The sequence below is a fragment of the Pseudoalteromonas sp. MBR-15 genome (assembly GCF_053628915.1).
This window is the reverse complement of the sequence record NZ_JBRJHH010000006.1, coordinates 57,672-115,342: the sequence shown is the minus strand read 5'-3', so window position 1 is coordinate 115,342 and position 57,671 is coordinate 57,672. Positions and strand designations below refer to the sequence as shown.

General features: G+C 39.7%; 57 protein-coding genes and 2 pseudogenes (2 of these 59 cut by a window edge). 19 read left to right on the top strand and 40 right to left on the bottom strand.

Features of this window, described 5'->3' with window-relative positions:
- Positions 1 to 196 carry the 5' portion of a PAS domain-containing hybrid sensor histidine kinase/response regulator gene (locus ACSSVW_RS10045; protein ID WP_065979679.1) on the bottom strand. Its footprint begins 3,245 nt before the window's first position, so 196 of the gene's 3,441 nt are visible here — the first part of the coding sequence; the start codon lies at positions 194 to 196; its stop codon lies off the left edge, out of view.
- Between the two features lie 62 nt (positions 197 to 258).
- Positions 259 to 516 (bottom strand): annotated as a pseudogene (locus ACSSVW_RS10040) (PhoH family protein); the annotation flags it as partial.
- Between the two features lie 85 nt (positions 517 to 601).
- On the opposite strand from ACSSVW_RS10040, the gene ACSSVW_RS10035 reads away from it, so the two are divergent.
- The 7 genes from ACSSVW_RS10035 (at position 602) to ACSSVW_RS10005 (ending at position 8,645) form a co-directional block, all read left to right on the top strand.
- The gene (locus tag ACSSVW_RS10035; protein WP_045979589.1) at positions 602 to 2,092 is read left to right on the top strand and encodes a site-specific integrase; all 1,491 of its coding nucleotides are present in this window, start codon (positions 602 to 604) and stop codon (positions 2,090 to 2,092) included.
- On the top strand, positions 2,076 to 4,847 hold the full coding sequence (locus ACSSVW_RS10030) for a hypothetical protein (protein ID WP_062566146.1): 2,772 nt from the start codon (positions 2,076 to 2,078) through the stop codon (positions 4,845 to 4,847). Before ACSSVW_RS10035 ends, ACSSVW_RS10030 begins: the two co-directional genes overlap by 17 nt.
- Positions 4,844 to 6,928, top strand: coding sequence for a site-specific integrase (locus ACSSVW_RS10025; protein WP_045979590.1), 2,085 nt, complete (start codon positions 4,844 to 4,846; stop codon positions 6,926 to 6,928). Before ACSSVW_RS10030 ends, ACSSVW_RS10025 begins: the two co-directional genes overlap by 4 nt.
- On the top strand, positions 6,925 to 7,389 hold the full coding sequence (locus tag ACSSVW_RS10020; RefSeq protein WP_016708220.1) for a hypothetical protein: 465 nt from the start codon (positions 6,925 to 6,927) through the stop codon (positions 7,387 to 7,389). Before ACSSVW_RS10025 ends, ACSSVW_RS10020 begins: the two co-directional genes overlap by 4 nt.
- A gap of 222 nt (positions 7,390 to 7,611) precedes the next feature.
- Positions 7,612 to 7,989 carry a MerR family transcriptional regulator gene (locus ACSSVW_RS10015; RefSeq protein WP_016708221.1) on the top strand — a complete coding sequence of 126 codons (378 nt, stop codon included), beginning with the start codon at positions 7,612 to 7,614 and terminating at the stop codon, positions 7,987 to 7,989.
- Positions 7,990 to 8,049: 60 nt separating this feature from the next.
- Positions 8,050 to 8,439 carry an organomercurial transporter MerC gene (gene merC, locus ACSSVW_RS10010; protein ID WP_016708222.1) on the top strand — a complete coding sequence of 130 codons (390 nt, stop codon included), beginning with the start codon at positions 8,050 to 8,052 and terminating at the stop codon, positions 8,437 to 8,439.
- On the top strand, positions 8,427 to 8,645 hold the full coding sequence (locus tag ACSSVW_RS10005) for a GDCCVxC domain-containing (seleno)protein (RefSeq protein ID WP_062566147.1): 219 nt from the start codon (positions 8,427 to 8,429) through the stop codon (positions 8,643 to 8,645). Before merC ends, ACSSVW_RS10005 begins: the two co-directional genes overlap by 13 nt.
- Before the next feature lies 1 nt (position 8,646).
- Here the strand turns inward: ACSSVW_RS10005 and ACSSVW_RS10000 are convergent.
- From ACSSVW_RS10000 to cadR, 7 genes and pseudogenes are all read right to left on the bottom strand, one after another.
- Positions 8,647 to 9,208 (bottom strand): annotated as a pseudogene (locus ACSSVW_RS10000) (manganese efflux pump MntP).
- A gap of 51 nt (positions 9,209 to 9,259) precedes the next feature.
- On the bottom strand, positions 9,260 to 9,991 hold the full coding sequence (gene qatD, locus ACSSVW_RS09995) for a Qat anti-phage system TatD family nuclease QatD (RefSeq protein ID WP_062566148.1): 732 nt from the start codon (positions 9,989 to 9,991) through the stop codon (positions 9,260 to 9,262).
- Positions 9,988 to 11,322, bottom strand: coding sequence for a Qat anti-phage system QueC-like protein QatC (gene qatC / locus ACSSVW_RS09990; RefSeq protein ID WP_063702034.1), 1,335 nt, complete (start codon positions 11,320 to 11,322; stop codon positions 9,988 to 9,990). Before qatC ends, qatD begins: the two co-directional genes overlap by 4 nt.
- The gene (locus ACSSVW_RS09985; protein WP_016708226.1) at positions 11,315 to 12,202 is read right to left on the bottom strand and encodes a hypothetical protein; all 888 of its coding nucleotides are present in this window, start codon (positions 12,200 to 12,202) and stop codon (positions 11,315 to 11,317) included. Before ACSSVW_RS09985 ends, qatC begins: the two co-directional genes overlap by 8 nt.
- A gap of 1 nt (position 12,203) precedes the next feature.
- A complete protein-coding gene (locus tag ACSSVW_RS09980; RefSeq protein WP_082079326.1) occupies positions 12,204 to 13,964 on the bottom strand; it encodes a KAP family P-loop NTPase fold protein in 1,761 nt (586 codons plus the stop codon).
- 11 nt (positions 13,965 to 13,975) lie between these two features.
- Positions 13,976 to 14,551, bottom strand: coding sequence for a recombinase family protein (locus ACSSVW_RS09975; protein ID WP_062566150.1), 576 nt, complete (start codon positions 14,549 to 14,551; stop codon positions 13,976 to 13,978).
- A 131-nt stretch (positions 14,552 to 14,682) separates the two neighbouring features.
- Complete coding sequence (cadR, locus tag ACSSVW_RS09970; RefSeq protein ID WP_016708229.1) at positions 14,683 to 15,072, bottom strand: Cd(II)/Pb(II)-responsive transcriptional regulator; 390 nt, start codon at positions 15,070 to 15,072, stop codon at positions 14,683 to 14,685.
- 82 nt (positions 15,073 to 15,154) lie between these two features.
- Here cadR and ACSSVW_RS09965 point away from each other — a divergent pair, with 82 nt between their 5' ends.
- The 7 genes from ACSSVW_RS09965 to ACSSVW_RS09935 all read left to right on the top strand — a co-directional run bounded on the left by ACSSVW_RS09965 (position 15,155) and on the right by ACSSVW_RS09935 (position 23,329).
- Positions 15,155 to 15,808: a cation transporter gene (locus tag ACSSVW_RS09965; RefSeq protein WP_016708230.1), complete on the top strand. Its 654-nt coding sequence runs from the start codon at positions 15,155 to 15,157 to the stop codon at positions 15,806 to 15,808.
- Positions 15,809 to 15,820: 12 nt separating this feature from the next.
- Positions 15,821 to 16,549, top strand: coding sequence for a transglutaminase-like domain-containing protein (locus ACSSVW_RS09960; RefSeq protein ID WP_016708231.1), 729 nt, complete (start codon positions 15,821 to 15,823; stop codon positions 16,547 to 16,549).
- Positions 16,542 to 17,441, top strand: a complete 900-nt coding sequence (locus ACSSVW_RS09955) for a cation diffusion facilitator family transporter (protein WP_016708232.1) — start codon at positions 16,542 to 16,544, stop codon at positions 17,439 to 17,441. Before ACSSVW_RS09960 ends, ACSSVW_RS09955 begins: the two co-directional genes overlap by 8 nt.
- Positions 17,442 to 17,516: 75 nt before the next feature.
- Entirely contained in the window at positions 17,517 to 17,849 is a 333-nt protein-coding gene (locus ACSSVW_RS09950) for a hypothetical protein (protein ID WP_227006811.1), read from the top strand.
- 75 nt (positions 17,850 to 17,924) lie between these two features.
- Positions 17,925 to 19,247, top strand: coding sequence for a TolC family protein (locus ACSSVW_RS09945; protein ID WP_231387283.1), 1,323 nt, complete (start codon positions 17,925 to 17,927; stop codon positions 19,245 to 19,247).
- A gap of 2 nt (positions 19,248 to 19,249) precedes the next feature.
- A complete protein-coding gene (locus tag ACSSVW_RS09940) occupies positions 19,250 to 20,164 on the top strand; it encodes an efflux RND transporter periplasmic adaptor subunit (RefSeq protein ID WP_016708235.1) in 915 nt (304 codons plus the stop codon).
- A 54-nt stretch (positions 20,165 to 20,218) separates the two neighbouring features.
- On the top strand, positions 20,219 to 23,329 hold the full coding sequence (locus ACSSVW_RS09935; RefSeq protein WP_016708236.1) for an efflux RND transporter permease subunit: 3,111 nt from the start codon (positions 20,219 to 20,221) through the stop codon (positions 23,327 to 23,329).
- A 91-nt stretch (positions 23,330 to 23,420) separates the two neighbouring features.
- Here ACSSVW_RS09935 and ACSSVW_RS09930 read toward each other — a convergent pair whose 3' ends face one another.
- On the bottom strand, positions 23,421 to 23,561 hold the full coding sequence (locus ACSSVW_RS09930) for a cupredoxin domain-containing protein (RefSeq protein ID WP_229677580.1): 141 nt from the start codon (positions 23,559 to 23,561) through the stop codon (positions 23,421 to 23,423).
- A gap of 56 nt (positions 23,562 to 23,617) precedes the next feature.
- Positions 23,618 to 23,737, bottom strand: coding sequence for a hypothetical protein (locus tag ACSSVW_RS09925; protein WP_353683143.1), 120 nt, complete (start codon positions 23,735 to 23,737; stop codon positions 23,618 to 23,620).
- Between the two features lie 698 nt (positions 23,738 to 24,435).
- Between ACSSVW_RS09925 and ACSSVW_RS09920 the strand changes: the two genes are divergently transcribed.
- A complete protein-coding gene (locus tag ACSSVW_RS09920) occupies positions 24,436 to 24,957 on the top strand; it encodes a DUF305 domain-containing protein (RefSeq protein WP_008109672.1) in 522 nt (173 codons plus the stop codon).
- Between the two features lies 1 nt (position 24,958).
- Positions 24,959 to 25,690 carry a MauE/DoxX family redox-associated membrane protein gene (locus ACSSVW_RS09915; RefSeq protein ID WP_016708238.1) on the top strand — a complete coding sequence of 244 codons (732 nt, stop codon included), beginning with the start codon at positions 24,959 to 24,961 and terminating at the stop codon, positions 25,688 to 25,690.
- A 216-nt stretch (positions 25,691 to 25,906) separates the two neighbouring features.
- Here ACSSVW_RS09915 and ACSSVW_RS09910 read toward each other — a convergent pair whose 3' ends face one another.
- From ACSSVW_RS09910 to ACSSVW_RS09780, 27 genes are all read right to left on the bottom strand, one after another.
- Entirely contained in the window at positions 25,907 to 26,257 is a 351-nt protein-coding gene (locus tag ACSSVW_RS09910; protein WP_062566151.1) for a hypothetical protein, read from the bottom strand.
- 50 nt (positions 26,258 to 26,307) lie between these two features.
- Positions 26,308 to 26,679 carry a hypothetical protein gene (locus ACSSVW_RS09905; protein WP_019677951.1) on the bottom strand — a complete coding sequence of 124 codons (372 nt, stop codon included), beginning with the start codon at positions 26,677 to 26,679 and terminating at the stop codon, positions 26,308 to 26,310.
- A 10-nt stretch (positions 26,680 to 26,689) separates the two neighbouring features.
- Complete coding sequence (locus ACSSVW_RS09900) at positions 26,690 to 27,112, bottom strand: hypothetical protein (protein WP_062566152.1); 423 nt, start codon at positions 27,110 to 27,112, stop codon at positions 26,690 to 26,692.
- Positions 27,096 to 27,761, bottom strand: coding sequence for a methyltransferase family protein (locus ACSSVW_RS09895; protein ID WP_016708241.1), 666 nt, complete (start codon positions 27,759 to 27,761; stop codon positions 27,096 to 27,098). Before ACSSVW_RS09895 ends, ACSSVW_RS09900 begins: the two co-directional genes overlap by 17 nt.
- The gene (locus tag ACSSVW_RS09890; RefSeq protein ID WP_016708242.1) at positions 27,754 to 28,089 is read right to left on the bottom strand and encodes a DUF2933 domain-containing protein; all 336 of its coding nucleotides are present in this window, start codon (positions 28,087 to 28,089) and stop codon (positions 27,754 to 27,756) included. Before ACSSVW_RS09890 ends, ACSSVW_RS09895 begins: the two co-directional genes overlap by 8 nt.
- 9 nt (positions 28,090 to 28,098) lie before the next feature.
- Entirely contained in the window at positions 28,099 to 28,452 is a 354-nt protein-coding gene (locus tag ACSSVW_RS09885; protein ID WP_045979597.1) for a cupredoxin domain-containing protein, read from the bottom strand.
- Positions 28,453 to 28,463: 11 nt separating this feature from the next.
- Positions 28,464 to 30,707, bottom strand: coding sequence for a heavy metal translocating P-type ATPase (locus ACSSVW_RS09880; RefSeq protein ID WP_045979598.1), 2,244 nt, complete (start codon positions 30,705 to 30,707; stop codon positions 28,464 to 28,466).
- A gap of 101 nt (positions 30,708 to 30,808) precedes the next feature.
- Positions 30,809 to 31,222 carry a MerR family transcriptional regulator gene (locus tag ACSSVW_RS09875; protein WP_045979599.1) on the bottom strand — a complete coding sequence of 138 codons (414 nt, stop codon included), beginning with the start codon at positions 31,220 to 31,222 and terminating at the stop codon, positions 30,809 to 30,811.
- 297 nt (positions 31,223 to 31,519) lie between these two features.
- Complete coding sequence (locus ACSSVW_RS09870; RefSeq protein WP_045979600.1) at positions 31,520 to 31,942, bottom strand: hypothetical protein; 423 nt, start codon at positions 31,940 to 31,942, stop codon at positions 31,520 to 31,522.
- A 609-nt stretch (positions 31,943 to 32,551) separates the two neighbouring features.
- Positions 32,552 to 33,412 carry a copper resistance protein B gene (locus tag ACSSVW_RS09865; RefSeq protein ID WP_045979601.1) on the bottom strand — a complete coding sequence of 287 codons (861 nt, stop codon included), beginning with the start codon at positions 33,410 to 33,412 and terminating at the stop codon, positions 32,552 to 32,554.
- Positions 33,409 to 35,232 carry a copper resistance system multicopper oxidase gene (locus tag ACSSVW_RS09860; protein WP_045979602.1) on the bottom strand — a complete coding sequence of 608 codons (1,824 nt, stop codon included), beginning with the start codon at positions 35,230 to 35,232 and terminating at the stop codon, positions 33,409 to 33,411. Before ACSSVW_RS09860 ends, ACSSVW_RS09865 begins: the two co-directional genes overlap by 4 nt.
- Positions 35,233 to 35,259: 27 nt before the next feature.
- Positions 35,260 to 35,730: a YybH family protein gene (locus tag ACSSVW_RS09855; protein WP_008467847.1), complete on the bottom strand. Its 471-nt coding sequence runs from the start codon at positions 35,728 to 35,730 to the stop codon at positions 35,260 to 35,262.
- Between the two features lie 15 nt (positions 35,731 to 35,745).
- Positions 35,746 to 36,633, bottom strand: coding sequence for a copper resistance D family protein (locus tag ACSSVW_RS09850; RefSeq protein ID WP_045979603.1), 888 nt, complete (start codon positions 36,631 to 36,633; stop codon positions 35,746 to 35,748).
- Positions 36,634 to 36,651: 18 nt separating this feature from the next.
- On the bottom strand, positions 36,652 to 36,999 hold the full coding sequence (locus ACSSVW_RS09845) for a copper resistance CopC family protein (protein WP_016708251.1): 348 nt from the start codon (positions 36,997 to 36,999) through the stop codon (positions 36,652 to 36,654).
- A 24-nt stretch (positions 37,000 to 37,023) separates the two neighbouring features.
- Entirely contained in the window at positions 37,024 to 38,856 is a 1,833-nt protein-coding gene (locus ACSSVW_RS09840; protein WP_045979604.1) for a 2Fe-2S iron-sulfur cluster-binding protein, read from the bottom strand.
- Positions 38,856 to 39,467, bottom strand: coding sequence for a PepSY domain-containing protein (locus ACSSVW_RS09835; RefSeq protein ID WP_226899251.1), 612 nt, complete (start codon positions 39,465 to 39,467; stop codon positions 38,856 to 38,858). The genes ACSSVW_RS09840 and ACSSVW_RS09835 overlap by 1 nt, the downstream gene beginning before the upstream one ends.
- 88 nt (positions 39,468 to 39,555) lie before the next feature.
- Entirely contained in the window at positions 39,556 to 42,720 is a 3,165-nt protein-coding gene (locus tag ACSSVW_RS09830) for an efflux RND transporter permease subunit (RefSeq protein WP_055022009.1), read from the bottom strand.
- A gap of 14 nt (positions 42,721 to 42,734) precedes the next feature.
- Positions 42,735 to 44,492, bottom strand: a complete 1,758-nt coding sequence (locus ACSSVW_RS09825) for an efflux RND transporter periplasmic adaptor subunit (RefSeq protein ID WP_055022008.1) — start codon at positions 44,490 to 44,492, stop codon at positions 42,735 to 42,737.
- On the bottom strand, positions 44,492 to 45,919 hold the full coding sequence (locus ACSSVW_RS09820; RefSeq protein ID WP_062566153.1) for a TolC family protein: 1,428 nt from the start codon (positions 45,917 to 45,919) through the stop codon (positions 44,492 to 44,494). The genes ACSSVW_RS09825 and ACSSVW_RS09820 overlap by 1 nt, the downstream gene beginning before the upstream one ends.
- Positions 45,919 to 46,416, bottom strand: a complete 498-nt coding sequence (locus ACSSVW_RS09815) for a DUF411 domain-containing protein (protein WP_016708256.1) — start codon at positions 46,414 to 46,416, stop codon at positions 45,919 to 45,921. Before ACSSVW_RS09815 ends, ACSSVW_RS09820 begins: the two co-directional genes overlap by 1 nt.
- Before the next feature lie 107 nt (positions 46,417 to 46,523).
- Positions 46,524 to 46,883, bottom strand: coding sequence for a hypothetical protein (locus tag ACSSVW_RS09810; protein ID WP_062566154.1), 360 nt, complete (start codon positions 46,881 to 46,883; stop codon positions 46,524 to 46,526).
- Positions 46,884 to 47,039: 156 nt separating this feature from the next.
- The gene (locus ACSSVW_RS09805) at positions 47,040 to 47,387 is read right to left on the bottom strand and encodes a hypothetical protein (protein ID WP_045979609.1); all 348 of its coding nucleotides are present in this window, start codon (positions 47,385 to 47,387) and stop codon (positions 47,040 to 47,042) included.
- 13 nt (positions 47,388 to 47,400) lie between these two features.
- Complete coding sequence (locus ACSSVW_RS09800) at positions 47,401 to 47,718, bottom strand: hypothetical protein (RefSeq protein ID WP_045979610.1); 318 nt, start codon at positions 47,716 to 47,718, stop codon at positions 47,401 to 47,403.
- Positions 47,715 to 48,752 carry a hypothetical protein gene (locus ACSSVW_RS09795; RefSeq protein WP_454179235.1) on the bottom strand — a complete coding sequence of 346 codons (1,038 nt, stop codon included), beginning with the start codon at positions 48,750 to 48,752 and terminating at the stop codon, positions 47,715 to 47,717. The genes ACSSVW_RS09800 and ACSSVW_RS09795 overlap by 4 nt, the downstream gene beginning before the upstream one ends.
- A 208-nt stretch (positions 48,753 to 48,960) precedes the next feature.
- Positions 48,961 to 49,323 (bottom strand): hypothetical protein, encoded by a 363-nt coding sequence (locus ACSSVW_RS09790; RefSeq protein WP_062566156.1) that lies wholly within the window; start codon positions 49,321 to 49,323, stop codon positions 48,961 to 48,963.
- A 194-nt stretch (positions 49,324 to 49,517) separates the two neighbouring features.
- A complete protein-coding gene (locus ACSSVW_RS09785; protein WP_062566157.1) occupies positions 49,518 to 50,900 on the bottom strand; it encodes a PhoH family protein in 1,383 nt (460 codons plus the stop codon).
- Positions 50,900 to 52,264, bottom strand: coding sequence for a PhoH family protein (locus tag ACSSVW_RS09780; RefSeq protein WP_118844610.1), 1,365 nt, complete (start codon positions 52,262 to 52,264; stop codon positions 50,900 to 50,902). Before ACSSVW_RS09780 ends, ACSSVW_RS09785 begins: the two co-directional genes overlap by 1 nt.
- A gap of 298 nt (positions 52,265 to 52,562) precedes the next feature.
- Between ACSSVW_RS09780 and rapA the strand changes: the two genes are divergently transcribed.
- Positions 52,563 to 55,457 carry an RNA polymerase-associated protein RapA gene (gene rapA, locus ACSSVW_RS09775; RefSeq protein WP_074988942.1) on the top strand — a complete coding sequence of 965 codons (2,895 nt, stop codon included), beginning with the start codon at positions 52,563 to 52,565 and terminating at the stop codon, positions 55,455 to 55,457.
- 57 nt (positions 55,458 to 55,514) lie between these two features.
- Here the strand turns inward: rapA and ACSSVW_RS09770 are convergent, their stop codons facing one another.
- Complete coding sequence (locus ACSSVW_RS09770) at positions 55,515 to 55,745, bottom strand: hypothetical protein (RefSeq protein WP_454179234.1); 231 nt, start codon at positions 55,743 to 55,745, stop codon at positions 55,515 to 55,517.
- 140 nt (positions 55,746 to 55,885) lie between these two features.
- Between ACSSVW_RS09770 and rluA the strand changes: the two genes are divergently transcribed.
- The gene (gene rluA / locus ACSSVW_RS09765; protein ID WP_421418868.1) at positions 55,886 to 56,539 is read left to right on the top strand and encodes a bifunctional tRNA pseudouridine(32) synthase/23S rRNA pseudouridine(746) synthase RluA; all 654 of its coding nucleotides are present in this window, start codon (positions 55,886 to 55,888) and stop codon (positions 56,537 to 56,539) included.
- Positions 56,540 to 56,620: 81 nt separating this feature from the next.
- On the top strand, positions 56,621 to 57,544 hold the full coding sequence (locus ACSSVW_RS09760) for a DUF3530 family protein (RefSeq protein WP_454179233.1): 924 nt from the start codon (positions 56,621 to 56,623) through the stop codon (positions 57,542 to 57,544).
- On the opposite strand, the gene djlA is transcribed toward ACSSVW_RS09760, so the two are convergent.
- Positions 57,527 to 57,671, bottom strand: partial view of a co-chaperone DjlA gene (djlA, locus tag ACSSVW_RS09755; RefSeq protein WP_118844612.1) — the final stretch only. It continues 716 nt past the right edge of the window; the window shows 145 of its 861 coding nt (coding positions 717-861); its start codon lies beyond the right edge, outside the window — the gene reads right to left on this strand; it ends in the stop codon at positions 57,527 to 57,529. The two genes, ACSSVW_RS09760 and djlA, sit on opposite strands and share 18 nt — an antisense overlap.

Genomic DNA, 57,671 nt, shown 5'->3' with positions numbered 1-57,671 from the left:
CAATCAATCCATCAGCCGCATGCATTGCATGACCAAGCTGAGCAGAGATATTATTAAAACTACTTTGTCGGCTTTCTTGTGAGCGTTCTAGCTTTAGATTATATAAGTGTAAACACAGAATAAACGCCACCAGCAATGGCACAATAAGCGCCACGGCCAGAGAACGATAATAATGCTTTAGTGGTAAAAAATTCACTCGATTTTAAGTACCTTGCCTCGGTAACACCTAGATTAACGAGGCAAAGATTCACTGGCAAGTTATAAATTTTCTTCAGCGAAGCTTGCCAAGCGACTACGAACAACACCATTCAAGTTAACGGTTGCACTTCCTTCAAAATTTTTAAATCGTTCAACAATATAGGTTAAACCTGAGGTAACAGGGGTTAAATAGTTACTATCGATTTGCGCTAAGTTTCCTGAGCAAATTAACTTCGTGCCCTCACCACAGCGGGTGATTATGGTCTTCAATTGAGAGGCGGTTAAATTTTGACTTTCATCTAATATCACCCCCGAATTGATATAATACTATCATACCCTTAATAAACTTGAACAAAAAAGTTTTTACACACATACTCTAGCTAAGAATCAAAGGTGAACGAAAATGATACTTCGAAATACAACAAAAACTAAAATAATTAAAGCATCAGTCAACTTTGGAAAAGGAATGTCTTTTCACCTCGATAAATCAGGGCAACCTATTAAGACTGAAAAAGGCATCAGAACTCACTCATATAGGCACGATAAAATAGAACCTAATTTTCCAGTGCTATATCACCCGACTCGCTTCACCGAATGCCAAGAAATGAACTTATTTTTAATGCACCGCTTTGAAGGTCATTTCAGTCTCAAAAAGAATCAAATAGACAATGAGGCTTTTAGTGACGCTTATCATGCCAGCCAACCGGGAAAGCCATTAGATGTTAAGTCTGTTTGCAGTATAGCTAAGCACTTAAAAGCTTTCTTAGATTGGTTGGATAAAGATGATGCATCCTATTTTGAAGTAATAACTGCACCACTTTCAAAACAATCTGTAGATGATGATATTTCTAGGTTACCTGTGTGGAGATATCACAAACATTTATGTGAAAGAGTCGAAACCAAAGATAAGTCTAAACGCATAAGCTTTAACAGCGCTCAAGAACGAATTAGAGCTGTTAAAGCATTCTATATATGGAGCCATAAGCGCGGGGCTATAGATAGCCTCCCCTTCTCACTTGAATACAAACAGGTACGTATTAAATCGAAAGCTAAATCAAGTGTAAGTTCATTGTTTCAATTACCTACTAGCAACACACGTTCTGGAGGCTTATGGAAGTGGGTTAGTAATTTGAGCATTCCAAATACATTGAAACAAAAGGAAGACTCACCCGAAAAAGATCTACAACCATATTCTCCAAAAGAACTTAAACAGTTGCTGGAGACGGATACGGCTCAAAAAGAGACTTATAAGCTTTATTTGCAATGTGCTTTGCTAGGTGGACTTCGTTCTTTTGAGATTTCAGCCATCGACCAGAAAGACCTTTTTGATCCTGATGAAAAAGAAAACGAGAAACGTATTCCAAAATTGAACATTGTACGAAAAGGACATAAGCCAGTGAGATTAACAATAGCGCGAGTTCTAATGAAGCTTTTGTACAATCACACTTTGACAATTCAAAATATGAAGCGACGTACCAAACATGAGACTAATCATGGTATGGACAATAGTGAACATCCGCTTCCTTTGTTTATGAATAGTTCAGGATCGCGGATAAGCGAAGATACACCGGGGAATACTATTTCCATAGTTAGAAAAGAACAAAGGAAGCAGGGATTAGAAATACTATTACGCACATTCCATGACTTACGCGCTACCTTTGCTACTTATGTCGCTAAATACCTAATTGACAAAGGTGAATCGGAGAGTTCCATCAGACAGACACTAATGACCTTGATGAGTCACGAAAGTTTTAAAACAACCAAACGTTACATCGACTTTGCCAAAAGTGTAGCAGTGGATGCATACGGAGCAATGTCAGAGTGGGTGAAAGATATCTACGGTGATGTTGACGAATTACTGATGCGTGAGGCTGAAGATGCAGCAGCAAGTTAAAACGCGGAAGTCCAATCGTATTCCTGCTAGATTTAAACCTCATTCAATTGTTCTAGCCAAACAGTTAGACGTTTTATTTAACAGGGCATATGACAAAGAAAACAATATTAGCGCAGATGACGACACTGCTATTTCAATGAGTCGCTTGCGGAATGCTTGTGTCAGTTTACAACACACTCTTCCTCTAGCCCTTAATAAGGTTAGTACAGATACTGCGACATCAATTCAAACTTCGGGATTAAATGCTCTATCAGACTTTGAAATTTGGCAAGAACTGGAATACTTTTGCATTAATGAAATAAATGATGTCAAGCTACCTAGTTATGCTACTCGTATAGAAGAAGCCTTAGAAAACTTAGCTAAGTTTCATTTTTATGATAACGCTATCAACGCTCCTTTTAGGCTAGTAAATGGGGCTACTTCAATCGACATAACTAAATTATTCGAACTTGAATTCCATCAAGTAAAAGAGATTCGTAAATTACTAAATAAATATCTGGACTATCTCGTCCTTCCAGAATTAAGCCTCAAAGATTCTTCTATTGGGGACAATATCCTCAAAACTGCGACAGCTATTATAAATCTTTGTCTACATGATACTTTTAAGAATACTGAACGCGTCAAACTGCCATTATTGGCAACATTACAGGATAGGGAATTCGTTTCATCATTTATATGCAATCACAACTTCCGTACTTTTTTAAAATTTATACTACCCGATGTGTGGGGTAAAGCTAGAGTCAATCAATTTAAAACTGAAGCCGAAGTAATAGGGTATGCACAAAGCATATCATCCAAATTTGGCAATGAAGTTGATGCTTTTTTGAAAAATCAGATAGCAAGCGCTTCGGAAGCTAATACAACAAGAGTTAGATCCTCAACTTTATCATTTCCAAGGTGGTTGAATAGTGCTGGTAGCGTAGCATCACCAATAATTAAGCTGCTTAGTGAGCGTGGAATTCAAGGGTTTGCAGAAAATGGCCTTCAGGGATTTAAATACCTTTATAAGCATTACCAAGAAGAAACTCAAAATAACCAGCAGTTTTTACTGCTACTAAACGCTGCATTGGACCTTTACCACTTTGTTACGGGTGAAAAAATCGCAAAGGAAAGTTTATTACCCTACTCATTGGGCTATTACCTTAAAGAAAGTGACACTACCGAATGGCAGAAGCATGAGTGGGTATATGACAATGCCTATAAATTTTATCAAAACCTAGTCGAATACCATAAAGTTTTTACAAAGCGAATTGATGGCGAGAGCATAGGTATCGTCACTCTCAAAGGTTACATAGGTAGTATGGCTAGAGCATTGAAAGAAAATGCATCATCATTAACAGATGAACAAATGAAGCTTATTGCCAGTCATGGGGTTCATGCTTTTGTTGAAAATAACTGTGAGATACTAAAGGCTATAAGAGAGGCAATTCAACTAAAATCAAAACAAGGCGATTTGTCGGTTTTTGTTGGTAATCAATATCAGAGCGCTATCGACAAATTACTATCGTTTTATGGTCTAGATACTATTAAAAGCTTTCCGGTCAACACCGAATTAACTGCACAACATCAAGAGCAACTATCTCAGAATCAAGATAAACTCTACTCATATAGAGAAGTAGTAGAATTAGCATATTACATAGAAAAAGGGCTTTCTGAGACCTTACTCACAATTAAAGACAAAGTTACACTTTATGCAGCAAAAGTCATATTGAAAACTGGTTGGAATTCAACTCCTACGCTAGAGCTTGATACTGACGACTTATTTTTCTTTAACACGCCATTACATTCAAGTAAAACTCCTGCTCTTCGTTTATTTAAACGCCGAGCTAATTATCAAACTCAATGGCATAAATTTGAAATTAAAGCCGAAGATCTAGAAAAAGAAGGCGTCTTATACGGCGACGTTGTCGAACCAGTAATATTTGATATTAAGGCTGCGACTAGACTTACGTCTATTTACCGCCCTTCTATTGAGAACCTATCAAAAAGAATTTTTGTTTTTCCCAAAGTAAATAGTATTGGAGAAGTAAAGATTCAATTATTAACAGCATCACGTTTCAAGACCACTATAGATAGGATATTGACTGAGCTTGGGTGTGATATCGTATTTAATTCGCAAAAGATCAGAAAATCAGGGCTTAACTACATTTACCGAAAAGTTGCCAAAGAATTTAAGTGGTATCAAAAAGCTGGCAAGCACTCTTATGAAACGTTCTTGCGTCATTATTTAATGCAAGATAACAAAGATGTTGCAATGACAATCAACAGAGCGACAAAAACAATGGCAGACTATTTTGTTCGCGATGTTACCGACAAAGTAATCATTTTGCAGACTCCACCAGAAGACGGTAAAAAAGTCCCGAATGGCACATGCATTAACTCAAAAGATAAATCCGCAGTAGTGGCATTCGAATCTCAAAACAGGAAATTATTAGACCAGCGAGATACAAACGAGCATGCATGTGCCGACTTTAACGCATGCTTGTGGTGTCCGTTCTATCGCTGTGTTGCTGACGCATTGCATGTTTGGAAACTTTTGTCATACCGGGATTTTGTTGTTGCTGATATGGAAAACTCAGCCGCAACATTTGACTCTGTAACAGAGCAACTGGAAAACATAGAGCAGTTGAAAAATAGAGTTAACGAAATATTAACTGATATTGCCAAGCTTAATGCTCAAGCTGTGATTGATGGAAAAGAATTATTGAGAACAGAGGGTATTCATCCTCATTGGAAAAACACAGGTTTGCTATGACCAAAGAGATAACTAAAACAAAACTACTTGATATCGCTGTTGTAAAAACACATACAGGTCAAATCACTATAAAACCTTTGGTTCAGGTGTTAGAAGATTTTAAAGTTGATGATACTAGCGCTTTTAATTCGATTGCTTTGTGGGAAAACAGAGCATTGAATATTGCTAAACATGGCACTATTCACTTTGGCGATGACACTTGGATAAGCTATGAAGAAACGCAAAGAAATGTGAATTTTAAAGGTGTTGATGAATTAGCATATCAAATTCGAATTTATTCACTAATTAAACTCACACATGGTGATGTTGTAGGCGGTAAACCTCTAAAAATCTCTACACTTCAAAATGATGTAACGTATCTAAATTTAATTGCAGCCTTCTTAAGACAAAGAGGTTATCACTCATTTCATGAGTTGGAGTTCAAATCTGACTTAGTTATTAGGAATCTCATAAAAGACTATTTATATGAAGTCGGGAAAATAGCTATTTACAGACAATCACACTCATTTACTAAACTATTTGACGTGCAACGAAGCTTTCGTCTTTTTGGCCCTAAGGTGTGTAGTGTTTTTATTAATGTGCTTAACCAACTAAACGAGTTACACCATCCGAGACCAGTCACTTATTCGCACCCTGTCATTCCTACTAAAGTAATGAAAAAAATTCTGAAGTTTGCAGAAAAAATAGTTGAAAACTCTAAGGATAAGATAGAACGATGGCTAGAATTAAATGCACGCTTAATAGATAGTTTACATGAAGGCTCCATTGAACCACCGCCCAAAATGAATACAGGTGAGCTAATAGCAAAACATGTAAGAAACTTACCCAATGAAGAGGAATTCATTCAATTATCCGAAGAATTAGAAGATTTAAAATTAGCCACATACATTAATATCTTGGCCTATACAGGTATGAGATATAACGAAGTACTTACATGCAAGGTTGGCTGTGCCAATTACAAAGATGATATTTATTACATTACGGCAATTATGACCAAAACCGACAACAGTAAGGTTGAGATGGAATGGTTTTCAAACGCTGAAGTACATGAGTGTGTTGGTATTTACGAAAAATATGTGATCGGTATGCAAGAAAGGGCAAAAGCTGTACTTTCTTCATGCAGAGCCAATATAACAAGTAGTCAAGCACACAATTTGAAAGAAGGGTTAGAAAGAAACCGTCTTTTCGGGGTTTCACATAGTAGCTGTAGTGTTAGTTTTAGCGATGCTGGGCGATTCACAAAATTTGAGGTTAAAAACAGTGAAAACATTGAGCTTTTTGACTTAACTCTAGACGATGATGATATAGCAGAGCTTGAACGCCTTGAATCTAACTACAAAGAAGTTAGAGGAGAGAATAGAGGTGTCCCATACGAAGAAGGCGATACGTTTAGATTAACCGCTCACATGTTTCGACATACGTTGGCCTACTTTGTCATTGCCAATAAATTAGGTGAGCTTGATGATATTAGATATCAATTTAAACATTTAACTAGCCTAATGACGTTTGTTTATACTCGAAGAGCATTTTTGGCCTCAACAACTTTAATTAAAACTACTGAAGAGTTTAATGAGATTTTAATTGACCGTGTTGCAGAAGAGTTAATAGATGAAGCCGAGTCACAATCACTTAAAGGTGGTGCTGGTGAGCAAATTAATAAAACATCTAAAGATCTGATAATAGGTATTACTGATAGTCAAAGTAAAGATTCGACTGTGATTAAGCAGATCCATTTCAGTTCAATTGAAGAACTGAAAAAATTTCTCGTCAAAAATATTAAAAACATACGTGGCTTACCTACGGGGTACTGCACTGCGGGAGAAGCTTGCAAGATAAAAGGAGCAGGAATCCCTAGTGGCTGTGTGTATTGTGGTAGTAAAATCATTACCAAACGCCACAAGGTCAATTGGCAAATAATAAAAAAAGAAGCAACGCAGAAACTAGAGGCATATGCGGCATTAACCAAAGAAGAGCAAGAAGATTACGAGCTATTTGCTATTCACTGGAAAAATAATATAGCAGCAGCTGACTATGTATTAGATGAAGGCAAAGCGCATACAAACCAAGGAGAACAAGCATGAGTAGCGCATACGATGATATAAAACGTGCTTTTGAAGAGATGAAATCTGATGGCAGCAAGATAACCAAAAATGCAGTAGCAACGAGAGCTAAAAGAAATATTGCAAATCTATCTAAAGAAGAAGAAAAATGGGTAAAGTTACGAGAAAATATTGAAAAAGCTCAATTAACTTGGGAAGAAAAAAATAAAGATAATTTAATAAAACAACTCAGAACAAAGGTAGCCGAACTAAAAAGCAAGCTTGCTAAAGAAAAGCAAAAAAACGAGATTGACCCTAAGGAAATCGATAAGGATTTTGAAAAGCTACTGGTGCGATTACAAGAAATGTACGCTGAAATAGATAAGCTCAAACTGATTAATGCTGATTTAAAAAATCAACTTCAGCACTCAGGGCAACATACAGAAATAAGAGTGGATACGTCTACTGGTGAAATTATTGAATTAGTTTCAACGAAACAATAGATTAGATGTAGTAGCTCATATCTCATCTTACAGTTTTGTTGATTAGGTTTAGACTTCACCTGACAGGCAGCAAGAGCGAACAAGAGACGGTCAGAGTGATCTGGATATGTGAACTTAATTCTACAAAGCGGACGCTTAGCGACCCCGTTCATGCAATAAAATTGAGTTTAGGCAATCCGCATTAATTGTATAATGATGTCTCTGCTTCTAAAGAGTATGTTTATGAGAACCATTGGAAAACTGGCAAAAGATTTAGATATCAATGTTGAAACGATCCGCTTTTATGAGCGCCAAGGTTTAATAGAGCAGCCTCCAAAACCCGAATCAGGTTATCGAAAGTATGACGAGACACACGCTAATCAACTCAAATTTATTCTGAAAGCTAAAGCATTAGGGTTTACGCTGAAAGAAATTGAATCACTGATGTCACTAAGTAGCAGTTGCGCTGATATAGAATCGATGGGATTGCAAAAACTTAATCTCATCCGTAATAAAATTGCTGATTTACAGCGGTTAGAGAAAGTAATTCAAGATATGACAGATTCTTGCAAGGCCAATCAAGACCCTCAATCCTGCCCGGTAATAAATTCACTTAAATAGCTATTGACCCCGTACTTATGTACGGAGTTTATACTACCTTAAAAATTGAGGTAGATAGTTATGATCAATAAAATTCTAGATAAAGTAGGTTCTGGTGGCGTTTGGCTAGCCGCCCTTAGTTGCACAGCATGTTTTCCTGCGCTCGGCTCATTGGCATCTGCGCTTGGGTTAGGTTTTCTTTCACATTTTGAAGGGATAGCGGTGAACACCTTATTGCCATTATTTGCTTCACTAGCGTTGTTAGTTAATTTCTATAATTGGTATCAACATCGAGAGTCATTAAGAGGCATTTTAAGTGTCATTGGCCCAATTGCAGTATTGCTGACCCTTTATCCTTTATGGCAATACGACTGGAGCACTTACTTATTTTACTTTGGGATCATTTGGATGGTCGTAATGTCTATTTTAGATATTGTTAAGCCCATTAAGGAACCAGTATGCAAGGTATAGAATTAAAATCTAAGATAACTTGCCCTGAATGTGGATTTAGCAAAGTTGAAACCATGCCTACAAACGCTTGCCAATGGTATTACGAATGCGAAAGCTGTAAAGCACTACTTAAACCGTTCAAAGGTGATTGTTGCGTTTACTGCTCTTATGGAACAGTTAAGTGTCCTCCTATTCAAGAAGGCAATGCATGTTGCTCAGGTAAGTAGCCTAGTATTCGGTGGTTCTGTGCCAACCAAGTAATATCTTAAATGCGATTGCGATTAACACTAAACCACCAAATAGTTCAGCTTTAGACTCCAGCCATACGCCACTTCTTTCGCCGATATTCACACCAATCTAGCTAAAGGCAAACGTCGTGACGCCTATTATCAAGCAAGCTACGGCTATGTCTACCTCAAGCAATGTGATTGCATAACCTGCCGCCATTGCATCAATACTGGCGGCAATAGCAAGAACAAATAGCACACGATGAGTAACATTAGCAATATCTTCTTCAATTCCTTCAGATTGGGACTCATAAATCATTTTTGCCACCGATAAATAATAGCAAAATAAAAGCTATCCAAGGTGCATAATCTTCAATCCAAGATGATCATCCTTTACCGCTGTAATAGCCTAAAAGAGGTATAAAGCCTTGGAAAAATCCAAAATAAGCAACGGCTTTAATAAAGAGTTTTTCAGCATTTGCTACTTTTTTAGAACCTAAGCCTATGGATACTGCAAACACGTCCATACTGAGTGCTATAGCTAATACAAATACTTCAAACAAATCGATTAAACCTGAATAAAATTGTTATAAGATTACGTGACGTATAATTAGTTACTTGACTGATGTTAAACACCTAAGGTTTGCTGACAGTTGCTCAATTATCGAAGCCTTATTTTTACACCAAATTTCAGCCAGATATTCAGTAACAGTGCCAACACTTGAAGGAAACAGAATATTCCCCGCCACTTTGGCGAAAGGGCCATCAGTTTCGAGTAAAATCCTATCTTGAGGTATCCACGATATTACTTTTTTAGCTCTGGCTGAAGTAAGCATGGCTGGCCCAATAGAAAAGAAACAGCCTAGCTCGACGGCTTCTAGAACTTGCTTCTTAGTACCTAAAAACCAATGAAGAATAGAAGTACCAGCATCGGGGTATAACTTAAGTTGTTCAAGTACTTCACCTGTCGCATTAAGACTATGGATAGTTAATATTTTGTTATCAAAGCCTTCACATTTTTTCAAAATATGCGTAAAAACCTCTAATTGATCATCAAAGTAATCAGCATAACCTTTTGAGCCATCCAGCCCAATTTCTCCAATATATCTAGTTCTATCAACTAGCTTATCGAATAGAGGTAGTTCATTTTTCCTTAAATGAGCAAGTTGAGGGTGCAGACCCAAAGCCGTTTTACAGTGTTTTATGTCACTTGTTAACTGGACAGTACCTTCAAAAGCTGACGGCACCGTAGTTACTGATAGCACGTAATAATTACTGCTTTTTATGTCGTTCAATACCTCTTGATAATCTGGATATAAATCAACATGGCAATGAAGATCCATCATGATGATTTATCCGCTTGGAGAAATAATTCAACCTCTGCCAATCCTCGCTTAATAGTTGATTCTAATTTTTCTCGTATATCTTTTTCTTGTGGTATTGGTCCTGACTTTCGAAGCCAAGAACGATAGTTATCTGATTGTTTCAATCTAATAATGGCAGTTTGAACCGCTTGGAGATCATCGCGAGTATCTTTTTCTTTAATAAGACCTCTCAACCGCTTTGTCTTGTATGGCGCATCTTGTGTAAAACCAGCATGAAAAACTGACGCTCTTCGAATAAGGCAAGGTACACAATGCCCACACTGTTTATGCTCTCTGTGCCAATGACTACAAGAAACACTCAGAGGAACTGCTTTTCTAATTGCGTCTTGATCAACACATTCCGCTAACATTTCACCTTTAGTTTTGAATTGATAGGGGTTTACAAATTTGACATGAAACCCAGTGTCTCTAAGCAAAGATTCAAGCCTGCTTAGAAAATTAGGATGAGTAGTTCTAGTACTATGGCTACCAATCCGTCTTCTGGTAAGCGGTGGATTTATAGAAATATAGCCATTCTCAGGGACGACAATAGTTTCAATACTGCTATCGCAATTAGCATTTCTTAAGGCTGATATACCAAGTACCGCCATAGCTAGGAAGTTGAAGCTTCTTCCCCTCATGCTAATGTCAGTTTTACCTTCTAACTGCTTGATAATATGAGGAGACATTGAATAGGACAATTCGCCGAATGGCGGGGACAATAATTGCTTAATATCTTCCTGTTTTGCGCCATCACCACGATAAGCGTGACTAACCAAAAGCGGTTTTAAGGCTGACTCTCCGTTTAAAATGTCAATTGCACCAACTGCGCTATCAAGACCTCCTGAAAAAAGGCAGACTGAGTTGAGTCCAATTAATGATTTTGCTTTTGCTTTCGCTTGCTCACTTGTTTTAGGAGTCGGCATCGGCATAGTTGTTTTTTCAAAAGTAAACTGCCATTGATCGCCCGTTAGAAAGTTGAGCAAAGAACTTAGTTCAGGCTCAACAGTATTCCACATATCCTCATCGGTAACAGGAACATGCAAGTGCATTTTTCTAGCCCATGCATTTTCTGCATTATCCCTCAATTCAAATGTATCAGCGGCGGTAACGGCGGTTGCAATTGTTATCAGATCTATTGCATCAGCATCTACATGCAATCCTAAATCACGAACTGTTTGTAGTAGTTGTTTTGACACTAAGCTGTGCTTAGTGATGTCATTTTGATGCGTGTGAAACATTTGGACAGGATGACAGTCTTCAGAAAAATCAGGCAAGTTAGCTGGGTCATGGTTAAAATAAAAATTAGTCATCAAAACTCTCCCATTCATCCACTGTCATTGCAATTGCATCAGCTTGAATTTTAGTAATATTTTCCTTGCTAATAGTACTAGGGTTGCCATTAGTTACTTTGTCTAACTGCTCTTGTGTGATCACTTTTATTAATTCCCTTAATTCTACTTCCATTTGATGATGCTTACTTGCAGGCTCAACATGAAACCAAGCTCTGCCCATGCCTTCAACCACATCCTGAAAAATAAGATCTGTTAAATAACAGCCTATGGCTTCTTGAATAACTTCGTCAGTAAAACTGTTTGGGTCAAATTCTTCTGTATCGGGTAATGCTTCCTCTAGTGCGTAATCCAACGCAACTCTTACAGCATCCGAATCGGCATTATCAGGTGCCAAATGACTAGCAATTTTGTCAATTGCTTGGTCAGTCGATAACCCAGTTAGATCACCTAATGATAAGCTTTGATTATTAACCGTTACGGTGTCGCCACGCATGACACCAAGCAATCCAGAACCAGCCGTTATACCGCTTGCTAGTCTCCGGCTTGTGCTTTTACCTCCGCCAGAGCCTTTTCTAGAGTAACTTTTTAATGAACGCCTTAGATCTGAGGTTGAGCCACCTGTTTGTGCATATTTACCAAATGCTCTTCTGGCGCTGGCAAACCTATTTGGAGGTGGCGTTGCTGTTGGCGAACCACCGATTTCTTGTTGAACCTTGTCATTGTCAATATCGTTGGTATGGTCATTCTGATCATCAGATTGATTGTTATCAGAACCAGTTTGATCATCCCCATCAGTACCTGATGCAGGCTCTATTGTGACGGGATCTCCTTGCTCTGCCCAAGATGGAATTAGCGGACTCTTGTTATTCGGTCCTGTAGACGATGCGGACGTACCCATATTACTTAATTCCCTCTAGTTCTTTTAAGATTGGATTGAGCCACCTTTGACGAGGCAAGCTTTTTAAGAATGTAAGAAGACTTAAGCAACATTTATCATCCTGCTTGGCAAGTAACACGGCTCCATAGATGCCTGTTGGTTTTTCGGTCCAATCACCAATCAACTTAAAGTTTTCAATCAAACCATCCATGACTGACATGTACTCTTCCTTCGGAGTTGTGGTAATCGCAGTAGAGTTAACGCCACTGACCCTTACCTTTTGCTTCATTAATTCTTCTACAAGTTTTTGAGCAGCTCCCGACATTACCGCATTAACAGCACCCATTGGAATGCTTTCTCGGCTAAGGTATGCCGCTGGGGTCAAATCCATCTCAGTAAACATTGGAGGTAATTTTGACCATTTATCAATAAAAGCTAGGTCGAGTTTCCACTCTTCAGGTAACTTTATTTCATCAAATTCAACTTCTGAATTTTCGAGATCCGCTAAAACTTTTGGATATCCGTTTTCCTTATCAATTAATTCATAAAGCTTGTTAGTAGCCTGAGTGCCTAAGCACCTCTCAAAAATTACCAGCTTAGTGATAGTTTTCTCGTCAAGCTGCATTCCTCGACGGTGAGCCGTTTTCTTTCTCATCTTAACTTGATTGAGTAATCGCTTAACTATGCGAGGGTTACCGTTAATGTTTGTGGATTCAGCTAATAGTGGAGCTAACTGTTCAGCAACTACAAATTTGCTTCTGAGTCCTGAATGCTTTTCGATATCGTGATCCTGAAGAAGCTCATCAACGGTAATTTGTGGTTGTTTCCAAGAAAGCCTTAATGATTCTTCAAGGGCACATCTTATCGCTTCTAACTGAGCATCTGTCACTCCGTGGTCTTGAGCGGTGAGCATCATTAAATATGCCCTTATCTCAAGAACACCGGGCCTTGGTACATGCACAGGAATTTGAATAAGCTTGTCTAAATAATCAGTTTGATGTCGTTGAGATGCACCTTTGTGATATTCAGGTACTGCCAAACGGATCATGTCTTCATCGGCGGCAATGACAAATGCGGTATTTGGTAAAAATAGAAATAATCTGATCGCCTCAAGTGTTGAAATGGCATTAAATGGAGAGCAGCGATCTAAATTATCGACATAGACAATAAGTGGCTTATCAAACTCCTTTAACAGATCAGAATATGCTTTTCGGAATTCTTTAATTTCTTTAGGAGGTGAGAATGATTTCTTATCTTTGATCAAACCTTTGTTTTTCTTCGCAACATCCTTAGCGCCATCGACAGCACCTTTTACATCATCAACATCAAGTTCACCATCGTCACCACCACTGAATAGTCCCATGATCTTCTGTATACCACCCATAGTCGGTATACCAGCTAATGCTGCACCACCATCCATTAGCAGTCCCATCAGTCTGATCTTATCTATTCGTCCAGCAAACTCTATTGCTTTTGCACTTAGATTTTTATCGTCTGCTGCTTTTTTTACTAAAGTAGATGCAATTGTTTCTAATAGCGCTGCTTTAGCGTCATCGTATCCTTGGAAAGTCCATGCATCGAAATGCACTTGTATATATTCTTGTTCATCAGTTTCCAAAGATGCTTTGGTAAGTTCAAGAATCGTGGATTTTCCAGCGCCCCAATCACCAAAGACACCTATACTAATAGGCATTAATTCCTTTTCAGTGATAAGATCTTTAATCGACTCAGCCGTTTCATTAAAGTTTAAGAAGTCAATTTTTGACTCTTTATCAGACCACATAACATCTCCTTTTATTTATTATTTTTTTGTTCCATTCTTTCAATAGTTCGATGAACCGTCGGGCGGCTAACAGAATATTTCTTCGCTAATGCAGAGATCGATTCACCATTTAATTTATCTTTATATAATTCTTTCGCTTGTTTGTCTGATAAAGCAGGCAACCTACCCATATGTTTGCCTTTAGCCTTCGCTTCTTCGCGACCTTCTGCGGTTCTGGCTTTTATAAGATCCCGCTCAAGTTGAGCGAATACTCCACATAGGTTGATCATGGCGGTGGCAAACGGATTATCATTTTTAGTATTGAGAGAGCCGTCGATAATATTTAAACAAGCCCCCTTTTTGTGGATACTTTCAATAGCCTCAAGAATAGACTTTAATGATCGGCCTAGCCGATCAAGGCGAGTAACAATTACCTCATCACCCTCCCTGATAAAATCGATGAGTTCCTTTAGCTTTTCTTCATTTCTAATGGAAGCACCTGACTGTTTTCCTTGAAATATTTTTTCACAGCCATGAGCGTCCAACTTGGACAGTTGAATATTTAAATCTTGCTCTTTAGTTGAGACTCTTGCAAAACCAACTTTCATATGTACGAAACCTGTAACTTTCGTACATCTTAACAATCAAGTGAACGAAAGTACATTAAATAAATTTCGTACATGAACGTAATAAAATATAGTTATTCGTACACAACACGGATAGAAAATGAATGACAATTCTAACTATCAAGTGACTTAATTATTCCACACGCTTCAATGGTGTTTTCAGTTGTACACAAACTTGCCATTTGTTGAAGCTCAGCTTTTAGTGCTTTGAGTTCTCTCATTCGATTGTTAACTAAGGCCAATTGTTGAGCAATGAGCTTATTAACACTTGCACAGCTTTCTTCTGGCTTATTTTTCAGTTCCATAAGGCGTTTAACATCTGTTAGAGGGATATCCAAACTTCGGCAATGCTTTATAAACTCTAATTCTTTTAAAGCCCGTTCACCGTATAACCTGTAATTCCCTTCAGTACGTTCAGGAGTTGAAAGCAACCCTTCTTTCTCGTAATACCGAATTGTTTGTATCGAACACCCTGTCGTTTTTGAAAGTTCACCTATCTTCATAAAACTTTAGTCCTAAATCTTGACTCTATAGTCACTATAGACTTTATAGTTAAGTTATCAAGCAAATAACTAAGGCCGTGCAATGAGTGGTTGTGGTTGCGAAGTCGAACTAAAAGATGCGAAACAAAAACATGTGCTGTATTGGTTGCTAGGTATTAATGCGGTTATGTTCTGCGTTGAGATTACTGTGGGCCTATATGCAAACTCAACGGCTTTGATAGCAGATTCAATGGATATGCTGGCTGACGCAATTGTCTATGGTATTGCTCTATATGCCGTGAGCCGATCTTTAAAGCATAAAGCCAATGCAGCCCTTATCAGCGGTTACTTTCAGCTGACACTCGGAATATTGGTAATCTTTGACATAGTAAGAAGACTCGGAGAAGGTGAGCCTCACTCTTGGTTCATGATCGGCTTTGGTTTTGTAGCATTAATAGCAAACGTCATTTGTTTAGTTTTAATCAGAATGCAAAGCAATGGTGAAGTCCATATGCGTGCAAGCTGGATATTTTCAGCCAACGATGTGATCGCAAACTTGGGGGTCATTGCTGCTGGTGTTTTAGTGATGCTACTTGATTCTCGCTGGCCTGACATTGTGATTGGTAGTGTGATTGCAACCCTAATTTTAAGAGGGGCTTACCTGATTATTACTGATGCGAAGAAAGAGCTGAGCAACGCAGAGTTAACAAGCGAAAACAATAGCTGTAGTGGAAGTAAATCAAAATCATGTTCTTAAAGGAGATGGATAATGAGTGCTAATTATTTAGAGAAAACACAAATATTAGACTTAGATGATCACAGCATCCAATCTCTAATAGCAGATCGGAATTGGAATACAATGGATGAATACAACACAATAGGAGCTGCTTACACCTTTGTTAAAGATGAGATTCAGTTTGGTTACAACCGCAGCGATGATATATCTGCGAGTGAAGTTTTAGCGGATGGCTATGGACAGTGCAATACCAAGGGAAACTTGTTAATGGCTCTATTCCGAGCGCTTGGTATTCAGTGCCGATTTCATGGTTTCACGATTGACCAACAGCTTCAGAAAGGCGCTATTCCTTCTTATGTATTTTGGCTTGCCCCAAAATCCATTATCCATAGCTGGGTAGAAGTGCTCTATGAAGGTAAGTGGATCAATTTAGAAGGCTTCATTCTCGACGAAGCTTACCTAAGTTCAATTCAATCCAAATTCAGTCAAGCTAAAGATAATTTTTGTGGTTATGGAATAGCTACTACCTGCATAAGTAACCCAGAGACGAACTGGGTTGGTAAAGATACTTATATTCAAAAAGAAGGCATACACGACGACTTTGGCTTTTATGACTCACCCGATGAATTCTATGCTGAGCAGGGAACCAATCTAACGGGTATTAAACGTTGGGCGTACCAAAACTTTATCCGTCATATCATTAATTGGAATGTACAAAGGCTTAGAAGAAAAAATGTAACCGCCGAGGCTCAACATGCATAACCACTCTCACGGTCATGATCACCCTCACAATGATGAGGACGCTTCGAGACGCATTGGCTGGGCTTTTTTTCTAAACCTCACGTTTACCATCATCGAATTTATCGGAGGTTGGTTAACCAATAGTACGGCAATCATGGCAGATGCTATCCATGATTTAGGAGATAGCATCTCCATAGGCACCGCATGGGGATTAAATAAGCTCAGTAACAAGCCTGCCTCTAGCCAGTTTTCATATGGTTACAAGCGCTTTTCATTGCTTGGCGCATTGATTAACGGTTTGGTATTAACTGTTGGTTCTGTTTTTATACTAATTGAGGCCATACCAAGATTAGCTAACCCCGAAATGCCTCAAGTCGAAGGAATGCTTTTATTAGCTATTTTTGGCATGGTGGTAAACGGTTACGCTGCCTATAAGCTAAGTCATGGAAAGACCTTAAATGAACGAGTTTTAAACTGGCACTTGCTTGAAGACGTTTTAGGTTGGATAGCTATATTTATTGTATCAATCGTATTGATGTTTGTTGAATGGCCCATACTCGATCCTATTTTATCAATTGGGTTTACCCTTTTTATTTTATTTAATGTTGTAAGAACACTGAAAACGACACTTATGCTCTTCTTGCAAGCGACACCAGATATTGATCTTATTGAAAATATTAAATCGAAAATAGTTTCTAAAGCCATTGTGGGTGAAGTACATCACTTACACATCTGGTCACTTGATGGTGAACACAACGTTTTAACCGCCCATATTGTTTTAAACACTGAAATATCTAACGAAGAGCTGAAATCGTACAAGCTAGAGTTGCGACAGGAGCTTAAAGAGTTTGATTTTGCTCATACAACAATTGAAATAGAGTTCATAGACGAGCAATGTCGTGACGCAAGCTAAACGATAGTGTTAACATTGGCATAACTAAGAGATAGTTGAAACGAAATGAATATTAAACAATTCCCTGCATACATCATGATAGTGCTGATATTACTTCAGTCATTTTCTGCTGTGGCAAAAGTTGCTGATGTTCATATTGTTGATTCCGAGCATATAAAAACCGAGCATGTTCATGCTTTAGATGACCACATTTCTTCTGAAAAATTAATACAATCATCAGCAGATAATGACCAACACAACCCCGCTGATTGTCATCATTGCGGACACTGCAATGGCTCGCATGTACAGTTTGCTACGCATGTTTACATCAGTAGAGACATTGATTTCAAATCAAGTCAGGTATTTGATTATTTAAAAGTAGTCATTGAAGCTCCCCCTTCCAGATTACTTCGACCTCCCAAAAGTTAGTCCTTTTATTTAATTGGCGCGTTAGGCGGTGAAGCCAACGCTCGTTTCATAAAATAAACAGGACAAAATATGAATATGTCTTATTTTAAGGCCCCCGTACTTGCTTGGAAGAAAGTAAAACGGTTGCTTCTGTTGTCGTTTTTAGTGACAACTAATAATGTATTTGCAAATGACTTAACTGTTGATTCAGTTTCATTGTCAGAGGCAATACAACGAACACTTGCAAACAACCCACAGCTAACAGCTTTTAAATACAAACAAAAGCGTTTAGACGGCGAGTTAGCTACCGCAGGGTTAAAACCTGAATATAACGTCAGCGCTGAATTGGAAAACTTTGCAGGTACAGGTGATGTATCTGGATTCAGCGACGCTGAACTTACCTTATCAATATCTTCCGTGGTGGAATTGGGAGATAAGGTAAATAGCAGAAAGCTTTATGTTAATGCCCAACAGCAAGCAATAGCTGTTGAAAAAAGAATACAAACACTCGATATTTTGGGTGAAGTAGCAGCTCGCTATATCGATGTTTTGACGTTACAGCAAATCATGCTCGTCAATGAAAATGCAGAAAAGCTAGCACGAGAAACCTATCAAACTGTCTCCAAAAAAGTTCGTGTTGGTTCGGCACCGTCATCAGAGCAAAAACGAGCTGATGCAGCTTTAGCAACAGCTCGACTAAAGACGCTAACCATTTCCAAGCAGTTAGAGGCCAGTGTTCGTAAGTTAGCTATTATGTGGGGAGAACAATCACCGCAATTCTCTCGTGTATCAGGCGATTTATTTGCACTTCCCAAAACAATATCACTCGAATACATCATGGCTCAACTTTCTCAAAGTCCTCATATATTAGCTTATGCAGAGCAATCGAGAATTCAGCAAGCTCAATTACAATCAATCAACGCACAAAGCCACGCTAATATAACGTGGAGCGCAGGTGTGAAAAGACTTGAAGGTAGCAATGAGACTGCGTTGGTTGCAGGAATTAGCGTCCCTCTGTTTACGAGTGATAGAAATAGAGGCAGCTATCAATCTCAAAAAGCAAAACTCGATGAAGTTGAGCAGCAACGGAAAGCCAGTGAGCGAGCAATTTACAGCCAATTAGCGACATTTTATGCGGCTCAGGAAGAGGCTCGCCTTACGGTTGAAACCTTACAAACCAGTATTATTCCGCCTCAAGAAAGTGCTTTGTCATTAGTGCAAAAAGCCTATTCGGACGGGCGCTTTAGTTATTTAGAGCTAGTTTCAGTTCAAAAAGAGCTTATTGAGATGCAATATGCGCTTATTTTTGCCGCAAGTGAGGTTCACAAACAAAGCGCCTCCATTGAGTCCTTATCAGGCATTCCATTAATTTCTTCCGGCAATACAGAAAGCCAACTTTCAAGCTTTATTGAGAATTAATCATGAAAAAGAAAAATATATTAAATTCACCAATCAGCCTTTTCAAATTAATGCTTGTTGCTGTAATTGGTTTCACCTCCATCACGACCTCAGCCAGTGAAGAACACAAAGATGAAATAGTCTCTATGTCTGTTGAGATGGCTAAACAAAACAGCATTGAAACAGTAGCAGCAACTAGCGGTGTTATTCATAACGAAGAAGTTGTATATGGAAAAATCGTTGCCGATCCTGCCTCACTTGCGCACGTTAACGCTAGATTCGATGGTGTTATTAAGGAAGTAAAAGTCAATCTCGGCGAAGAGGTCAAAAAAGGTGAAACGTTGGTAGTGATTGAATCCAATGAGAGCTTAAATCAATATTCGATAAAAGCACCAATGTCTGGGCGTATAGTCGCTAGGCAAGCCAATATTGGCGAGCTTACAAATGGTGAAAACTTGCTGACAATAGCCAATTTTGACGTGGTTTGGGCACAACTATCAGTGTTTCCTACTCAGCTAAGTAAGGTTAACGCTAACCAGCAGGTGCTAATTCATAGCACTGAATTTAATCAAAGTGCGCAAATTAGCTATTTAACACCATCACTAAACGACAAGCCATACTCATTGGCATTTGTAAAATTGGATAACAAAACCAACAAGTGGCCGCTTGGCACTGTAATTAAAGGTGCGGTTACGACCAGTCAACACTCTGCTCCAGTTGTTGTGCCAAAAGGAGCCATTCAAGAGTTTGAAGGCAAAGATGTTGTTTTTATTAAAGAAGGCAATGAATACCACCCTAGCGCCGTAAAAACTGGCGCTTCAGACGCTATCAATATTGCTATCATCGACGGTTTGAACGTCGGCGAAAGTGTGGTTGTAAAGAACAGTTATCTGCTAGTTGCTGATCTAAAAAAATCGGAGGCTGGACATGAACACTAATCTCCGACCTTTTTGTCCTCTACATATTGGCTTCAGTATTATCGAGGTGAAAATATGATCGCTTGGATACTAGAATTATCTATCCGTAGACGTGGTACTATGTTGCTTATGGCCTTGTTTATCATCGCTTTAGGAATATGGAACTATCAGAAGCTACCTATTGACGCTGTGCCAGATATAACCAATGTACAGGTACAAATAAACACGCAGGCTCAAGGTTATTCACCTTTGGAAACAGAGCAACGGATTACGTTTATCGTCGAAACGGGCTTGGCAGGTTTACCTAAGCTGGATTATACCCGTTCACTTTCTCGATATGGCCTGTCGCAAGTGACTGTTGTGTTTGAAGAAGGCACAGATTTGTATTTTGCCAGAAACCTAATCAATGAGCGACTTAGCGCAATTAAGGAGCAACTACCGTTTGGCATTGAACCAGAAATGGGACCAATTGCTACGGGCCTCGGTGAAATATACATGTACAGTATAACTGCCGACGAAAGTGCAAAGCAGAATAATGGCTTACCCTATGATGCGATGGCGTTAAGGGAGATCCATGACTGGGTAGTGAAACCACAACTTGCATTGGTTAAAGGGATTACGGAAATCAATGCAATTGGTGGCTATAAAAAGCAATACCATATCAATCCCGATCCGTTAAGGATGTTGCACTTCGGTATTACCAGTGAAGCACTATCAAATGCAATAATGCGAAATAATGCAAATCAAGGGGCTGGATTCATCGAAAGAAGCGGACAGCAAATTCTTGTTCGTTCACAAGCTCAGTTGCAATCTATTCAAGACATCCAAAACGTCATTATAAAAAGCGACGACGGCACACTTGTAAAAGTTAAAGATGTCGCCGAAGTTGCGATAGGAAAAGAGCTAAGGACAGGAGCTGCATCACTGGAAGGCAAGGAAAGTGTGATTGGCACCGCAATGATGCTGGTAGGAGAAAATTCACGCTCGGTGGCATTGGCTGTTGGTGACAAGCTTAGTGAAATCCAAAACAGTTTACCTCAAGGCGTGTCCATAGTTCCCTTATATGACAGGACAACTCTGGTTGATAAAGCAATTAGCACCGTACAGAAAAATCTTATTGAAGGTGCATTACTGGTTATCTTCGTATTGTTCCTATTACTGGGTAACATACGCGCCGCTTTGATTACCGCCGCAGTAATTCCTTTGGCAATGTTGGCAACAATCACGGGCATGGTTCAAAGCAAAGTCTCTGCGAATTTAATGAGTCTGGGAGCCTTAGATTTTGGATTGATTGTCGATGGCGCGGTAATAATCGTTGAGAACTGCATTAGGCGGTTAGCAGAAAGCCAAAAACGAAATAGTTCTGTCATTTCCCTGAAAGAACGCCTAGACATTGTTTATTCTGCTACCAATGAGGTTATACGACCTAGTGTTTTTGGCGTATTGATCATAACGATTGTCTATTTACCTTTGTTTACCTTATCGGGTGTCGAGGGCAAAATGTTTCATCCGATGGCCGCAACGGTGATAATCGCTCTATTGTCTGCAATGGTATTTACCTTCACGCTAGTCCCCGCTGCGGTTGCTTTATTCTTGAAAGGCAAAATCAGCGAAAAAGAAAGTCCAGTAATTGTCGGCGCTAAGTCAGTTTATAGTCCTGTTTTGAAGTGGGCTTTAAAACTACGTTGGCTAGTTGTTTGCGGCGCTGCTTTACTTGTGACATTTAGCATATTACTTGGTAGTAAATTAGGATCTGAATTTGTTCCTCAACTTAATGAAGGTGACATTGCACTGCACGCGATGCGTATTCCGGGCACGGGTATTGACCAAGCTGTAGAAATGCAGAAGGTACTTGAACAACAAATTATGAAATATGATGAAGTTGTTACGGTGTTTTCAAAAACGGGCACAGCAGAAGTTGCGACAGACGCGATGCCGCCAAATGTGACTGATACTTTTCTGATATTAAAGCCGAGAGAGCAATGGCCCGACCCTAATTTAACGAAAGAGGATTTTGTTGAAAGGCTGGAAAAAGATCTCAGCTCTATTCCCGGCAATAATTATGAGTTTACTCAACCAATTCAGATGCGATTTAACGAATTAATTAGCGGAGTAAGAGCTGATTTAGGGATTAAGCTCTACGGTGATGATCTATCCCAACTTGTCATTTCTGCACAAGAAGTTTTGGCTACACTCAATACAATTTCAGGTGTTGCTGATGCGCGGCTCGAACAAGTTGATGACGTGCCTATCTTTACCGTTAACCCCAAGCCTGAAGCATTAGCGCTATACGGGTTGGATGCAAGCGACTTACAGTCTTGGTTAAAAACAGTCGTGTCAGGTGAAGGCGCAGGGTTAATATTCGAAGGTGATCGTCGATTTGAAATTGTAGTTAGATATCCTGAGCTGTTGAGAGCCAACCTTGATCAGCTAGGTAATTTGCCAATCGCGACAGAAAGTGGTGAGTTTGTACCTGTAAGCGAAGTTGCAGAGTTAAATTATACGACAGTTCCAAGTCAAATAAGCCGAGAAAATGGTAAGCGACGAATTGTAATTACAGCAAATGTTAGAAACCGAGATCTAGGCTCATTCGTACAAGAGGCACAGCAAAAAATTCAACAAAATGTTGAATTGCCTGCTGGTTATTGGCTTGAGTACGGCGGAACATTTGAGCAACTTGAGAGTGCAACGCAAAGATTATCCATCGTAGTACCTGCCACATTGTTTGTAATTTTGACACTGCTTGTCATAGCATTTAGTTCAATAAAAGATGCCCTGATCATATTTAGTGGTGTGCCTTTAGCACTTACAGGCGGCGTATTGGCTTTGTGGTTAAGAGACATGCCTCTTTCAATTTCTGCTGCTGTTGGATTTATCGCTCTTTCAGGGATAGCTGTATTAAATGGACTGGTGATGCTGTCATTCATTAAACAGCGATTACTTGAAACAGGAGAGCTAATAAACTCAATTATCGAAGGTGCAACTATCAGGCTTCGCCCTGTATTAATGACCGCTTTGGTTGCTAGCTTAGGTTTCATTCCTATGGCATTAAACGTCGGAACTGGGGCTGAAGTTCAGAGGCCATTAGCAACGGTGGTAATTGGAGGGATTATTTCCTCTACTTTACTTACTTTAGTTGTTTTGCCTGTTCTATATAGAATTGTTTACAGTAAATACAAATCTTAACTTTAATTTAGAGGCTTCTCGTAATGTTTTCGAGAAGCCTTTTGTTAAGTTACTTTTGCTCGTTCAGGTGTGTAAAAAGACCTATTTAAAACTAAATTACTTTTAAGACGCCGCGATACATTTGTATCTGACAATGAAACTCATGCTCTCCCTGTGACAAGTTTAATAAGGTAATTTGAGTAATTTCATTTAACTTAAGCTGTTCGCTTATATCCAATGAAGGAATAAGCATTATTTCAGCGCAGGGGGATTGCTCTTTATGACCGTTATGAACGCACGTCATTATTGCTAATTGCGCAGATTATGAATGAAACTGGTAAACGGATTATCATTTTTTGTACTGACAGAACCATTAATAATCTTTGAACAATCGCCCCGTTTGTGAGTACTTTCAATGTCCTCAAGAATAGACTTTAATGATCGGCCTAGCCGATCAAGGCGAGTAACTATTACCTCATCACCCTACCTGATGAAATCGATTAGCTTCTTTAACTTTTTTCATTTCTAACCGAAGTACCAGACACATTGCCTTATAATATTTTTTTACAACCATAATAGCCCAACTGAACAGTTGAGCATTCAAATCTTGTTCTCTAGTAGATACTCTTGCAAAACCACTTTCATGTGTAGGAAACTTTTAGCTTTCGGACATGAACGAGATAAAAGATCAATATTCGTTCATTTAAAAAGTGAAATAAATGACAACTCTAACTATCAAGATTAATTCTTCCACATGCTTTAGCTGTGTCTTCACTTGTACACGAGCTTACATTTGTTGAAGCTCAGCTTGTAGTACTTTGAGTTCCCACATTAGATTGTTAACTAAAGCCAATTCCGCCTGTGTCTATCACAAGTTCAAAACTCAAACTCTAAATATAAGCTGATTTGATCTCCTTCAAAGAAGATTTTTTGCCCATAAACTCTTACACCGAAATGTGTAGATTAGTACTGATTCACAATAATTGCGCTGAAATTGAGTCAATCGTATTACAAATACTCTTATTGATACTGGCTCATTACTTGCAATTTTTCGAGAACATGACCACATGTAGAGAATAATAGGCTAACAGTGGGAAATATTTACACTATCAATGTAAGGATTACTTATGAAATACTCAAGATTTGCTGCAATGATCATCACCTCAACCATTGCTATGTTTGTCATGATGTATCTCAACACTTACGCAGTATCACATATATGGTTTAGTGAAACGCGTATCTATATGGCGTTGTATATGGGAGCAGGTATGGCAATGATCATGCTGGCCTTTATGCTTGGCATGTACAGTAACAAGAAGCTCAACATGGCTATTTTTCTATTGGCGACAATACTGTTCGCCATATGTCTTTATCTTGTTCGCTCTCAAAGCACAATTTCTGACACTGCCTACATGAAAGCGATGATTCCTCATCACTCCATTGCTATTCTTACTAGTGAGCATTCAACTTTGGAGGATGTACGCGTGCGTGAATTGGCAAATGGTATTATTAAAGCCCAACGAAAAGAAATAAAAGAAATGGAATGGCTGATTAAGGATATTTCTGAAAATGGAAAGGTCAGCTCACAAGCTCAGGCTGAGCAACGACCGCTCCCAAAGTTTGAAGGCACACTGAACAAAGGAGACTAAGATGACTAAGACAGCTACCCTGTACAGAATGGTCACTGACGAACATATCTGCCCCTATGGTTTAAGGTCGAAAGATTTGCTGGAGAGGCAAGGGTATGATGTAGAAGATCATAAGCTCACGTCAAGACAACAAGCTGATGACTTCAAAGATAAGCATGATGTCAAAACTACGCCACAAACCTTTATTGAAGGAAAGCGTGTCGGAGGATACGATGACTTAAGAGAGTATTTTGGTAAAGATGAAGCAGGTCAAACTGGCACAACCTACACGCCAGTTGTAGCCATTTTCTCGATAGCTGCACTTCTTGCTGTCGCATCTCAACATTTTGCTTCCGGCTCATTTATCTCCATCAGAACACTGATGCTATTTATAGCTTTTTCAATGACGCTCTTAGCGGTGCAAAAACTGAAAGACCTATACAGTTTCACAAATTCGTTTATTACTTATGATTTACTAGCGATGAGATGGATAAGATATGGTTATATTTATCCCTTCATTGAAGCATATGCAGGTATTGGTATGGTTGCCCAACTACAGCCTCTCGCAGTGGCACCATTTTCATTGTTTATCGGCACAGTTGGAGCAATTTCAGTTTTCAAAGCCGTTTACATTGACAAACGCCAGTTAAAGTGTGCCTGTGTAGGCGGCGATAGTAGTGTGCCACTTGGATTTGTATCGCTATCTGAAAACTTATTTATGATCGCGGGAGCATTGATTATGCTGCTGATGTAAAGGTATAGCTCTATTCGGCGGCTCCTTAACTGTTAAGATTAGACCTAGGATGCCAGCCCACACCTTTCTAATCCATATGTAACATTTTTTCTGTCGTACTGGCATCAAGATAACCAGAACTGAGCAAACAATCTCAAAGGTTGTACAAAATAACACTAAAGCTTTTTCATTAAGTTTTATTGTTATGCTCTTGTGGTGGCTTTCGCCACCACTTTATTAGTTTTCAAGTTCCACCATATCTTTCGCTGCAATGTCACCAGACACTAGCTTTACAGTTGCGAAATGATCATTCACAATTTTAGTAATTTGTACCGTTCCTACCTTTTCGATAGTGTAGGGATCGTCACCTTCACTCAATACTATTCTTTCATGGAATCTAATAACACTGTATTTTTGCCCAACCTCTGCGCCATGCTTAGCACCAATACAGATTAGAGTTCGATTATCAGAACTTTCTACTACCTGACCTCTCATCATGTATTTATGATAAAAAGTGGTATTAGAACAACCCACTAAATATAAACCGAATGTAAGCAATAAAAGAGCTTTTATATAGGGTGTTTTCATCACTGTTACCTCATTTGACTAACTAATTATCTATACACTTTTTTATGAATTCATTTGTTTTTCCGGCCAGCCCCCGAAGGTGCTTGATGACAACTCCAAGGCTTATGAACAGAGTTATCTTTGATGTTCTGATCAACAAATTTATAGTAACTTTCTTTAGTATGTGTCCACCAATCATCATGAACATCTGCGCCATACTTACGGATTACCTCCTCAATCCCATCAAGGCTTACGTTTGCGGCATCATAGGCAAGGTGTATTTCACCTTCTTTGATGTTGTAACTAACTTCATCTATACCAAAAAGCTGATCTATTTCTTTTACTAACTCGTCACAGCTTTCTTCTGTGACATTGCTAAGCTTTAGATTTCGAACAACTAAATTTTGCTCTCTAACGCCAACTCTATGATCTAAATCGCTCATAATTTTTCTCCTAATGTTTGTGTGAATGCTGTTGATTGCTATCTTTCATTTCTTCCATTTTCCGGTTCATCTGCGGCATCATGTTCTCCATCATTTCTAAATGATGTTCAGTCATCTTGATTTGTTGATGCATTGGCATTTCTTCCATATTTTTGTGCATGGATTGCATCATCTTCATCATTGAACGGTGATGTTCAACCATCATCTGCTGTTGCTTGTCAGGATCTTTTTCAGTTTTAATGGCATGGACTTCCTTTTTCATTTCCATCATTTTTTTATGCATTTCTCCCATGTTCTCATGTGGTATTGTCATGCCTTGATGCATATCAGCTTTGTTCGCACCTTCATGTTTATGCTCATTGTTTTGGGCAAATGAGCTAGTGGTTATCAGTAGTGAACTAATAAATAAAATTGATTTAGTTAACGTTTTCATGATTTTTACCTTCTACACTTTTATTAAAACTTGGGATCCAACTTGGTGTCGATTCCATATACCTGTGGTACTCCGAACCAAATTCAGCAATCGCCTGTGCTTCTTCGCGTTTCGCTAGCTTGACGTAAACAACGACTAAGATCGGAAACATCGCAAGTGTTGGGATTGTCGGCCACTGCAATAAAAAGCCGAACATGATTAGAATGAAAGCTACATACTGTGGGTGGCGACATCTTGCATACCATCCAGTTGTAGCCAATTGATGATGTTTTTGCGCGTGATGCAATACATTCCATGCTGAAGACAACATAAAGAAACCTGCAACAATAAACACCATACTCACTATATGAAATGGGTCCCAATGGGCATCACCTTGAAATCCAAAGAAAGTATGTAATAAATGCCCATTTTCATGCGCAAAGAAATTTACTTCTGGATAGGTCTCCGTCAGCCACCCCGACAGAAAATAGATAGTTAAAGGAAAGCCATACATTTCAGTAAATAGGGCAACAATAAAGGCAGAGAACGCGCTTAGACTTCTCCAATCAGTTGATGTTTTTGGTTTGACAAAACTAAAGGCAAAAAAGATAAAAATTGCTGAGTTCAGTATCACCATTGACCATAAGCCATAATCATATGTTTCATTCATCACTGCTCTCCTTTTTATGTGATTCCTTACGTGCCTTTTCTAAGCCTTGTATGTAGCCATCGCGATAGGCTGCATTTTTATCCGTGAGTTCTTGAAAGCTCTCTTCCTTTTTTTCATCAGGCGCATGTGAATGATCGTGACCATGTTTACCATGACTGCCATGCATAAATACGTGCATCAAGGGGCATAGCAATAAAATCAAGTAGGGAAGAAATTGCAGCGTATGTTGACCATGCTCAAGCACTAAGAAGTAGGTCACTGCGGCAATAAGTGCCAGTGCAGCCCAGCCTGTAGGTGTTGACCAAAAATTAGGGTGTTGATTTTTCATATTGCCCTCCTAAACGACTTTTAAGACACCGCGATACATTTGCATCTGACAGTGAAACTCATGCTCTCCCGGTGACAAGTTTAATAAGGTAATTTGAGTAATTTCATTTAACTTAAGCTGTTCGCTTATATCCAATGAAGGAATAAGCATTGTTTCAGCGCAGGGGGATTGATCTTTGCGTATAAACTTCAAGGTAACAGGTTGGCTAGCAGACACCTGAATTGAGGATGGGGAATACACGCCATCCCTCACTTCAATGAGTACTTCATTACCTTGAACGATTGTTTTATTGGGTTTATATAGCCAAAACCACCAAACAATCAGCGCGATTAACATTAAGCCTAATAAGTTAATTAACATCATCGCTCTTCTCCTTAATGCTCTTTTGCTTTAAAAAAGCGAAGTCGATTTGCATTTGACACCACAGTCAATGACGAAAACGCCATTGCAGCACCTGCAATTACAGGGCTAAGCAGAATGCCAAAGAAGGGATATAGAACCCCCGCAGCAAAAGGAATCCCAGCTACGTTATAGACAAACGCGCCAAACAAGTTTTGTTTGATATTTCGTAAAGTAGCTTTGCTTACCGCTATGGCATCGGCAAGGCCATGAAGTGAACCACGCATTAGGGTAATGTCAGCACTTTCGATAGCTACATCAGTCCCTGTGCCTATGGCGAAGCCAACATCGGCTAACGCTAGCGCAGGAGCATCGTTGATGCCATCTCCTGTCATACCAACAATTTCGCCACTGCCTTGTAGCTCTTTCACCTTGTTGGCTTTATCTTCTGGCAGCACCTCAGCAAGAAATTCGCTAATACCTGCTTTTTTGGCAACAGCGGCAGCGGTTTCCTTGTTATCACCTGTTAACATGATGACGCGTATACCATTAGCCTGAAGCCGTTTGATAGCAGAGATTGAGTCTGACTTAATGGGATCTGCGACAGCAATGATTGCGGCAAGTTCACCATCTACAGCAAAGTACATAGGTGTTTTGGCTTCTTTGGCTAAAGACTGGGCTTTTCCAACAAAGCCTGTGAGGTCTATGCCTTTTAACTTCATTAGTTTATCGTTACCAAAAAGCAGGACTTTATTGTTACAGTTTGCTTCTACACCAAAACCCGTAATAGCATTAAACGATTCAATTTTTAGTAACTCAATATCCTTATCTAAAGCACTTTCAACAATCGCTTGCGCTAAAGGGTGCTCTGAGCCGCTTTCTAAACTTGCTGCAAGCTGTAGTACGTCTTTTTCGTCAGTAGCTTTTGCTAAAACAATATCGGTTACCTTAGGTGCCCCTTCAGTAATAGTGCCCGTTTTATCTAAAATCATGGCAGTGATTTTAGAGGCGGTTTGCAGTGCCTCACCGTTGCGAATAAGTACTCCGGCTTCTGCTGCTTTTCCTACTCCCACCATGACAGACATAGGCGTTGCCAAGCCTAAAGCACACGGGCAGGCAATAATAAGCACAGTAGTTGCTGATACGATAGCAAAAGCAATTGCTGGCTCAGGGCCAAAGTTAAGCCATGCTAACGCACTTAACACCGAGATGATCATGACTACAGGAACGAAATAGGCGGAAATAACATCGGCCAAGCGGCCAATCGGCGGTTTTGAATTTTGCGCTCGTTTCACCATATTGATGATCTGTGCAAGCGCCGTGTCTTTACCAACGCGTGTCGCTCTAAATAAAATCATGCCTGATTTGTTCAAAGTACCAGCGACAACCTCATCTTCTTCGGCTTTTTCAACAGGCATAGGTTCGCCTGTCAGCATGGACTCATCAATAGAGGTGTGTCCTTCCAATACAACGCCATCTACGGGAATTTTTTCACCCGGCTTTACTTTCACAACATCATGAAGCAAAACCTGTTCGATACCTATCTGAACCTCTTTATTATCACGAACTACAGTTGCCGTTTTGGCCTGCAAGCCGATAAGACGTTTAATGGCCTCAGAGGTTTTACCTCTGGCTTTTATTTCTAATGCTAGACCTAAATCAATTAAGCCAATGATCATGGCGGTAGCTTCAAAATAGACATGTCGTGCCATCAATGGAACGGCGTCAGGTGCAAACACAACAACCATTGAGTACACCCAAGCTGTACCTGTTCCCAAAGCTATTAGTGTGTCCATATTAGCGGAGTGGTTTTTAAAGCTTTTCCAAGCGCCAACATAAAAATGCTTACCTGAAAAATACATAACACCAAAAGTTAAAATACCGACAACCAGCCAAGACATGCGTTCAAGGTTTGTTTCAACTGTCATTTCTCCAACTACAATGCTGTAGATCATCAAAGGAACGCCGAGTGAAAGGGCAATAAACGTATCGCGCATTAGCTTTTTGTAATATGCCCAATCCGCCGCCTCTTTCTCGTCAAGCGCATCTGTTGCTGAGCTATCATCAATTGGCTTCGCGTTATACCCCACTGACTCAACAGCTTTGATCAATTCTTCTGTCTTAGCTGTCCCAGAAACTGTTACAGTCCTATCAGCAAAATTCATTTCTGCACTGACGACTCCATGAGTTGCCTTTAACGCCCCTTCAATTTTGCCTACACAGCTAGCACACCCAGCGCCTTCAATGATGAGCTGTTGGCTTTGTGATGTTTTTTCCAACGTATTCTCCTTACTTTTACACGAAGAGGATTGAGTTTTTGCCTGACAGCAACAGCCTGATTCGGTTTCTATATTTGTATTAGTAGTTACCATTTTTCCTCCTATGCCTTTTTAATTTGTTCAAAGTTTTCGATGAGATGACAAACCATGTTTGCAGTCGGCGCTTTGTCTTCCATTTCTTCCCATTGAGAAAGCGCTGAAGACATTTTCCCTCGAAGTGCCAACATTGCTTGAAACTGTTTTTCTGTTTCTTCAAGCCGCTCTTTGATGAGGCTTCTGACTAATGGGCACGCACTTGTACCATCTTCAGATTCATTAAGAATTTGCTTGATATCAGCAACGGAAAAACCAAGATTTCTGGCACTTAAAATGAACTTAAGTCTCGATACTTCTTTATTCGAGTATGACTTGTAGCCGTTCACTGACTTAGCAGGTTTTAACAGTCCCAATCGCGTGTAATAGCGCACCGTATCAGCAGTCGTTCCAAGGCTTTTTGACAGTTCTGCTACTTTCATATTTACTCCTTAGTTTTTCACCTAAGTTTGTACTCTCACCTACAGCTTAGACCTGTGTCTAAGACACAGGTCAAGTACTAATTCTAGTGAATAAGCTAAAAAATAATTTTTTGGTAAAAGAGAAATCTCGGCCAAAATCGACAGCATTAAGTACTGTAAATGGCAATAGTTTGAGAATTTTCATAGTGCCTTCAAAATATCGTACTAATCGTTCAAAACAATTGATTATTTAAATCAATGAATAAGTCATTCTATTTTTGATGGGAGTGGCGAAAAAAAGACGCACTGATCCCGTGATTAGCCAATAATTGGTGGACGATAAAGTAAGAGATGGATACCAGATTTTGGTAGAGGTGTACGCTGTAGAAATAGCTCAGAGTAAATATTGCAAATACCTTCCTCTTGCGCTTGCACAAGATAGGGATTTAAATGAAAGCTTGAACAAAATCCCCCCTCACAACAAACACAATCACTAGCTTTACATTTTTCACAGACTTCATCACCATGACGGTGTTTAGAGTCTTGCGAGTTTACAGTGTGATAGTGACTATTGTCATTCATTGATTGATGGTGAATATTTTTGCTTCGTTGCATAATATGCGTGTCGGAAGATCCATTTTGATGTTCTTCACAATTCATTGGCTTAGCTGTAGCAAAACTATGCTGCGTAAGCAACACAGTTATTATCACTATTTTAAACCACCTGAAAAGTCCAAACATTATCATTCCTTCTTTAGCTCCTACAATATTAGCCACTTTATAAAAATAATTTTATGATCTTGATCAACCTTTGAACTAAAACCTAAACTTTTTACTTTTTTAAACAGCTTAAACTTAACAAGTATAAAAGGGGTGTCTGATTTATACTCATGAGATTGAAGCCAAGCATGAGCACCATAAAAAAAATAAAAACCCTACGCTCATAACTAGGTATTGAGTAAGGGATCATTTTTCCAATTGTTCAGCTTTAAGCGCAGTACTTTGCAACAATCGGTTCTATCCCGAGCACACCCAATTCCCGTTCATCAAAAGTGATAAAATAGTCTATTGTACGTCTTTCAATGGCGATGTTTTTTGGCTTGACTCTTTAACCTTTACCATTCGCCAACTTTACTTCTTAGCTGATATTCCACCTTGATAGGTATACACCAGACTGGCACAGACTGAAAACAAGAAGTAGCTTACTATTACTGCTCTTAGTTCTTTCCAAAAAAACTATTAGCTAGGCCTTTCCTAACATAACTAAAATGGTTTAAATCCCAAAAAACAAAAGCTACCATCAATATAGTTGCGGTAGCTCTCATCAAGTCAATATAGTATTTCTTCACATCAGAGCCAGAACTTGATACCTGCAACAAAAGCAGTATCACGAGTACTTTGCCCATTTAACTTCGCAAATTCGGCTGTATTACCAAATTTATTTGTCCACTCAACGCCAACATAGGGAGCAAACTGGCGGGTAAACTCATAACGAACCCGAAAACCAATAGCACTGCTAGATAAGCCACTACCAAGGTTATTTTGGACGTCATCCTTACCGTAAAGCGTCAACTCTGCTCGTGGTTGAACAATTAACTTTTGAGTAAGTAATAGCTCATACTCAGCTTCGATCGAAAATGCACTATTACCTTGCTCTCCTAAATACGCAGTCATATCAATTTCAAACCAGTAAGGGGCTAGACCTTGTAAACCAAAAGCTAGCCATTTGCGGTTTTCACCTTCGTTATTGTAATCAAGTCGAATACCGACTTGTGTATCCCAATAAGCAGATATTGCGTGGCCCCATAGAAAATCTGTTTGGTTCTCCTCTAAATTACCTTCGCTAAAATCTCCCTCAGTTTTGATGACTAATCTATCAAAAGTAGTGCCATACCATGCCTGAAAGTCAAAAACACCTGCGTTTGTTTGCTCATTATATTCAAGACGATCCCCTAGTAGCGCGTAAAATGAATGCTCATCTGCCAAAGTCAGTCGTTTGTCGCTATTGAGTGCATAAGGACCTTCAGTCAATGTTGTACCTGCGGCATAAGCATGAGGGTCTCTAGCATCTTTAGGTGCATCTCCACCTTGTGCTTGCATTTTAGAATCACCCATCTCAGTCATCTCATCTTTTGCAGATACAGATACACTTATAAGGGGCAAACCTATTAATAATAGTTTTAACGTATTGGTTAGTATTAATTTTCTCATGATACAACTACCTCTCTAAACATACCTGCATCCATGTGGAATAATAAATGGCAATGCCATGCCCAGCGACCTACGTCATGAGGTGTTGTTAAAAAACTAATTCTTTGCGCTGGTTGTACAGGGATAGTATGGCGACGAACCTGTACATCACCTTTTTCATTCTCCAAATCGCTCCACATACCATGCAGGTGCATTGGATGTGTCATCATTGTATCGTTTTGTAAAATAACTCTTAAACGTTGATTATGCTTCATGTGAACTGGCGTGCTTTTTCCAAATTCCAAGCCATCAAATGACCAGCTATAACGCTCCATGTTTCCAGTTAAATGTAATTCAATTTCAGCCTCAGGCTCTTGCTGGCTTGTAATTCCCTCAAGAGAATGTAAATCTGCAAGTGTTAAAACACGGCGTCCATTTTTACGTAAACCTATACCGGGATCATCAAGGTTTGTTCTAGGCATATCAACACGCATATCAACAGAAGCTCCATACTCTGTTTTTGCATGACGCACTTTAGTGCTAGCAACAGCTAATGGGTTTTTAGTCATTCCATGTTTACTATGATCCATTGCCATCGCTCCATGACCCATTGCACTATGATCCATTTTATTAGAATTCATGCCCGACATACCTGCCGTATCAGCCATTGTAGAATGCACACTATCATGGGTCATATTGCCCATCATATCTGTCATCGTTAACCACTCAACGGGGTCTAAAGAAGGTACTGGTGCATCAACGTTAGGTGCCATTGATAAAGTACCTTTAGCATAACCTGAGCGATCCATGCTTTGTGCAAAAATCGTATATGCGTCATTTTTTGGCTCGACAAGTACATCATAAGTTTCACCGGGACCAAATCTAAATTCATCTACTGTCACAGGTTCAACATTTTGTCCATCAGCTTGTACAACTGTTAACTTCAGCTCAGGTATTCTTACATCAAAAAACGTATTGCTAGAACCGTTAATAAATCTAAGCCTAACCTTTTCGCCAGCTTTAAACATTCCACGCCAATTTGTCAAAGGCGCACAACCATTCATTAAAAAAGTCATTGCAGATGCTGATAAGTCTGCAAGATCTGTAGGGTTCATTCTCATTTTATTCCACATTTCCCGGCGTTGTAGCGCATTTGAAACGCTGCTATTTGAAATGTCATCAAAAAACTCTGGAACAGTAGGTTGATTAAAGTTAAATACATCGCTCTGTACTTTTAACTTGCGAAACAAATCCATTGGGTCATCATCAGTCCAATCAGACAATTGGATGACATGCTCATTGTCAGCACTAATAATATCCTTTTCTCTTGGCTCAATAATTAATGCGCCGTACATACCTGTCATTTCTTGAAAACCACTGTGTGAGTGATACCAATATGTGCCGCTTTGTTGCAGCTTAAATTTATAAACAAAGGTTTCACCCGGCATTATACCTTTAAAGCTAATACCCGGTACGCCATCCATTTGATACGGAAGAATGATCCCATGCCAATGAATTGAACTCGGCACTGATAATTTATTCGTTACCCTGATAGTAACGTCATCACCTTCTCTGAGGCGCAAGGTAGGAGCTGGTATTGAGCCATTGATTGTTGTAGCCATTCTTACAACACCTGTGAAGTTTACTGGTGACTCATCTATCACCAGATCTATGACTTCCCCACTTAGTTCGGGCGCAGTACCTGTTGAAGTTCCAGCAAGCAAAGATGAAGCTGCATGAAGAACACTTGGAAAAGCAGCTAATACACCGCCAGCAGCTAATCCTTGTACAAAGCGTCTACGTGGCGTAGAAACTTGATGTAATGGATTGTTATTTCTCATTTTACTCTCCGTTGTTTGAACAATAAATTAATGTGACCAATGAATGTGCTTAATCTTCCATTCACCATTTTGTTTTTCCAGCACCATCGTTTCCATGCCTTGATAATCGCGTTCAACACCTTTATGAGTACCTGTAGTTTGACTGCGCGACGCAGAGATAGCGGTATTTCCAAGTATCGTCACTTGATGTTCAAGTGTGTCGCTCTTCATCGCTGCTAAATACTTCATATCCGACAACATATGATGATGAGCATATTCATCAGCGCTCCTTTCAACGCGGCCTCCCTCGAAAATGGTGACATCATCCGCTAACTGCGCTCTAGCCTGTTTTTGATTGCCAGTTTCAAGTGCTTGATGAAATGCCAAAACAACTTTTGCGGCTGGGGTATCTATACCTTTAAACAAACCTTTGTCTTTGTTCTTATCACCATGAGCGTTTGCTGCGAAACTAAACGTCATTAATAAAACGAGTAATATATTTATTGTTTTCATTTTCATTCTCTCTTTTAGGTTTTAATTTGCAGGGCCAACAACACTAGTAAGCCCAGCCGTTACAGATAAAATGGCAAAAGCTACTACCATTTCTATCGAGATAGATTTAGATAAAGCCTCTCTGCCTTGACTATTTTTAAGTTGTGGAACGAGTATTAGTTTATGTTTAGCAGCAAGTGCCAAAATAGACACTACAAGGGCCAATTTAAACAACAGTGTTTGTCCGTAACTTGAGCTTATTAGTGCATCAAGACTTCCGACCAATTGAATCACGAGCCAGAGGCCTGCTACCAACAATAGGCTCAATGTAAAACTTGCTTGTTTGCCAAAGCTTTCCATCAGCAAATGAAGTTCTGCATAACTTAGCTGATGGCAAGCCTGTTTTAGTGGCAATAACGCCCCAAACCACCATGCCATAACGAGCACATGCAAAATAAGCAAGCCTTTTTCAATTGTGCCTAACTCAGAAATATGACCCAGTAACGTGAATGAGTATGCAAGGATTAATAAACTCAACATTAAAGCGCTTTGTTTTAAGTACGAGTTCACAGCGAGTTTGAACCTTAAAGCTAAAGCGATTATTGCGGTAACTAGCCCAAGCGCTCGAAGCAAAGCTCCAGTGCCGACAGAGGAGTCCCACATAATAGCCAATATATCAGCGTCTATCGCCCCCTGAATTCCCTCTTCTGCCATTGCACCAGTACTGGCAAAGAACCAAGTAATATTAGCGATCAAAGCCATAACTATATAAGTTCTTGTCCACGTTAAATTCGCTATTACAGCATTACTATGAGATTCATTATGCTCAAAAATTTGTCTGAAAAATGTATAGCCGGCAATACAGGCAAAGCCGACGTAAAATACAATTTTTGACAGTACAATGACTGTATTCCAGATATACATTTCCATATCAATCACACAGCCTTACTAATGAACCATAAAGCCGAAGCTATCTTTCATTTTATGTCCATCTTTACCTAAATAGGTCACATCAACGATATAGTTTGTTGGAGCTAATTTAGGTAGTTCCCATGAAAACTCTCTGGAAGCTTCTTTTGATGGTTTAAAGTCAAATTTAATATTTTCACCTTTTTTATTTTTCAACGTAACTTTAACTACACGTACCTCTTTGCTAAATCCCAATGTCAATTTTTCTGGAGTATTCATTAGCATTGCATTATCAGCAGGCACGCTTTTTTCAAGATGCACATGTGCAAATACTGCACTACTAAAAACAACACTGATTATGGTTAAAAGTTTAATTAATGTTTTCATATATACCTCTATTTATTTAATGGATTAACGACTAAATTTATCTTTGAAAATTTGATTACTTGGAATCCCAGCATCTGTAATTATTTTTTCCACTTCACTCATCATTGCTTCTGGACCGCACAAGTAAAACTCAGCCAAATGCAGTTCTGCTTTTTGGTTCATATACGGCAGAAGTACTTTTTGAACATAGCCTGAGTGCCCTTGCCATTCTTCTGAAGGATTAGAAAGAGTAGGAATATAAGAGAAGTTTTTATGCTTCTCACTCAGTGACTTCAATTCATTATGGTATAGCAAGTCATCTTCAGTTCGCGCACCATAGATAAGAGTCAAACCACTTTTATCTTTATGCTTTTTCAACTGTTCAAAAATAATAGACCTCAGTGGTGCAAGTCCTGAACCCGCACCTATAAACACGCGACTAACTTTTTTATTTGAAGTGGCATAAAAATCAGAAAAAGGGCCTCTTGCAGTTATCGTTTCACCTACTTGGAGTGAACCTAAATAACTTGAACCTATTCCTGCTTTAAAACCATTCTTTGCGGTCTGCCAACGGATATTAAACATTAACTCATCAGACTCCTCGTCAAAGTTAACTAATGAGTAGTGGCGAGTTACACCGTTATGAGAAAATTTTCCATGATAGTAGCTATCCCAGTATTTTTCATAGCACTCTGGCATATCATCTGGACGTAAGCTATTCATCCCTGCTGGCACATCAAATTGCATATATGCACCAGCTTTAAATGCCAACTGTTTGCCTGATTTCAGCTTAAATTTCACTTCCTTGATAAAAGGAGTAATGAAATTAGTCGCAACCACAACTAGCTCATGATTTTCAATATTGCGATCAGTATTAACTTCAATCGAACTAATTTCAGAGAACCTATGCTGACATCCAAGCCGATAACCTTCCTTAAGTTGCTCCTGAGATAAATGTTCCTGTTCAGATAGTGTGATAGGTAATTTAGTTGAACTTAAGAACACGCATTTGCCACAAGTACCGCCACCACCGCAACCTGAAGGAAGGTATACATGTGAACTAGCTAGCCCTTCTAATACAGTTGAGCGACCAACTGCTGAGATGTCAGTAATAGTATTTTCATTGGAAAACGTCACTGCCACTTTTTGCCTGTTAGTGCCCCAACCTAGCTTCAGTAAACCACTTCTATACTGTTGTATCAGCCAAGTAACACCAGTAATTGAAAGGAATAGCGTTGCAAAAGCAAATGCAATGATCAACCAATGGTTAAATCCTCCAGAATTGCCATAGTCCATAAAGTGAAGCTTCATCATCAGATCTTTCAATCTGAAATCATCATTGGCATGGCGAAGTACTTGACCTGTAATACTATCTAAATAAATAGTTGTATTGTTCTCATCCTCAACGGCAACTTGCCACATAGGATTTTGCTGCCTTACGTGATCAGAAAACGGAGGTTGAGATAACACTGGAGTAGTTAACTTACCCTGTCCTGAGTAGGAGTTTTTTGCCAAAGTTAGTACTTGTTCTTCAGACAAATTAAATGGCTTTCCTGTTACAGCATCAAATAGCTTTGAGTGGCGCTCTTGATAGCTATGCTGCCCCTTATCGAACACAAAATGATAGTAAGGCTGATGTAAAACCCATATAAGGTTTACTTCCTGCGGAGCATTACTAGTAATGTCTTTAATAGGGAATAGGTCAAAGCCTGTAATGCTACCTTCATGATGAGAATGAACTCTAAGTTCATTACCACTGGCTTTACTGTGATCCATCAAATTGAAGTAAAGGCCCGTTCCCAACCAAATAAGCAGTTGTAAACCAACAAATAAAGAAAGCCACTTGTGTATCGTTGTATTTAACTTAAATAGTCGCATCAAATGACTCTCTTTTTATTTGGGGAAAGCACTCGGTAATAAGTCAATACTGCGCCAGTAATTGCTCCCATTAGACCTAGAGTTGCGACCAAGAACAAAAACCAGTTTGATACGTTTTCTCCATCATAGTAATCCATAATGTGGAACCGCCACATCCAATCAAACAATCGCCAGTAATCATGACGCTTGGCAACAAGTGATCCTGTTTGTTGACTTATATAAAATGTCGGTGTGGAGAATTGCTCAAACGTCACTCTCCAAACAGGTAAATGCCTTGGGGACAACTCAGCAGGCAAGTTTGTCGCTGACTTAATCAACCTTATGCTGTCGATTTGATGATTCAGCGCATAATGGTATTGTGCGATTTCTTTAGCCTTGGTTTCATCTACAAGGGCCTGAACAGCTCCAGTTTTAGCATCTATTGCTACTTTTCCATTTTCTCCATTAATAAAAGAATACAAAGGACGGCCCATACTTTGAGTAAGTGTAACTTGGCTAGCTTTAGGATAATCCGCAGCTAGCTTTACAATGGAGTAATCCATACTTGCTAAATCTATTTTGGCTTCCTCACTCTTAGCCAAGGTTTCGCCGTGTATATAGTGAATATCCATAGTCACCATATACACGCCTGTAATAGACCAGAAGAGGAATTGTATTCCGACAAATGCCATTAGCCATTTGTGATATTTTCTAGCCGTGCTAAGCATTATTCTCAGGCTCCACGTTAGAAAGCTCTTTGTTAAAGGCATTTACTTCAGGCTTTTTAATGATTGAGTAAATTGCAGGGAGTACAATAAGCGTGAGCAGCACAGCACTTGTCATTCCGCCTACCATAGGAGCAGCAATGCGGCTCATGACCTCAGAACCTGTACCAGTACCATATAAAATAGGCATTAAACCTATAATGATTGTAGCTACCGTCATCATTACTGGACGAACTCGTAAGCCAGCACCGTGCAATAATGCATCTTGATATGCATCATCTGAGATGAGTTCTGCTCGCTCCACCGCTTTTTCCTTAAGCTCAGCAAGTGCTTGATTAAGATAAACCAGCATTATCACGCCAATCTCAACCGCAACACCAGCTAGAGCGATAAAGCCCACACCAACAGCTACTGAGAAATTAAACCCTTCTAGATACATCAACCATAACCCACCGATCATTGCCATCGGCAAGGTAACGATAATGATAGCCACTTCACTAAACGCTCTGAAATTCAGGTAAAGCAGAATAACAATAATGGCGAGTGTTAAAGGCAATACATAGGTGAGCTTTTCTTTCGCTCTTTCCATATATTCGTATTGTCCAGCCCAAGTAATTGAATAGCCTGCTGGTAATGTCAGGTTATTTGCTAAGTGTTCTTTAGCATTTTCAACATAAGTACCTACATCAACGCTATCAATATCAATGAAAGTCCAACCATTGATTCTGGCATTCTCACTTTTAATACCCGGTGGGCCATTCTCTACTCGAATATCAGCAACATCACCTAGTGCAATGCGTTGACCACTTGGTGTTACAACAGGTAATCGTGCTAGCTGCTCAGGAGAATCTCGATAATCTTGCGGATAGCGCAGATTAACAGGGTAACGCTCTTGACCTTCTATCGTTTGTGTCACATTCATACCGCCAATCGCAGTAGAAACTACTTGTTGGACATCTTCGATATTTAACCCAAAGCGACTTGATTTATCTCGTGAAATATCAACCTTGATATATCGTCCACCTGCAACTCGTTCAGAGTAAACTGACGCTGTGCCTGTCACTTCTGGCAAGAGTTGTTCTATTTGTTGGCCGATATCCTGAATTACATCAAGTTCTGGTCCGGCGACTTTAATACCGACAGGCGTTTTTATACCTGTAGCTAACATGTCAATGCGGGTCTTGATTGGCATGACCCAAGCATTGGTTAAGCCCGGAAATTTAACCAACTTATCAAACTCAGCTTTTAACGACTCAGTTGTCACGCCTTCTCGCCACTCCTCCCGTGGCTTCAATTGAATAAAGGTTTCAATCATGGTTAGAGGCGCAGGGTCAGTTGCGGTTTCAGCTCGTCCTACTTTACCGAATACATTTTCAACTTCTGGCACAGTGCGAATAAGCTTGTCCGTTTGCTGCAATAACTCTCTTGCTTTACCGATTGAAATGCCGGGATATGTAGTAGGCATATACATAAGGTCGCCTTCATCCAATGGCGGAATGAATTCACTACCAATTTTATCGACAGGCCAAAAACCAACGATAGTCACTAATACTGCTGCGACTATTGTCAATTTTGGAAACTTCATGACTTGCTTTAAAACAGGCATGTAGATAGCAATCAATAATCGATTTAATGGGTTTTTCTTTTCAGAGACGACTTTGCCTCGAATAAAGTAGCCCATCAAAACAGGCACCAATGTTATTGCCAAGCCTGCTGATGCAGCCATTGCATAGGTTTTTGTATAGGCGAGCGGTGAAAACATTCTTCCTTCTTGCGCTTCTAAGATAAACACAGGTAAGAATGAGACAGTTATGATCAGCAAGCTAAAAAATAATGCAGGGCCTACCTCACTCGCAGCCTTAGCTACAATTTGCCAACGGTTTTCATCTGTTAGTGGTGTTTTCTCCATATGTTTATGCATATTTTCAATCATCACTATTGCACCATCAGTCATCGCACCAATAGCAATAGCGATACCGCCTAAAGACATAATATTGGCATTGATGCCTTGCATATACATGATGATGAATGACACCAATATACCTAATGGTAGAGTAACAACTGCCACAATTGATGAGCGAAGATGAAATAGGAAAGCAACACAGACAATAGCCACGACCGCAAGCTCCTCTAGCAACTTGCTCCAAAGGTTATCAACAGCACGATCTATTAACTTCGATCTGTCATAGACAGGGACAACCTCCACCCCCTCTGGTAAAGAAGATTTGAGCGACTCAAGCTTTTCTTTTACCCCATTTATGGTTTGTTGAGCGTTTTCACCAAAGCGCATAACGACAACACCACCAACAACTTCGCCTTCGCCATTAAGTTCTGCGATACCACGGCGCATTTGAGGACCAAGGTTAACGTTGGCAACATCACCAATACGCAACGGCGTGCCTTGTTCGTTAATACCAAGTGGAATTTTCTCTATATCACTAACTGATTGAATATACCCCGTTGCGGTAACCATATATTCAGCTTCAGCCATTTCCACAACGGATGCGCCAGTTTCTTTGTTCCCTTTTTGTAAGGCTATTTGTATTAAACTTAGAGGAATATCGTAAGCTCTCAATTTGTCAGGATCTACTTGCACTTGATACTGCTTAACCATACCACCAACGGCGGCAACTTCGGACACGCCCGGAACAGTTTGTAGTTCATACTTTAAGAACCAGTCTTGAATGCTTCTTAATTGGCTTAGATCATGGTTTCCAGACTTATCTGTTAAAGCGTAAATGTATACCCAACCCACACCTGTTGCATCAGGTCCTAATTGAGGTTTTGCCGAATCAGGCAGGCTTGATGCTACTTGGCTTAAGTATTCAAGTACTCGGCTTCTAGCCCAATACAAATCAGTATCATCATCAAAAATAATGTAGACGTAGGAATCACCAAAGAATGAGTAACCACGAACAGTTTGCGCCCCCGGCACTGATAGCATCGCTGTAGTAAGTGGAAATGTCACTTGATCCTGCACAACTTGTGGTGCCTGTCCCGGATAACTCGTCTTAATTATCACCTGCACATCAGAAAGATCTGGGAGTGCATCTACTGGCGTTTTTTGTAATGAATACAAACCACCAAACGCGATAATTAAGGTAATCAACAAAACAAAGAAACGATTGCCGATAGACCATCTAATAATTGATTCAATCATTATTTTTCTCCCACTTAATGATTAGAATGATCAACAGCAGCTTTATTTTCCTTGCCGTGTTGTTCATCTGATTCAAGAGAGATTTCAGTGATAACTAAGTCATCCCTAACCTCAAAAGTGAAAGTGACATTATCACCAACATTGAAATCAACTATTTCTATATTGTCCGCGACGATAAAATCCATCGTCGCAGCAGGTCTATCCCACTTCTCTATTGGGCCTCGGCTAATATTTAGAATCCGTGTATCAATATCAATCGCATTAATTAAACCTGATACTGTTGCTGATGATACTTCTTCACTCATATCAGCAGGCTCACTCATGATATGAATTCCAGTAACTTCATATCCACCCTCTTCGGTTTTGCTCACTTCAAAGTGCAAAGATTGACCAGACTTCAGTGAATCAATATCTACCTTTTCACCTACATCGAAGTCCATTGTCATTTCAGGCCAATCCCAAGCCTCAGCAGGACCATGAGTAATATTAACCATACGATGTCCCGCCATGACGCTGTTGATTTCGCCTTCCATCCAAACAGAGCTAGGCACTTCGTCATGAGTCATTCGTTTAAAATCAGAGTTTTTACTTGATTCAGAATCAATCAAGAATTGAGCAGATGTCACCACAACATCATCTTCATTAAGACCCTCTAAGATTTCGATACTATCGATATCAACCCGGCCAATTGTCACTTCGATAGACTTAAATTGCCCATCCCCCAAGGCAAGTACAACTCTGTCTTGTTTACCTGTGCGAATGACGGCTTCTTTAGGTACGAGTATCGTGCTATCAGCTTGATTAGCGTGAATAGAGACTTGTGCAAACATGTTTGGTTTTAATTGATAGTCTGGGTTGTCAAACTTCAGTCTCACTCTGAGTGTGCGTGTTTTACTATTCAATGTTGGATAAACATAATCAACGACACCAGCCCAGTCCTCTCCGGGTAAATAATCCAGTGTCATTGATACAGGCAGTCCTTCTTTAATTAAGGCTGCGTCACGTTCAAACACTTCTGCTTCAACCCAAACTTGATCTAGTTGACCAATGCTTAATAAAGTGTTTCCCGGCTTGACATAAAAGCCTTCTCTAATCTTCAAACCGTCAACAACACCTGCTTGTGGTGAATAAAAGGTGATGGTTTGCTGAACTTTTCTAGTCTTTTCTAGCTTTTGAATGAAATCTGCTGAAAGCTGTAACGCTTTAAGGCGATCTTTCGCCGCCGAAATTAAGGAACTATTGTCGCGCTTTAAAGCTATTAAAAGTTCTTCTTGCGCGTTAACTAACTGAGGAGAATACAGTGTATAAAGAGGCTGCCCTTTCTCTACAGGGTTACCTGCCGCTTTGACATAGAGTTTTTCAATCCAACCATCAACACGTGGGTGGATATGAATTAGCTTATCTTCATCATATTGAACGTAACCAACCGTTGATATTTCAGTATGCATATTTTTCAGCTCAACAGGTGCAGTGCGAACCCCTAGGTTATTCACTACATGAGGCGCAATTTTTACTGCTCCGGGACCAAAATCATCACCAGATGATTCTTCCTCATACACAGGAATTAAATCCATCCCCATAGGCGACTTACCGGGCTTGTCCCGGCGGTAATTAGAATCCATCGGTGCAACCCAATACAGAGGCTTTTTCTCTGCTGATGTTGTTTCATCTGTATTACTGTTTGACCCTGCACCTTGATATAAGCTCAATACTCCTGCGCCTAGCGCAGCACCAATGATGATGGCAATAATTGTTTTAGTATTCGTTGACATTATTTTTCTCCAAATTGCTGATTGGATAAGTGCTGATTAGTTTTGTGTGAAGTTTGCATCGACTTATGTTCAGCATTTGAGTTAGATTGAGAACGTGCAAAGAAATAGTTGATACGAGCAACTGTTTTAAGTGCGTCAACATCAATTCTTAAGGCTGATATTCTGGCATTTAATTCTGCGATTCTTGCTCGAACAACTTCGGCAAAATCGCCATCATCATTTGTGTAAGCTGTCAATGACGCTTCTGCTTGGTCATGAGTTTGTTTAAGGAGTTGTTCTTGATAGATAGATTGCCTATCAGATAAACGCTTAAGCTGTCTAAGCTCCTTTTCCACCATACTGATCATTTGCTTTGTCAGTAATAGTTTCTCGGTTTTAATAGTCTCTGAATCTGCAATAGAAGCTGCAACTTGCTTATCTTGTCTGTTCTCGGTGAACAAGGGTAAATCAAACGTTACTCCAACAGAAAATAAATCAGCTCGGCTATCACCAGAGGGCATATTGTCCCGATAGGCATAACTAGCATTAACACCCCATTGCGGTTCATATTGCTGTTTAGCTAACTCAACTGCTTTTTCTGAAGCTTTGCGTTTTATATCAATTGCAAGTATGGCTGGGTGATTCGAAAGCTCCTGAGCCAATAGATTTCTTGAGTAATTAGATGCTTTTAGGACTGTTGAATTGTTCAAATGAATTGTAGGCAACTTTTTAGAAACCCTAAACTCTAATGGTTGCGTATCAAAGTTGAATGATTCATTCAAGCCAGCAGCATCGTAGATATGAAGCCACTCATTAAGGCGAGCGATTGTTGTTTCTAGTTTCTGCTTTTGCGAAGTTAATCGGTCATCTAACTGCACGATTTCCAATTGAGCACGAATAACATCTTGTTGTCTGGTTTTACCAACAACATTTGAGTAGCTAGCTTTAGTAACTTCCGCCATCTGCTCAAAGAGCGCCCAATCCGCTTCAATCAATTTAATGGTTTGTTGGGCTAAGTAAGCATCTAACCATAACTGTGATACTTGGCTTATCAGTTTAGCCTTACGATCCTCTCGTAGCAGTGGAAATTTCGTTGACTCAATTTTTAATTGCTCTTGTTTAATCTTTAAACTATCACCTCTAGGAAACATTTGAGAAACACCAACCTTTAGTTGAGTCATTCCTTCCTGATCTAAGTCCCAAGTATCTGTTGGTAAATTCATTATCCCTAGTGATACTTTGGGGTCAGGCAAAGTACCTGAAGCGATACTTCTATTTTCAACCGCGCTTTGTTTTAACCGACTCCCATGAAGCCAAGGATCATTTTGCTGAGCCAAGGTGATAGCTTGTTCAAGTGACACTACTTTCTCAGCTTGAGCTGAGAATACAGACAAGCCGAGAATTAGCGAAGTTGAAAGTAGAGTAAGGCTTGAAACATTTAATCTCATTAGAATTGCTCCTCATAAGCCTTAACTTCTGCATATACTTTACTCGTTCCATCTTTAAATAAAATTAATACGTTATATGACATAAAGCGGTCGCCGACTTCCATACCCGGAGAGCCAACAGGCATTGCTGGGACAGATAATCCAATCGCATTGGGGTGCTCTTCTGACAAGAACTGCTGAATAAACTTAGCCGGTACATGACCTTCAAAGGCAAACCCATTTCTACTCACTGCCGTGTGGCATGAACGGTAATTAGGTTTGATACCATACTTAGTTTTGATGTTGCCGATGTTTCGGAAATCTTTGGAATGCGCAACGATCCCTTTGTCTTCAATATGAGTTATCCATTTTTTACAACACCCACAAGTTGGGGTTTTATAAACGATTAACTCCAAAGGTGTTACGTCGTTATTGTGTGCATGCTTATGTTCATTAGCGTTTGCAAACGCAGGTGAAAGCAGCATTACAACTGCTATTTTTAAATACTTATTGATCATTTTTGCCCCCAGACGTCGCTGGAAAATAGCTATAGCGCTACGACGCTATATTGACTAACAGAAAAATTAATTACATGTGTGCGAAATTTGGACGCACTAATCCTGTATTAGGCAAAAATTGGTGGACGATAAAGGGAAGTGGAAATTGAATGAGGTTGTTTAGATTGCATAGCAGCTACAGATTCACTCAATATTTGAATATCTGTCGAGTCAACACTGGAATTTAGGACTGTCGTAGATGAGCAAGCATTTGCAGGACAAATACATTCAACGTCACAACAATCTTCTGATTGACCATTACTGCTTTTATTCATATCACCATGATCCATGTTCATGTTCATGTTCATGTGTGATTCATGAGAACCTGATGGCATTTCGCAAGGCATAGCAGAATACGCAAATGCTTGCCCTACAAAGGCAAACAGCATAAGCGTTATCACTAAGACTTTTGAAAATGCTTTAGACATAAAATTCTCATAAAAATATACATGTCTATGCTAATACAAATTTTCGAATAAGTAAATTGATGTCATGTAAACATTTATGAATATTTGACTAACGTCAACTTTTTCAAAGAGGTAAGTGACAAATAATAATCTCATCAGACTTCTTATCTTCGTTATTCAATGGCTTTTATTTTGAGACTTAAGTTGCTCTCTCATTTCTAAAACTCGATCTACCGAATAAGCTCCCGCCCTCATAACAACCAGTTCAACAAACGAAATATCAATTAACTTATGGTCAGCATCAATCACATAACAACTCTCACTATGTGTGTATATTTCTAACTTATCCTCATCAGCAGATTTGCTAACAATCTTTGAAGTTACCATTTGCTCAAATGGCCGAAATCTGAATGTTTCATCGTCAATAACAACCCCTGACAAAAACTCCCCAAGAAATGATTTTTCAAAGTCTTTATAGTCATAGACCGAGAGTATGTAAGCATCCTTTAAATATGTTTTGTCCATTTGTTACTCCCTACTAATAGCCAGCAGGGAGCATTTCTCGCAACTCTAATAGCTCATTTGGAGAGTACATACACTCATGCATTAAATTGAACTCAAATACATCTACATCAAACTTTTGGGGTTCTGCATCTAAGATATAAAAGTCAGCACCAAAAGTTCTATATTCAAGACCGTTTACTTCCATGACTTTCGTGGAAAACAAAGCCTCACCTTTTTTACCGTTCTTACTATCCTCAGCAAAAGTAGCGTAAAGCACCTGTTCAACCTTATCTTCTAAGTCAGATTTAATTGAGATAAGTGTTGCGTTAGTTAGTTTTACTCTTGGTCTCATGCTTTTGCTTCCTTCTTATCTTCTAGGCAAAACGGGCGGAAAAAACTAAGGTACTTAACTCCATTAACTTTTAGTAAATTGTTGTCAGCATCAAAATGTGACAGAACGCTAGACTGATACAACGAAATATATTTTTCATAATCGATGGTGTTAAAAAAATTGGTATCGACACGTCGTGCATGGAAAACAAGAGCTTGCTGCTCGATACGAACAATGAACTTTTGATCACCATCTAGATTTTTAACCTGTAGACATAAATCAGGTTTGTGCCAATCAGATACAAAGGAAGGAATCAGTGGGAAGCCATATACCAAATAGCGCATACCTTCGATTTTGAAGGTTGTTGGATTGAACTGAGCCTTATTTAATTTGCCGCTACGGAATAATTCAAGTGTCAACACCAGCCAGTGCTCATGCTTAGAAAATGTATTTCCTTCAGAAATACAGCCTTCGAACTCACTATCATGGTTTACATGATTGATGTACATGTATTGTTTAATGTCATTCAAGGAAAGCTTTTCAACCGGAAACTTTGAAGCTATGAGCCTGAAATAACAACCATGAACTTTTAAATCTGCATATTGAACTATCAACGGATCATCAAAAGCATCGAAATATGGTCGCCACTCCAGCCTAAAGTCAGCACCAGTGTTTACAATAAACTTGGCATCTTCTGGCAACCCTAATACTTGGTATATCACTGAAACTAACTCTAATGTTTCGATATCTACCAGCATCAGGCTTTCAATACGGTTTGCCATTGACTCAATTTCTTTATGAAGCGATTCAATAATTTCTTGATCATCGTATTCATTGATCATTAAGTATTTCAGGGAATCGTGCTTTAGAATTGAATCCAGTTTTTTCTGTTCAAATGCTTCAGTGAGGCTATTATGGGTATCAGAAAAATGAGGGCAGTTATAAACACCTCTAGCCCACAGGCCTTGGGCGTAAAGATCAGGAAACTCTAATAACTCAGCAAACTCTTTTGCTTGTTTATTGAGTTTATTCTTTAATTGATAAAGTGAGATCATTTAGTTCTCCAAACAACTTTCTAATAAACAATGGCCTACCAACACATTGCTTTATTTATTGTTCAAATAACCAAATTTTTACGGATGCTCCGCTTCACTGTTCACGTTTTTCAAGGCGAAAAACATGTGTAGGCGTAGGCTGTCCGTTCAGCCTTCTTATTATAATATCGCCAAAAAACAAAATGACAACTTACGTATTTGTACAACTTTAGGTAGATATTTTGAGTTTGAACTCTGAAAAGCTAAGCCCAAACAAGGATACGACCATCTCTTCATTTATATTGGAGCCGGGAAATTTTTTTTCAAAATTTCCAATAATGCTATCTAGGTGGCTAGCTAATATTTTTACTAAAAATATTTCCGAGTTTGGTGAGAGTGCAGACAGTGCTATCATTGGGTTGTCAAAGGATTCAGCTTTTATTTTTACTAGTAAATCGCTGTAACTGTCACAGCCATATAGACAAATAGCTGCCCCTTCTTGGGCTTGTCCAAGGGGAATAGTTAATAATTTAGATAATCGTTTTGCCTGCCTTTTTATATTTACTAGCAGGTCTTCTTTTTTAAAAGACATCAATACACCAAAAAACGGCAACGCTAGGCCACGCACCTATGTCACTCAGTTTTTATGTGAATATTTAATCTTTTAGTTCAGAGTAAATCCATTTCGTCCTGTTTTCGTGGGAACGGGCTTCTCTGAAAAGCCACTGCAAAAAGCAGTGGCCATTGTCGCAATATTATAAGGAAATGTGAATGGTAGTTTGATGCCTACATATTCTTTTCAGTGAATTCAGCCAAGCTACTACGCTCTACTTCATCAAAAATCAGCACTGATCCTTTTTCATAATGACGAAACACATTAACAGCCGCACTTGCACCAGAAGAAGCAGGTGTTACAAACTTATCGTCAATCTGGGCTAGGTTGCCCAATACGATTGTCCGACAATTTTTCCCACCACGGCTTAACATGCCCTTGATTTGCGCTCTAGTCATGTTTTGAGCTTCATCAATGATTAAAACAGCATCGTCTATTGAACGGCCACGAAAATAAGCCATGCTAGTAAATTCTATATTGGCTTTTTCAATCACATGCTCGACTGTAGCGTAGACATTTCCTTCATGATTATCATCCGAGTGCATCGAAATTAATGCGTCAGTAATACCTGCCAGAAGAGGCATTGATTTTTCAGTTAAATCCCCCGGTAAGAATCCCGGATCGTCGTCCATAAAGTCTCTGGAGCGCACCACAACGATTTTTTTGTACTTTTTCAACTCCAATACTTGATGCAGCGCCGAAGCAACTGCCAAAAAAGTTTTTCCGGAGCCAGCAGGACCAAGGATGATATTTAAATCATAGTAAGGGTCTGTTAATTGGCTTAAAGCTACCGACTGACGCTGATTTTTAGGCAAAATGCCCCATACTTTTTCTTGTTTACGAGGCAATAGCTTTGTGAATACCTCAGTATCTGTTACTTCTGAAATTCGCCCAATGTGTCCAGCTTCATCGTACCAATACATGTTTGGCTGAACTTCATCATTAAATAGACTTATTGGGAAAGTATAAACTTCTCCTGAAACCTTGAAGTCTTTGTCTGATTTAATTCGATCAAAAAGATCTCCTTTAAAGGCTTGTACCCCTGTGTATAAAAGATCAATATCTGATATTTGATTATCTACGGCAACGTCTTCTGCCATGACCCCTACGGTTCGAGCTTTCAAGCGCATATTAATGTCACGGCTAACAATTATTACGTCTTTATTGAGTTCTTTTTGAAGATATAAAGCATAATTAATTATTCTGTTATCAGCATCACTTCCTATCCCGTGCTTTAACTCCTTAGCCAGATCCAATTGAGTGTCAATTCCAATGAAAAGCTTTCCTCTCTGGGCTGTTTCGGTAGATGGTAAAGGAATACCTATTTCCATTTCCTCGGCTGTATGTCCATTTATAATGTCTTCAAGCATTCTAATGCACATACGGGCATCGGCACTTACCGATTTATTAGTTCTTTCTTTCAGGTTATCAAGCTCTTCAAGGACAGTTAGACAGATGTAAATATCATCTTTGTAGCTAAAAATAGATTTTGGATCATGTACTAATGCAGATGTGTCTAGTACACGAGGATTTCGATTATCAATAGAGCTTTTCATTACGCAGCCTCCCAAAAGATTGAATCGTTGCTAGGCTTTGTGTTGTACTTTTCTTGTAAATTACAAATTTTGAGTAAAGGTTTATTGTTGAGAGACTGCTCAGAGTAGCTAAGGTAATCAATTTTTTTGGAAATTCTTTTTACTTTTTCTACAGGCCAATAAAAACAAGGGGGTAAAAACTTTAAAATATCCCCAATTCGGGGTTGTAAAATCACCACGGCATTTTGAATACTTCTTCCTCGCATAAAGTTAACCGACTTAAACTGCATGTTGGCTTTTTCCATAATGTAGTTGCGACTAGATACCGGGTTTTCATCGCCTTTGTGTAACACTTCTAGGGTATCGGTTATGGCAGCAAGCCAAGGGGCCATTTTCTCTTCTTCGGTACCAGGTAAAAAGCCTATTGATTCAGCTATTTCGGGGGTATTTCGGGTTACGATAACTTTATCGTAAATGCCTTTTTCAATAATCATTTCAAGTGCGCTGGCAAGGGCAAGTAGAGTTTTACCACAGCCTGCAGGGCCGGTTAAAATAACCAGTTCAATAGTTGGGTCTAGTAAAGCATCAAGCGCCATGCCTTGGTACACATTTTTTGGCTTAACGCCCCACGCCGTTTGGTTCATTAGACGTTCGACACTAATGTCTTTTAAAGTAATGGTTTTATCGTCGTAGCTTTTTACTCGTGCCGCAAAATGGTCGCTGCTATCAAGTATATACTCGTTATAAAACACATCACTTATGGTACTCTTTGCTATATGATGGTAAGTGTCGCGTCCTTGTTGCTCAGTTTCACACTCACCGACATGTTGCCAAAAATCACCTTCTATTTTTTTGTAGCCGCTGGTTAATAGCGCAATATCATCAATTAATTGGTCTGTGCGATAGTCTTCAACAAACTTCAGCCCTGCTCCTTTCGCTTTGAGGCGCATGTTGATGTCTTTGGTAACTAACACAACTTTGCTATCACTGTGCTGTTTTTGTAAATGTACCGCGCAGTTAATTATGCGGTGATCATTTTCGTTGCCTGGTAACCCTGAAATGCTATCGGCAAATAAATGGTCATTGACAATAATTAAACGACCGCGAGACTCTGTTTTCGCCTTTTTATTACTTGGCAACGCGACACCTTGCAACATTTGCTCTGGTGAGGCGTCTTTGAGTATTTCATCCAAACCACGAATTGCAACACGGGCATCACGGCTAACATCATGTTTTCTATCCTTTATATGATCGAGCTCTTCTAATACGGTCATCGGGACAACAACATCGTGTTCTTGAAAAGATAAATAAGCGAGGGGTTCGTGGAGTAAGACATTGGTATCGAGCACATACATTTTACTATCAAGGTTCGAAGCTTTTTCCATAGCACTTTCCTTACGTTTTATGATTTTTATGCTATACCCAATTAACTAAACAAGCAGCGATTAAAGCGGTTATTTATTTGTTAGGTATATACTCAGTTTAGTCTATTTGCAGCAAAAGTCCTTTTTATGACAGCCAAAATTACAATTATTTAAGTGGTTAAAATACATACAAAATTTACCTGTAATATTGACTTAAAAAGGTTGACTAAATTTAATTGTGTGCGGCGAGTTTACTGCCTTGAAGTAGCCTGATGTTACAGGTAACATAGCCGCCTTTTTCTTCATAGACGAGACATACATGAATTTTTCCTTAGGTCAGCGTTGGATCAGTGATACTGAGTCAGATTTAGGATTAGGCACCGTAGTTGCCCTTGAAGGCCGTCAGGTCAGCATTTTATTTCCAGCCAGTGGTGAAAACAGAGTTTATTCTTTAACAGAAGCACCTGTTACTCGTGTCGCATTTAATCCAGGCGATGTTATTCGCAGCGTTGAAGAGTGGGAACTTGAAGTAGAGTCAGTTGAAGAACAAGGTGAGCTTTTATGCTACCACGGTACACGCGTTGATAACGGTGAAAAAGTTCAGTTAAAAGAGACCTTTTTAGATCACTTTATTAAATTTAATAAACCGCAAGACCGCTTATTTGCAGGCCAAGTAGACCGTTTTGATCGTTACACCCTTCGCTATCAAACTTGGCAGCACCAGTTCGAGCGTCAGCAATCACCTTTAAAAGGCTTAATTGGTCAACGTGCCAACCTAATACCTCACCAGCTTTATATTGCGCAAGAAGTGGGTAAACGTTTCGCGCCGCGTGTTTTATTGTCAGATGAAGTGGGCCTTGGTAAAACCATTGAAGCGGGGATGATTTTACATCAACAAATCATTAGTGGCCGTGCTAGCCGCGTATTAATTGTGGTGCCTGAAAACCTGCAACACCAATGGCTCGTTGAGATGCTTCGTCGCTTTAATTTACGTTTCTCTATTTTTGATGAGGAACGTTGTGATGAAGCATTCGCAGACTCACCGAATGTATTCGAAACAGAACAGTTAGTACTTACTAGCCTTGAATTTTTAAGCAAGAAAAAACGCTGGTTTGAACAAGCAACATTAGCCGATTGGGATTTACTCGTGGTTGATGAAGCGCACCATTTGAGTATTACAAATGGTAAACCAAGCACAGAATATCAACGCATGGCTGAACTTAGCCAAGATATTCCAGGCCTTATTTTACTGACAGCTACACCCGATCAATTAGGCCACCGCAGCCACTTTGCGCGTTTGCAATTACTCGACCCTGATCGTTTTTATGATTACGATGCTTTTGTTGAAGAAGAAAGTAACTACAAAGATGTCGCAGAAGCTGCCAATCAACTACTCAGTGAGCAACGCTTAGATGACACGGCTCGCGAGACATTAAAAGCCTTATTAAAAGAAACCGATATCACTGAGGTGCTTGCTAAAGCTGAGCAAGGTGATGAAACCGCGCGCAACGAAATTTTATCAATGCTATTGGACCGCCATGGTACGGGCCGTATTTTGTTCAGAAATAGCCGCAGCGGTATTGATGGTTACCCTAGCCGTAAACTCCACGCTTACCCAATGGCGATGCCAAAGCAATATAAAACCGCAATGTCGGTCTTAGGGAATATAGGCGGCATTCAAAGTGCTGAGCTAAGTGCTCTGCGCGCGTTATTCCCAGAAAAAATATTCCAAGAATTTGAAGGTGAAAACGCCAGTTGGGGCGCCTTCGACCCACGTGTTGACTGGTTAATTGAAACATTAAAAACACTAAAACACGAAAAAGTCCTGCTAATTTGTGCTAAAGCTGAAACAGCGATTAGCCTTGAACAAATTTTACGAGAGCGCGAAGCCATTAAAGCATCTGTGTTCCATGAAGGTATGTCGATTGTTGAGCGTGACCGTGCTGCGGCATTTTTTGCTGATGAATACGACAGCGCACAAATCCTTCTGTGTTCAGAGATTGGTTCAGAAGGCCGTAACTTCCAGTTCTCACATCATTTAGTGCTCTTTGATTTACCTTTGAACCCTGATTTGTTAGAGCAACGTATTGGTCGCCTTGACCGCATTGGTCAAACGCAAGATGTAAACATTCATGTGCCTTACTTTGAAAATACAGCACAAGAAGTCTTGCTACGCTGGTATAACGAAGGCCTAGATGCGTTTGAAACAACATCAACCACAGGGCAAATGTTGTATAAAGAATTCGGTGAAGAGCTGCTTGAATTCATTGGTACACATAATTGTGATGAAGAAGAGCTAGACCCACTACTAGAACAAGTTGCTAGCCAAAATGCAAAACTGCGTAAACAAATGGAAAGTGGTCGTGACCGTTTATTAGAGCTGCACTCAAGTGGTCAAGGCCGTGCTGAAAGCTTAGTCGCTGATATCGAAGAGCTAGATGACCAGTTTACATTGCCAAGTTACATGATCAATGTGTTCGACACTTTTGGTGTAAGCCAAGAAGATAAAGGTGAAAATACCATTATCTTAAAACCAACCGAGCATATGTTGAATCCCTCTTTCCCTTGCTTAAAAGATGACGGTATTACCGTGACCTTTGACCGTGCAACTGCACTATCGCAAGAAGATGCGCATTTTATCAGCTGGGATCACCCGATGGTGCAAGGCAGTTTAGACATGATTTGCGATGATGACTTTGGTACGGCATCGGTTGCCCTGCTGAAAAACAAAAAACTCCCTGCGGGTACATTTTTTGTTGAGCTTATCTTCATTGCAGAAGCCATGGCACCGAAGTCATTACAGGTAGGTCGTTTCTTACCGCCGACTCCTATTCGAGTTTTACTTGATAAAAGCAGCAATAACTTAGCCGATAATGTTGCCTTTGATGCCTTTAACCAACAGCTTTCTGCGGTTGGTCGTCAAACGGCAAGTAAGTTAGCCAGTGCGCTACAAAGTGCCATTCACCCAATGATCACCAGCGCTCAGGGGTTAGCCCAAACAAAACTCGACGCATTGCGTGTTGAGTCATTAGAAAAAATGCATACCGCATTAGGTGAAGAGCAAGCCCGTTTAACCGCGCTTAAACAAATTAATCCGAATATTCGTGATGAAGAGCTTAGCTTCTTTGATAAACAACGCAGTGACCTGACGACCTATATTGAAAAAGCCCAAGTTAAATTAGATGCGATTCGTTTGATTGTTGTCTCGCACTAGAGCGAGTGACGTAAAACGTATAAATAAGCAACGCGATGTCATCCCACATCGCGTTTTTTATATTAAAAACGCAGCGAGGCTTATCACCAACGCGACGGCGGCTAATTTGCAAAAGAGAGCAGCTAAGCCTTTATTTTTCTTAATAACATCTTCTGTGTAAGCTTTTTTTAAATACACAGCTTGTAAGTCAGTAAGGTCTTTGCAGTGCCAACACTCAGGTTCGCGGTCGTTAACGTGTAATCCGCATCGTGGGCAAGGCTCACTGCGAATACGGCCTAAAAAAAACATTCTATGACTCCTGTTTTGCAAATTCGCTATTCGCTAAGTAAGCAACTGTATATCGGATAACAATCCAAAACCACTCCTAGCATTGTGTAAGCATTGATACTCCTTTAAAATAACGCCCTTGCATATCATCGAGGCTGGCTGTGTTACTCAATTATAATCCCCCAATGACCCCCTATTTGAGCATTGTTTATCAAGATGATGATTTACTGATCGTCAATAAACCAAGTGGTTTACTTACGGTGCCGGGTAAGGACCCAAAACATGCCGATTGCCTCATTGCACGCGTTAACCGCGTATTTCCTAACGCTAAAATTGTTCATCGCTTAGATATGGCAACCTCAGGGATTATTTGTTTAGCGATGCATAAAGAAGCACATCGCAATCTAAGTATTCAGTTTCAAGATAGAAAAACCGCCAAACGCTATGTTGCGCGTGTATTTGGTAAGCTTGAACAGCAAACAGGTTCCGTCGATTTACCGCTTATTTGTGATTGGCCTAACCGCCCTAAACAAATGGTTGATCACGACAAAGGCAAGCCTTCATTAACACACTTTAAAGTACTTGAGCATGAAGCTCAGGCAACGCGCGTTGAGCTGACCCCAATTACAGGGCGCTCTCACCAACTACGTGTGCACATGCTGTCTTTAGGTCACCCAATTTTAGGGGATAGACTGTATGCCCACTCAGAAGCATTAGCGCTGGCCCCTCGTTTGCAACTGCATGCAGAAATGCTCAGTTTAACTCACCCTGTCAGTGGTGAAACGCTTGTTTTTGAGGCAGCTCCTGAGTTTTAAGACAATTAGCTAAATATTTTACCAATACTGCCGATAGTTAATTTAATCACTGATTTAATTTAAGACTCAGGAAATTTCGGCATGACGTTAAAACCCGCACATTGCTTAGTTTACGCAGCCTGTTTTGCGTTGATGGGTAATGTGAATGCTGCCGATTTTATTAAACCCACCCCTTGGTCAAGTTTGGTCACTAACGATATTCAACGCTTTTTACCCAGCGATGAAATGCGTACTTTACTGGCCGGTGACGATGAGTTCATTAGTTTATATCGTCAATCTATGGCGCCAACACAACGTGGCATCGTGTTAATTATTCCAGACTGGCAAGACGTGCCTACCAATAATGCGGGGATCAACTTTTTACGTAAGCAATTAAATGATATTGGCTATGCGACACTCGCTATGACAATGCCTGATATTGACTGGCACCCTGCCGATATGGCGATGCCAGAGCCCACTGATAACTCTGAAACTGAGTCAACAACGCAAAATAACCAGCAAGCTGACTCAGCTCCACCAGCCCAAACACAACAAGCGCCTCACTTTGTCTCAGCGAAGCCAAACATAAGTGAAGCGATACTTGATGATTATAAGCTCAAGCTTATTGCACGTTTTAATGCGTTATATAACAGCGCAATGGATGAAGGTGGCAACATTATAGTACTGGCGCAGGGGGCCAGTGCTGGGCTACTTATTGAGCACTATGCAAGCTTTCCCAATAACGAGTTGAATGCCTTTATTAGTTTAGGAAGCTACCTTCCAAACAGTATTCGAAACCAGCATCTCAATGCCACGTTGTCGACCATTAGCCCACCACTGTTAGATATTTTCTACAGTGAAGGTAACCCAGACACACTTCAAAGCGTCAACGATAGAAAACGCTGGGTTAGGCGCAACGCTAAATATGATTATCGACAACGAGAATTGTTCGGAACCCCCACAGAACCTGAGCAACACGAGCGGTTGCTCAAAGAAGTCGACGGCTTTTTACGCCGCCTTCTTTAAATATTCATAAGCGGCTTGAATATCTTGGCTTTTCTTCACCGCGACTTCCATCATGTGCTTAGGTAGCCCTTGCGATACCAGCTTATCAGGGTGATGCTGTGCCATGAGCTTACGATAAGCTACTTTA

What these genes read in the sequence shown, in the direction of transcription:
- ACSSVW_RS09930 (WP_229677580.1), bottom strand. Translation starts at nt 23,561, where the DNA reads ATGCTTATTCCTTCATTGGATATAAGCGAACAGCTTAAGTTAAATGAA.
- ACSSVW_RS09935 (WP_016708236.1), top strand. Translation starts at nt 20,219, where the DNA reads ATGATCGCTTGGATACTAGAATTATCTATCCGTAGACGTGGTACTATG.
- ACSSVW_RS09785 (WP_062566157.1), bottom strand. Translation starts at nt 50,900, where the DNA reads ATGAAAAGCTCTATTGATAATCGAAATCCTCGTGTACTAGACACATCT.
- ACSSVW_RS09875 (WP_045979599.1), bottom strand. Translation starts at nt 31,222, where the DNA reads ATGAAAGTAGCAGAACTGTCAAAAAGCCTTGGAACGACTGCTGATACG.
- ACSSVW_RS10015 (WP_016708221.1), top strand. Translation starts at nt 7,612, where the DNA reads ATGAGAACCATTGGAAAACTGGCAAAAGATTTAGATATCAATGTTGAA.
- ACSSVW_RS09895 (WP_016708241.1), bottom strand. Translation starts at nt 27,761, where the DNA reads ATGAATGAAACATATGATTATGGCTTATGGTCAATGGTGATACTGAAC.
- ACSSVW_RS09950 (WP_227006811.1), top strand. Translation starts at nt 17,517, where the DNA reads ATGATAGTGCTGATATTACTTCAGTCATTTTCTGCTGTGGCAAAAGTT.
- ACSSVW_RS09815 (WP_016708256.1), bottom strand. Translation starts at nt 46,416, where the DNA reads ATGATCAATAAGTATTTAAAAATAGCAGTTGTAATGCTGCTTTCACCT.
- ACSSVW_RS09810 (WP_062566154.1), bottom strand. Translation starts at nt 46,883, where the DNA reads ATGTCTAAAGCATTTTCAAAAGTCTTAGTGATAACGCTTATGCTGTTT.
- ACSSVW_RS09955 (WP_016708232.1), top strand. Translation starts at nt 16,542, where the DNA reads ATGCATAACCACTCTCACGGTCATGATCACCCTCACAATGATGAGGAC.
- ACSSVW_RS09960 (WP_016708231.1), top strand. Translation starts at nt 15,821, where the DNA reads ATGAGTGCTAATTATTTAGAGAAAACACAAATATTAGACTTAGATGAT.
- ACSSVW_RS09845 (WP_016708251.1), bottom strand. Translation starts at nt 36,999, where the DNA reads ATGAAAACATTAATTAAACTTTTAACCATAATCAGTGTTGTTTTTAGT.
- merC (WP_016708222.1), top strand. Translation starts at nt 8,050, where the DNA reads ATGATCAATAAAATTCTAGATAAAGTAGGTTCTGGTGGCGTTTGGCTA.
- ACSSVW_RS10025 (WP_045979590.1), top strand. Translation starts at nt 4,844, where the DNA reads ATGACCAAAGAGATAACTAAAACAAAACTACTTGATATCGCTGTTGTA.
- ACSSVW_RS09915 (WP_016708238.1), top strand. Translation starts at nt 24,959, where the DNA reads ATGACTAAGACAGCTACCCTGTACAGAATGGTCACTGACGAACATATC.
- ACSSVW_RS09820 (WP_062566153.1), bottom strand. Translation starts at nt 45,919, where the DNA reads ATGAGATTAAATGTTTCAAGCCTTACTCTACTTTCAACTTCGCTAATT.
- ACSSVW_RS09885 (WP_045979597.1), bottom strand. Translation starts at nt 28,452, where the DNA reads ATGATGTTAATTAACTTATTAGGCTTAATGTTAATCGCGCTGATTGTT.
- ACSSVW_RS09865 (WP_045979601.1), bottom strand. Translation starts at nt 33,412, where the DNA reads ATGAGAAAATTAATACTAACCAATACGTTAAAACTATTATTAATAGGT.
- ACSSVW_RS09850 (WP_045979603.1), bottom strand. Translation starts at nt 36,633, where the DNA reads ATGGAAATGTATATCTGGAATACAGTCATTGTACTGTCAAAAATTGTA.
- ACSSVW_RS09840 (WP_045979604.1), bottom strand. Translation starts at nt 38,856, where the DNA reads ATGCGACTATTTAAGTTAAATACAACGATACACAAGTGGCTTTCTTTA.
- ACSSVW_RS09825 (WP_055022008.1), bottom strand. Translation starts at nt 44,492, where the DNA reads ATGTCAACGAATACTAAAACAATTATTGCCATCATCATTGGTGCTGCG.
- ACSSVW_RS09855 (WP_008467847.1), bottom strand. Translation starts at nt 35,730, where the DNA reads ATGAAAATGAAAACAATAAATATATTACTCGTTTTATTAATGACGTTT.
- ACSSVW_RS09780 (WP_118844610.1), bottom strand. Translation starts at nt 52,264, where the DNA reads ATGGAAAAAGCTTCGAACCTTGATAGTAAAATGTATGTGCTCGATACC.
- ACSSVW_RS09805 (WP_045979609.1), bottom strand. Translation starts at nt 47,387, where the DNA reads ATGGACAAAACATATTTAAAGGATGCTTACATACTCTCGGTCTATGAC.
- qatD (WP_062566148.1), bottom strand. Translation starts at nt 9,991, where the DNA reads ATGATGGATCTTCATTGCCATGTTGATTTATATCCAGATTATCAAGAG.
- ACSSVW_RS09800 (WP_045979610.1), bottom strand. Translation starts at nt 47,718, where the DNA reads ATGAGACCAAGAGTAAAACTAACTAACGCAACACTTATCTCAATTAAA.
- ACSSVW_RS10035 (WP_045979589.1), top strand. Translation starts at nt 602, where the DNA reads ATGATACTTCGAAATACAACAAAAACTAAAATAATTAAAGCATCAGTC.
- ACSSVW_RS09890 (WP_016708242.1), bottom strand. Translation starts at nt 28,089, where the DNA reads ATGAAAAATCAACACCCTAATTTTTGGTCAACACCTACAGGCTGGGCT.
- ACSSVW_RS09980 (WP_082079326.1), bottom strand. Translation starts at nt 13,964, where the DNA reads ATGTGGTCTGATAAAGAGTCAAAAATTGACTTCTTAAACTTTAATGAA.
- ACSSVW_RS09790 (WP_062566156.1), bottom strand. Translation starts at nt 49,323, where the DNA reads ATGTCTTTTAAAAAAGAAGACCTGCTAGTAAATATAAAAAGGCAGGCA.
- ACSSVW_RS09830 (WP_055022009.1), bottom strand. Translation starts at nt 42,720, where the DNA reads ATGATTGAATCAATTATTAGATGGTCTATCGGCAATCGTTTCTTTGTT.
- ACSSVW_RS09920 (WP_008109672.1), top strand. Translation starts at nt 24,436, where the DNA reads ATGAAATACTCAAGATTTGCTGCAATGATCATCACCTCAACCATTGCT.
- ACSSVW_RS09795 (WP_454179235.1), bottom strand. Translation starts at nt 48,752, where the DNA reads ATGATCTCACTTTATCAATTAAAGAATAAACTCAATAAACAAGCAAAA.
- ACSSVW_RS09910 (WP_062566151.1), bottom strand. Translation starts at nt 26,257, where the DNA reads ATGAAAACACCCTATATAAAAGCTCTTTTATTGCTTACATTCGGTTTA.
- ACSSVW_RS09760 (WP_454179233.1), top strand. Translation starts at nt 56,621, where the DNA reads ATGACGTTAAAACCCGCACATTGCTTAGTTTACGCAGCCTGTTTTGCG.
- ACSSVW_RS09900 (WP_062566152.1), bottom strand. Translation starts at nt 27,112, where the DNA reads ATGAAAACGTTAACTAAATCAATTTTATTTATTAGTTCACTACTGATA.
- ACSSVW_RS10020 (WP_016708220.1), top strand. Translation starts at nt 6,925, where the DNA reads ATGAGTAGCGCATACGATGATATAAAACGTGCTTTTGAAGAGATGAAA.
- ACSSVW_RS09985 (WP_016708226.1), bottom strand. Translation starts at nt 12,202, where the DNA reads ATGGGTACGTCCGCATCGTCTACAGGACCGAATAACAAGAGTCCGCTA.
- ACSSVW_RS09770 (WP_454179234.1), bottom strand. Translation starts at nt 55,745, where the DNA reads ATGTTTTTTTTAGGCCGTATTCGCAGTGAGCCTTGCCCACGATGCGGA.
- ACSSVW_RS10005 (WP_062566147.1), top strand. Translation starts at nt 8,427, where the DNA reads ATGCAAGGTATAGAATTAAAATCTAAGATAACTTGCCCTGAATGTGGA.
- ACSSVW_RS09905 (WP_019677951.1), bottom strand. Translation starts at nt 26,679, where the DNA reads ATGAGCGATTTAGATCATAGAGTTGGCGTTAGAGAGCAAAATTTAGTT.
- ACSSVW_RS09835 (WP_226899251.1), bottom strand. Translation starts at nt 39,467, where the DNA reads ATGGATATTCACTATATACACGGCGAAACCTTGGCTAAGAGTGAGGAA.
- ACSSVW_RS09940 (WP_016708235.1), top strand. Translation starts at nt 19,250, where the DNA reads ATGAAAAAGAAAAATATATTAAATTCACCAATCAGCCTTTTCAAATTA.
- rapA (WP_074988942.1), top strand. Translation starts at nt 52,563, where the DNA reads ATGAATTTTTCCTTAGGTCAGCGTTGGATCAGTGATACTGAGTCAGAT.
- ACSSVW_RS09965 (WP_016708230.1), top strand. Translation starts at nt 15,155, where the DNA reads ATGAGTGGTTGTGGTTGCGAAGTCGAACTAAAAGATGCGAAACAAAAA.
- ACSSVW_RS09975 (WP_062566150.1), bottom strand. Translation starts at nt 14,551, where the DNA reads ATGAAAGTTGGTTTTGCAAGAGTCTCAACTAAAGAGCAAGATTTAAAT.
- ACSSVW_RS09860 (WP_045979602.1), bottom strand. Translation starts at nt 35,232, where the DNA reads ATGAGAAATAACAATCCATTACATCAAGTTTCTACGCCACGTAGACGC.
- ACSSVW_RS09945 (WP_231387283.1), top strand. Translation starts at nt 17,925, where the DNA reads ATGTCTTATTTTAAGGCCCCCGTACTTGCTTGGAAGAAAGTAAAACGG.
- qatC (WP_063702034.1), bottom strand. Translation starts at nt 11,322, where the DNA reads ATGACTAATTTTTATTTTAACCATGACCCAGCTAACTTGCCTGATTTT.
- ACSSVW_RS10030 (WP_062566146.1), top strand. Translation starts at nt 2,076, where the DNA reads ATGCAGCAGCAAGTTAAAACGCGGAAGTCCAATCGTATTCCTGCTAGA.
- cadR (WP_016708229.1), bottom strand. Translation starts at nt 15,072, where the DNA reads ATGAAGATAGGTGAACTTTCAAAAACGACAGGGTGTTCGATACAAACA.
- ACSSVW_RS09870 (WP_045979600.1), bottom strand. Translation starts at nt 31,942, where the DNA reads ATGTTTGGACTTTTCAGGTGGTTTAAAATAGTGATAATAACTGTGTTG.